General features: G+C 72.0%; 49 protein-coding genes and 2 pseudogenes. 20 read left to right on the top strand and 31 right to left on the bottom strand.

Annotated elements, in window-relative coordinates; all coding sequences use genetic code 11:
* Positions 1-240: 240 nt before the first annotated feature.
* Together ACWGJM_RS25695 and ACWGJM_RS25690 are read right to left on the bottom strand one after the other, a co-directional pair.
* Positions 241-1,353, bottom strand: a complete 1,113-nt coding sequence (locus tag ACWGJM_RS25695; protein WP_453414053.1) for a sensor histidine kinase — start codon at positions 1,351-1,353, stop codon at positions 241-243.
* Between the two features lie 2 nt (positions 1,354-1,355).
* Positions 1,356-2,105 carry a response regulator transcription factor gene (locus ACWGJM_RS25690; protein ID WP_453414052.1) on the bottom strand — a complete coding sequence of 250 codons (750 nt, stop codon included), beginning with the start codon at positions 2,103-2,105 and terminating at the stop codon, positions 1,356-1,358.
* Between the two features lie 114 nt (positions 2,106-2,219).
* Between ACWGJM_RS25690 and ACWGJM_RS25685 the strand changes: the two genes are divergently transcribed.
* Positions 2,220-2,939: a glycosyltransferase family 2 protein gene (locus ACWGJM_RS25685; protein WP_453414051.1), complete on the top strand. Its 720-nt coding sequence runs from the start codon at positions 2,220-2,222 to the stop codon at positions 2,937-2,939.
* Positions 2,936-3,553, top strand: coding sequence for a TIGR04282 family arsenosugar biosynthesis glycosyltransferase (locus ACWGJM_RS25680; protein WP_453414050.1), 618 nt, complete (start codon positions 2,936-2,938; stop codon positions 3,551-3,553). Before ACWGJM_RS25685 ends, ACWGJM_RS25680 begins: the two co-directional genes overlap by 4 nt.
* Before the next feature lie 726 nt (positions 3,554-4,279).
* Here ACWGJM_RS25680 and ACWGJM_RS25675 read toward each other — a convergent pair.
* Positions 4,280-4,747, bottom strand: coding sequence for a hypothetical protein (locus ACWGJM_RS25675; protein WP_453414049.1), 468 nt, complete (start codon positions 4,745-4,747; stop codon positions 4,280-4,282).
* The gene (locus ACWGJM_RS25670; RefSeq protein WP_453414048.1) at positions 4,747-6,000 is read right to left on the bottom strand and encodes a molybdopterin-dependent oxidoreductase; all 1,254 of its coding nucleotides are present in this window, start codon (positions 5,998-6,000) and stop codon (positions 4,747-4,749) included. The genes ACWGJM_RS25675 and ACWGJM_RS25670 overlap by 1 nt, the downstream gene beginning before the upstream one ends.
* 111 nt (positions 6,001-6,111) lie before the next feature.
* Between ACWGJM_RS25670 and ACWGJM_RS25665 the strand changes: the two genes are divergently transcribed.
* Complete coding sequence (locus ACWGJM_RS25665) at positions 6,112-7,497, top strand: hypothetical protein (RefSeq protein WP_453414047.1); 1,386 nt, start codon at positions 6,112-6,114, stop codon at positions 7,495-7,497.
* A 108-nt stretch (positions 7,498-7,605) separates the two neighbouring features.
* Positions 7,606-8,949 carry an amidase gene (locus tag ACWGJM_RS25660; RefSeq protein ID WP_453414046.1) on the top strand — a complete coding sequence of 448 codons (1,344 nt, stop codon included), beginning with the start codon at positions 7,606-7,608 and terminating at the stop codon, positions 8,947-8,949.
* A gap of 8 nt (positions 8,950-8,957) precedes the next feature.
* Here the strand turns inward: ACWGJM_RS25660 and ACWGJM_RS25655 are convergent, their stop codons facing one another.
* Positions 8,958-9,443: an N-acetyltransferase family protein gene (locus ACWGJM_RS25655; protein ID WP_453414045.1), complete on the bottom strand. Its 486-nt coding sequence runs from the start codon at positions 9,441-9,443 to the stop codon at positions 8,958-8,960.
* Positions 9,444-9,504: 61 nt separating this feature from the next.
* Positions 9,505-9,678: a hypothetical protein gene (locus ACWGJM_RS25650; protein WP_361807911.1), complete on the bottom strand. Its 174-nt coding sequence runs from the start codon at positions 9,676-9,678 to the stop codon at positions 9,505-9,507.
* A 359-nt stretch (positions 9,679-10,037) separates the two neighbouring features.
* Here ACWGJM_RS25650 and ACWGJM_RS25645 point away from each other — a divergent pair, with 359 nt between their 5' ends.
* Together ACWGJM_RS25645 and ACWGJM_RS25640 are read left to right on the top strand one after the other, a co-directional pair.
* A complete protein-coding gene (locus ACWGJM_RS25645) occupies positions 10,038-10,568 on the top strand; it encodes an ATP-binding protein (protein ID WP_453414044.1) in 531 nt (176 codons plus the stop codon).
* A gap of 101 nt (positions 10,569-10,669) precedes the next feature.
* On the top strand, positions 10,670-11,077 hold the full coding sequence (locus tag ACWGJM_RS25640) for a hypothetical protein (protein WP_453414043.1): 408 nt from the start codon (positions 10,670-10,672) through the stop codon (positions 11,075-11,077).
* Between the two features lie 225 nt (positions 11,078-11,302).
* Here ACWGJM_RS25640 and ACWGJM_RS25635 read toward each other — a convergent pair whose 3' ends face one another.
* The 3 genes from ACWGJM_RS25635 to ACWGJM_RS25625 all read right to left on the bottom strand — a co-directional run bounded on the left by ACWGJM_RS25635 (position 11,303) and on the right by ACWGJM_RS25625 (position 17,379).
* Entirely contained in the window at positions 11,303-12,796 is a 1,494-nt protein-coding gene (locus ACWGJM_RS25635) for an SDR family NAD(P)-dependent oxidoreductase (protein WP_453414042.1), read from the bottom strand.
* Positions 12,797-13,546: 750 nt separating this feature from the next.
* On the bottom strand, positions 13,547-14,905 hold the full coding sequence (locus ACWGJM_RS25630; protein WP_453414041.1) for a wax ester/triacylglycerol synthase family O-acyltransferase: 1,359 nt from the start codon (positions 14,903-14,905) through the stop codon (positions 13,547-13,549).
* Between the two features lie 152 nt (positions 14,906-15,057).
* Positions 15,058-17,379, bottom strand: coding sequence for a GH92 family glycosyl hydrolase (locus ACWGJM_RS25625; protein WP_453414040.1), 2,322 nt, complete (start codon positions 17,377-17,379; stop codon positions 15,058-15,060).
* Between the two features lie 175 nt (positions 17,380-17,554).
* On the opposite strand from ACWGJM_RS25625, the gene ACWGJM_RS25620 reads away from it, so the two are divergent.
* Complete coding sequence (locus ACWGJM_RS25620) at positions 17,555-17,932, top strand: hypothetical protein (RefSeq protein WP_453414039.1); 378 nt, start codon at positions 17,555-17,557, stop codon at positions 17,930-17,932.
* Positions 17,933-17,936: 4 nt separating this feature from the next.
* Here ACWGJM_RS25620 and glgC read toward each other — a convergent pair whose 3' ends face one another.
* The 3 genes from glgC to ACWGJM_RS25605 are packed head-to-tail and all read right to left on the bottom strand — an operon-like array spanning position 17,937 to position 21,175.
* A complete protein-coding gene (glgC, locus tag ACWGJM_RS25615; protein WP_453414038.1) occupies positions 17,937-19,157 on the bottom strand; it encodes a glucose-1-phosphate adenylyltransferase in 1,221 nt (406 codons plus the stop codon).
* A gap of 51 nt (positions 19,158-19,208) precedes the next feature.
* Positions 19,209-20,360, bottom strand: coding sequence for a glycogen synthase (gene glgA / locus ACWGJM_RS25610; RefSeq protein ID WP_453414037.1), 1,152 nt, complete (start codon positions 20,358-20,360; stop codon positions 19,209-19,211).
* A gap of 38 nt (positions 20,361-20,398) precedes the next feature.
* Complete coding sequence (locus ACWGJM_RS25605; protein ID WP_453414036.1) at positions 20,399-21,175, bottom strand: IucA/IucC family C-terminal-domain containing protein; 777 nt, start codon at positions 21,173-21,175, stop codon at positions 20,399-20,401.
* 228 nt (positions 21,176-21,403) lie between these two features.
* On the opposite strand from ACWGJM_RS25605, the gene ACWGJM_RS25600 reads away from it, so the two are divergent.
* Positions 21,404-22,588 carry a DMT family transporter gene (locus tag ACWGJM_RS25600; protein ID WP_453414035.1) on the top strand — a complete coding sequence of 395 codons (1,185 nt, stop codon included), beginning with the start codon at positions 21,404-21,406 and terminating at the stop codon, positions 22,586-22,588.
* Here ACWGJM_RS25600 and ACWGJM_RS25595 read toward each other — a convergent pair.
* Positions 22,578-23,744 (bottom strand): transglycosylase family protein, encoded by a 1,167-nt coding sequence (locus ACWGJM_RS25595; RefSeq protein ID WP_453414034.1) that lies wholly within the window; start codon positions 23,742-23,744, stop codon positions 22,578-22,580. The genes ACWGJM_RS25600 and ACWGJM_RS25595 overlap by 11 nt on opposite strands.
* A 297-nt stretch (positions 23,745-24,041) precedes the next feature.
* Here ACWGJM_RS25595 and gndA point away from each other — a divergent pair, with 297 nt between their 5' ends.
* Entirely contained in the window at positions 24,042-25,481 is a 1,440-nt protein-coding gene (gene gndA / locus ACWGJM_RS25590) for an NADP-dependent phosphogluconate dehydrogenase (RefSeq protein WP_453414033.1), read from the top strand.
* 76 nt (positions 25,482-25,557) lie between these two features.
* On the opposite strand, the gene ACWGJM_RS25585 is transcribed toward gndA, so the two are convergent.
* From ACWGJM_RS25585 to panD, 3 genes are all read right to left on the bottom strand, one after another.
* Entirely contained in the window at positions 25,558-25,839 is a 282-nt protein-coding gene (locus ACWGJM_RS25585) for a hypothetical protein (protein WP_453414032.1), read from the bottom strand.
* Positions 25,840-25,935: 96 nt separating this feature from the next.
* Positions 25,936-26,280: a GNAT family N-acetyltransferase gene (locus ACWGJM_RS25580; protein WP_453414031.1), complete on the bottom strand. Its 345-nt coding sequence runs from the start codon at positions 26,278-26,280 to the stop codon at positions 25,936-25,938.
* A 23-nt stretch (positions 26,281-26,303) separates the two neighbouring features.
* A complete protein-coding gene (gene panD / locus ACWGJM_RS25575) occupies positions 26,304-26,723 on the bottom strand; it encodes an aspartate 1-decarboxylase (RefSeq protein WP_453414030.1) in 420 nt (139 codons plus the stop codon).
* Positions 26,724-27,066: 343 nt separating this feature from the next.
* Between panD and ACWGJM_RS25570 the strand changes: the two genes are divergently transcribed.
* The 3 genes from ACWGJM_RS25570 to ACWGJM_RS25560 all read left to right on the top strand — a co-directional run bounded on the left by ACWGJM_RS25570 (position 27,067) and on the right by ACWGJM_RS25560 (position 31,876).
* On the top strand, positions 27,067-27,744 hold the full coding sequence (locus ACWGJM_RS25570) for a haloacid dehalogenase type II (RefSeq protein ID WP_453414029.1): 678 nt from the start codon (positions 27,067-27,069) through the stop codon (positions 27,742-27,744).
* A gap of 206 nt (positions 27,745-27,950) precedes the next feature.
* On the top strand, positions 27,951-29,783 hold the full coding sequence (locus tag ACWGJM_RS25565) for a glycoside hydrolase family 15 protein (RefSeq protein WP_453414028.1): 1,833 nt from the start codon (positions 27,951-27,953) through the stop codon (positions 29,781-29,783).
* 14 nt (positions 29,784-29,797) lie between these two features.
* Positions 29,798-31,876 (top strand): aquaporin, encoded by a 2,079-nt coding sequence (locus ACWGJM_RS25560; protein ID WP_453414136.1) that lies wholly within the window; start codon positions 29,798-29,800, stop codon positions 31,874-31,876.
* Between the two features lie 66 nt (positions 31,877-31,942).
* Here ACWGJM_RS25560 and ACWGJM_RS25555 read toward each other — a convergent pair whose 3' ends face one another.
* From ACWGJM_RS25555 to ACWGJM_RS25535, 5 genes are all read right to left on the bottom strand, one after another.
* The gene (locus ACWGJM_RS25555) at positions 31,943-32,485 is read right to left on the bottom strand and encodes a cation:proton antiporter domain-containing protein (protein ID WP_453414027.1); all 543 of its coding nucleotides are present in this window, start codon (positions 32,483-32,485) and stop codon (positions 31,943-31,945) included.
* Between the two features lie 12 nt (positions 32,486-32,497).
* Positions 32,498-33,889, bottom strand: a complete 1,392-nt coding sequence (locus ACWGJM_RS25550) for a dihydrolipoyl dehydrogenase family protein (protein WP_453414026.1) — start codon at positions 33,887-33,889, stop codon at positions 32,498-32,500.
* 237 nt (positions 33,890-34,126) lie between these two features.
* Positions 34,127-34,777 carry an RNA polymerase sigma factor gene (locus ACWGJM_RS25545; RefSeq protein WP_453414025.1) on the bottom strand — a complete coding sequence of 217 codons (651 nt, stop codon included), beginning with the start codon at positions 34,775-34,777 and terminating at the stop codon, positions 34,127-34,129.
* 391 nt (positions 34,778-35,168) lie between these two features.
* Positions 35,169-35,906, bottom strand: a complete 738-nt coding sequence (locus ACWGJM_RS25540; RefSeq protein WP_453414024.1) for a GAF and ANTAR domain-containing protein — start codon at positions 35,904-35,906, stop codon at positions 35,169-35,171.
* A gap of 39 nt (positions 35,907-35,945) precedes the next feature.
* On the bottom strand, positions 35,946-36,698 hold the full coding sequence (locus ACWGJM_RS25535) for a GAF and ANTAR domain-containing protein (protein ID WP_453414023.1): 753 nt from the start codon (positions 36,696-36,698) through the stop codon (positions 35,946-35,948).
* Between the two features lie 54 nt (positions 36,699-36,752).
* Between ACWGJM_RS25535 and ACWGJM_RS25530 the strand changes: the two are divergent.
* A pseudogene (locus ACWGJM_RS25530) lies at positions 36,753-37,106 on the top strand (sigma factor-like helix-turn-helix DNA-binding protein); the annotation flags it as partial.
* Between the two features lie 83 nt (positions 37,107-37,189).
* On the opposite strand, the gene ACWGJM_RS25525 reads toward ACWGJM_RS25530, so the two are convergent.
* Positions 37,190-38,224 (bottom strand): DNA topoisomerase IB, encoded by a 1,035-nt coding sequence (locus ACWGJM_RS25525; protein WP_453414022.1) that lies wholly within the window; start codon positions 38,222-38,224, stop codon positions 37,190-37,192.
* A 389-nt stretch (positions 38,225-38,613) separates the two neighbouring features.
* On the opposite strand from ACWGJM_RS25525, the gene ACWGJM_RS25520 reads away from it, so the two are divergent.
* A complete protein-coding gene (locus ACWGJM_RS25520) occupies positions 38,614-39,027 on the top strand; it encodes a hypothetical protein (protein ID WP_453414021.1) in 414 nt (137 codons plus the stop codon).
* Positions 39,028-39,199: 172 nt separating this feature from the next.
* Here the strand turns inward: ACWGJM_RS25520 and ACWGJM_RS25515 are convergent, their stop codons facing one another.
* The 3 genes from ACWGJM_RS25515 to ACWGJM_RS25505 form a co-directional block, all read right to left on the bottom strand.
* Positions 39,200-39,877: a class I SAM-dependent methyltransferase gene (locus ACWGJM_RS25515; protein ID WP_453414020.1), complete on the bottom strand. Its 678-nt coding sequence runs from the start codon at positions 39,875-39,877 to the stop codon at positions 39,200-39,202.
* Positions 39,874-40,167, bottom strand: a complete 294-nt coding sequence (locus ACWGJM_RS25510) for a hypothetical protein (protein WP_453414019.1) — start codon at positions 40,165-40,167, stop codon at positions 39,874-39,876. The genes ACWGJM_RS25515 and ACWGJM_RS25510 overlap by 4 nt, the downstream gene beginning before the upstream one ends.
* A gap of 253 nt (positions 40,168-40,420) precedes the next feature.
* Complete coding sequence (locus ACWGJM_RS25505) at positions 40,421-41,158, bottom strand: flavodoxin family protein (protein ID WP_453414018.1); 738 nt, start codon at positions 41,156-41,158, stop codon at positions 40,421-40,423.
* 177 nt (positions 41,159-41,335) lie between these two features.
* Here ACWGJM_RS25505 and ACWGJM_RS25500 point away from each other — a divergent pair.
* Positions 41,336-41,545, top strand: a pseudogene (locus tag ACWGJM_RS25500) (thiamine pyrophosphate-binding protein); the annotation flags it as partial.
* Between the two features lie 101 nt (positions 41,546-41,646).
* Here ACWGJM_RS25500 and ACWGJM_RS25495 read toward each other — a convergent pair.
* Positions 41,647-43,635 carry a WD40 repeat domain-containing protein gene (locus ACWGJM_RS25495; RefSeq protein ID WP_453414017.1) on the bottom strand — a complete coding sequence of 663 codons (1,989 nt, stop codon included), beginning with the start codon at positions 43,633-43,635 and terminating at the stop codon, positions 41,647-41,649.
* 252 nt (positions 43,636-43,887) lie between these two features.
* On the opposite strand from ACWGJM_RS25495, the gene ACWGJM_RS25490 reads away from it, so the two are divergent.
* Both ACWGJM_RS25490 and ACWGJM_RS25485 read left to right on the top strand, forming a co-directional pair.
* Entirely contained in the window at positions 43,888-44,637 is a 750-nt protein-coding gene (locus tag ACWGJM_RS25490; protein WP_453414016.1) for a DUF6585 family protein, read from the top strand.
* 78 nt (positions 44,638-44,715) lie between these two features.
* The gene (locus ACWGJM_RS25485) at positions 44,716-45,444 is read left to right on the top strand and encodes an MFS transporter (protein ID WP_453414015.1); all 729 of its coding nucleotides are present in this window, start codon (positions 44,716-44,718) and stop codon (positions 45,442-45,444) included.
* Positions 45,445-45,872: 428 nt separating this feature from the next.
* On the opposite strand, the gene ACWGJM_RS25480 is transcribed toward ACWGJM_RS25485, so the two are convergent.
* From ACWGJM_RS25480 to ACWGJM_RS25460, 5 genes are all read right to left on the bottom strand, one after another.
* Entirely contained in the window at positions 45,873-47,507 is a 1,635-nt protein-coding gene (locus ACWGJM_RS25480) for a fucose isomerase (protein WP_453414014.1), read from the bottom strand.
* Between the two features lie 221 nt (positions 47,508-47,728).
* Positions 47,729-49,207 (bottom strand): FGGY-family carbohydrate kinase, encoded by a 1,479-nt coding sequence (locus ACWGJM_RS25475; protein WP_453414013.1) that lies wholly within the window; start codon positions 49,205-49,207, stop codon positions 47,729-47,731.
* Between the two features lie 183 nt (positions 49,208-49,390).
* Positions 49,391-49,612, bottom strand: a complete 222-nt coding sequence (locus ACWGJM_RS25470) for a hypothetical protein (protein WP_453414012.1) — start codon at positions 49,610-49,612, stop codon at positions 49,391-49,393.
* A 144-nt stretch (positions 49,613-49,756) separates the two neighbouring features.
* Positions 49,757-50,779 carry a LacI family DNA-binding transcriptional regulator gene (locus ACWGJM_RS25465; RefSeq protein ID WP_453414011.1) on the bottom strand — a complete coding sequence of 341 codons (1,023 nt, stop codon included), beginning with the start codon at positions 50,777-50,779 and terminating at the stop codon, positions 49,757-49,759.
* 63 nt (positions 50,780-50,842) lie between these two features.
* Positions 50,843-51,901, bottom strand: a complete 1,059-nt coding sequence (locus ACWGJM_RS25460; protein WP_453414010.1) for a LacI family DNA-binding transcriptional regulator — start codon at positions 51,899-51,901, stop codon at positions 50,843-50,845.
* A gap of 304 nt (positions 51,902-52,205) precedes the next feature.
* Here ACWGJM_RS25460 and ACWGJM_RS25455 point away from each other — a divergent pair, with 304 nt between their 5' ends.
* Genes ACWGJM_RS25455 through ACWGJM_RS25445 form a run of 3 tightly spaced genes read left to right on the top strand, consistent with a single transcriptional unit; the run spans position 52,206 to position 55,932 of the window.
* Positions 52,206-53,795, top strand: coding sequence for a sugar ABC transporter ATP-binding protein (locus ACWGJM_RS25455; RefSeq protein WP_453414009.1), 1,590 nt, complete (start codon positions 52,206-52,208; stop codon positions 53,793-53,795).
* Complete coding sequence (locus tag ACWGJM_RS25450; RefSeq protein ID WP_453414008.1) at positions 53,792-54,886, top strand: ABC transporter permease; 1,095 nt, start codon at positions 53,792-53,794, stop codon at positions 54,884-54,886. The genes ACWGJM_RS25455 and ACWGJM_RS25450 overlap by 4 nt, the downstream gene beginning before the upstream one ends.
* 47 nt (positions 54,887-54,933) lie before the next feature.
* A complete protein-coding gene (locus tag ACWGJM_RS25445; RefSeq protein WP_453414007.1) occupies positions 54,934-55,932 on the top strand; it encodes a substrate-binding domain-containing protein in 999 nt (332 codons plus the stop codon).
* Positions 55,933-56,203 lie beyond the last annotated feature (271 nt).

Here is a 56,203-nt window from a genome sequence, read left to right as displayed (position 1 = left end):
GACCTGGCCTGGCCGCATGCGTGTACTGGTGGGCAGGACCGAGGCCCGCACCGGCGCGAGTTCACACACCCGGCCACGCGGGCGGTGACGGGCACCGTTCAGGCCTCGGCGGCCGGGAGGGGGCGCAGCCCGCGGTGGGGGTCCGGGGGCGCAGCCCCCGTGGGGTTGAAGGGGCGGAGCCCCTGGGGGACGGGAAGGGCAGGGGCGGCGGGGGCGAGGAACCCTCGGCCCCGCCATCGTTCAGGCGCCGGCCGCCGGGAGTGTCACCTCGAAGCGGCAGCCGCCCGGGATGTTGTGCACGGTGGCCCGGCCCTGGTGGGCCTCCACGATGCCGCGGACGATGGCGAGGCCGAGGCCCGCGCCGGCGGGGGGTGTGCGGGCGTGGGTGCCGCGCCAGCCGGTGTCGAAGACGCGGGGGAGGTCCTCCTCGGGGATGCCGCCGCAGCCGTCGGTGACCGAGAGCACCACGCCCTGGGGCGATCGTTCGGCGGTGACGGCGACCGTGCCGTCGGCCGGGGTCCGGCGGATCGCGTTCACCAGCAGGTTGCCGAGGACGCGGCTCATCTCCTTGCCGTCCACCTCGACCGGCACCGGCTCGACGCGGTCGCCGACGAGGCGAACACCGTGCTCGCGCGCGAGCGGGTCGGCGCCGGCGAGAGCGTCGCCGACGAGGTCGTACAGGGAGATCCGGCTCGGGCTCAGCGCCAGCGCCCCGGCGTGGATGCGGGAGAGCTCGAAGAGGTCTCCCACCATCTCGTTCAGCCGCTCCACCTCGGTGCGGATCTGTGTCAGGTAGCGGGCCGGGTCGGCGGCCACCCCGTCCTCCAGCGCCTCCGACATGGCCCGCAGCCCGGCGAGCGGGGTGCGCAGATCGTGCGAGATCCAGGCGACGAGCTCGCGCCGGGAGGACTCCAGGGCGCGTTCCCGCTCCCGGGACTCGGCGAGCCGGGCACTGGTGGCCGCCAGTTCGCGGCTGAGCGCGTCCAGTTCCGCGGTGGCCGGGTGGGCGGGCGCGGCGAAGTCGCCGCGGTCGCCGAAGGAGCGCGCGGCGAGGGCGAGTTCCCGGCTGCGGGCGACCACCCAGCGGCCCAGCAGCAGGGCGGTGGCCAGGGACACGACGGCCGCCATCGCGACGACGGTCGTCACCACGCTCAGGTCGTGCGCGGACAGGAACATCGCCTGCGCCACGGCCATAGTGCCCGCGAGCATCGCGAACACGCCGACCGCCGCCACCACGCCGAGCGACGCCGTGAGCGACCGCCGCCGGATCAGCCGCAGCACGGCCGCGCCGGCCAGTCCGGTGGCGGCGGCGCCGAGGAAGGCGTACAGGGCGATGAGGAAGGTGTCGCGCATGGTCAGCCCGCCTCCCGGCCCTGGGGGTCGAAGCGGTAGCCGACGCCCCACACGGTCTGGATCAGGCGGGGCCGGGCCGGGTCGTCCTCGACCTTGCCGCGCAGCCGGCGGACGTGGACGGTGACCGTCGACAGGTCGCCGAAGTCCCAGCCCCACACCTCGCGCATCAGGTCCTCCCGGGCGAAGGCCCGCCCCGGGTGCCGCAGGAAGAAGGAGAGGAGGTCGAACTCGCGCAGGGTGAGGGCGAGTTCGGCGCCTCTCTTGGTGGCCCGGCGGGCGGCCGGGTCGAGGGTCAGGCCGGCCGAGCTCAGCGTGTGCGCCTGGGCGGCGGGCCGGGTGCGGCGCAGCACCGACTCCACGCGCAGGACGAGTTCCCGGGGGCTGAAGGGCTTGGTGACATAGTCGTCGGCGCCCACCTCCAGGCCGAGGATGCGGTCGTCCTCGTCGCCGCGGGCGGTGAGCATGATGACCGGCACCGGCCCGTGGGCGCGCAGCCGGCGGCACACCTCCAGGCCGTCCATGCCGGGCAGCATGAGGTCCAGCACGACCAGGTCGGGCCGGTGCGCGGCGGCCCGCGCGAGCGCCGCCGGTCCGTCGTCGGCCCGGTCCACCGTGTAACCGGCGCGGCCGAGGTACCCGGCGACCACCTCGGCGACCGTGGGGTCGTCGTCGACGACCAGGACCCGGGCGGAGACGGGCGCCGGGGGCTCGGCGGGGGTCCCCGGCTGCGTGAACTCGTACGGCTGCTGCATGCGTCCAGCCTCGCACCGCCGTCCCCGCCCGCGCCGCCGCCGGACGCGGCCGGGGCCTGACGTCCGCGTTTCGTAAGAAGCAGAAGCCTGATATGCCCTTTTCGCGTTCGTAGGGTGAGAGCCGTGACGACCACTCCCACACCCACAGGGGTCGACGTGGTGCTCCCCTGTCTCGACGAGGCCGAAGCCCTGCCCTGGGTCCTGGCCCGCATCCCGCCCGGCTGGCGCGCGCTGGTCGTGGACAACGGCTCCACCGACGGCTCGGCGGACGTCGCCCGCGCGCTCGGCGCGACCGTGGTGCACGAGCCGCGCCGTGGCTTCGGCGCCGCCTGCCACGCGGGGCTGACCGCCGCCGACGCCGACATCGTGTGCTTCTGCGACTGCGACGCCTCGCTCGACCCGGCACTGCTGGTGCCCTTCGTACGGGAGGTGCGCGCCGGCCGGGCCGATCTGGTGCTGGGCCGGCGCCGTCCGCAGGGCAGGGGTGCCTGGCCCGCGCACGCCCGGGCCGGCAACCTCGCGCTCACCCGGATGCTGCGCCGCCGCACCGGACTGCGCCTGAAGGACCTCGGGCCGCTGCGCGCCGCCCGCCGCGAACCGCTGCTCGCCCTGGACCTCACCGACCGGCGCAGCGGTTATCCGCTCCAGATGGTGGTGCGCGCCGCCGACGCCGGCTGGCGCATCACCGAGCACGACGTCCCCTACCGGCCGCGCTCCGGCGCCTCGAAGGTGACCGGCACCTGGCGCGGCACCTGGCAGGCGGTACGGGACATGAGCCGCGTCCTCGCCGAGGCGCCCGCCCGGCCACCCGTCCGAGGAGGCAGCCCCCGGTGATCACTCTGCTCGTCATCGCCAAGGAGCCCCGGCCGGGCCGGGTCAAGACCCGGCTGTCCCCGCCGTTCACGCCCCGGGAGGCGGCCGAGCTCGCCGAGGCGGCCCTCACGGACACCCTGCACGCGGTGGCCGCGGCGCCCGCCGACCGGCGGGTCCTCGTCCTCGACGGAAGCCCCGGGCCGTGGCTGCCGCCCGGTTTCGACGTCGTACCGCAGTGCCCGGGCGGGCTGGACGAGCGGCTGGCCGCGGCGTTCGCCGGATGCGACGGGCCCGCCCTGCTCATCGGCATGGACACCCCGCAGGTGACGCCGGAGCTGCTGACCGTCGGCTTCGACGACTGCGACGCGTGGTTCGGCCCGGCCGAGGACGGCGGCTTCTGGGCGCTCGGCCTGGCGTCACCCGATCCCGGTCTGCTGCGGGGCGTGCCCATGTCGACGCCGGTGACGGGTGCCGTGCAGCGGGACCGGCTGGTGGCCGCGGGCCTGCGGGTGCGCGATCTGCCCCGGCTGCGGGACGTCGACAGGGCCGCCGACGCGCGAGCGGTCGCCGCGGTCGCCCCGCACGGCCGCTTCGCCGCCCGGCTCGCCCGCCTCACCTCGGCGGCGGGCCGATGACCACCGCCCAGGGCCTCCCCCGCCCGGGCCGGGGCCCGGACACCCCTCGTAACTCCCGGCGCCCGTGTGCCCGCGCCCGCCCGGCCTGGCGGCGGCCCGTGCGCGACCGCCCCCGACCCCGGCGCGCCGTAGCCCGCCTGGTCCGCCGACGATTCCCGCTCCGCCGCGCTGCGGACCGGGCGCGGCCCGTTGTTCCTGCGGCGGTCCGACGGGGGGCTGCTGCCGCTGGAGGTGGAGCGCCGGTGCGCCCGGGCCGACGAGACGGCCCTGGCCGTGCCGGCGCGGTGCGAGGGCGCCGTCCTCGACGTGGGCTCGGCCCCGGCCGGCTGGTGGCCGCGCTCGCGGCGCAGGGGCGGCGGGTCCTCGGTGTCGACGTCAGCGAGACGGCCGTCGCCCGCACGGCCCGGCGGGGCGGACGGCGCTGTGCCGCTCCGTCTTCGAGTCGCCGCCGGGTGAGGGCGGCTGGGGCACCGCGCTGCTGCTGGACGGCGACATCGGCATCGGCGGGAACCCGGCGGCGTTGCTGGAACGGCTCGCCCGGCTGTTCGCCCCGGGCGGGCTGCTGGTCGCGGAGACCGCGCCGGCCGGCGTCGAAGAACGCACCCGGGTCCAGGTCGTGGACGCGACGGTCGCGCCGGGGCCGCCCACCCGCCCGTTCCCCTGGGCGCGGCTCGGCACGCCGGCCCTGCTCCGGCACGCGGCTCGGGCGGGCCGGCGTGCCGAGGATCAGTGGACGGCCGGTTCCCGCCGCTTCGTGGCCCTGCGCAATCGCAGCACCCGCAGCGCCAGCAGCAGGGCGGAGCCGCCGAACAGCACGGAGGTGATCAGCAGCCAGCGGGACAGGAAGCCTTCCGTCGAGAGCCCCGCGCCCGACCGGTAGCGCTCGCTGACCTGGCCGCTGATCAGCGGGAACCACACCAGGAGCAGCAGCCCGGACAGCGCGGCGGGCACCCGGACGTACAGCACCCGGCCGCGCCGCCCGACCGCGCCCAGCGAGCGTACGAGCGCGCGGTCGGCCGCCGCGTACAGCGGCAGCAGCACCAGGTCGTGCAGCAGCGCCGCACCCACGACCCACAGCGCCACCCTGAACCAGTCGCCCCCGAGGAGCCGCAGCCCCGCGTATCCGGCGAGCGCGAAGGAGCAGGCGAGCAGCAGCAGTTGCAGGGGGCTGCCGAGCGGGATCCGGCGGGGCATCACAGGTCTCCGAAGGTCATCCGGGCCACCCACTTGGTGTTGAGCACACCGGGCGCCGCGGGCACGATGACCCGGGCCGGGTAGCCGTGGTCGGGGCTCAGGTCCTCGCCGTTGACGGAGAGGGCGAGCAGGGAGCGCGGGTCGGCGGCCTGGTTGGCGCGATGGGCCGCCCGGCGGAAGCCGCCGTGCCGCTGGAGCGACTCGACGAAGACGTCGGGCGGGTCGTCGTACCCGACGAGGGCGGCGAGGTCGCGCAGCCGCACGCCCCGCCACCACTGGTCGGAGGTGGACCAGCCCTCGACGCAGGCGATCGGCAGCGCGGAGCTGTGCTGCGGCATACGCAGCAGGTCGGCGCGGCTGAGCCGGACGGTGCCGGTGCGGCCGGTGACGACCAGCCGCCACGCCTCCTCGCTCGTCTCCGCCGTGTCGATGCCCGCGTACGCGGCCGTCTTGTTGATCTGGAAGCCGTTCGGTCCGCCGCCGGGCTCGGCGCCGCCGTGTGGGGTGAGCAGGGCGGTCCGGCGCAGCGGCCCGTCGAAGCTGCGGCCGACGCTGGTCAGGAACAGCAGCAGCGAACCGCCGCCGACCAGCCACAGCGCGCCGCGCCGTGACACGGTGGGCGGATCCGGCCGCGGCGGAACCAGGTCCCCGGTCTCGCCCGCCTTCTCCGCCTCGCCGCTCTCCTCCCGCATCCGGCGCACGCTCCGCACCGCCAGTGGCAGCTTCAGCGCGGCATGCGCGACGAACGCGGCGAAGAAGACCCAGGCACCGTAGAAGTGCAGCGGATAGAAGGACCCGGGGAAGACGTAGTCGAGCTGGACGTTGAGCACGCCGGTGGTGAACTCGAACAGGCCGCCCCCGACCAGCAGCAGCAGTGAGATCCGCTCCAGGGCGTGGGCGAGGGAACGGGCCGGCGGCAGGGCGAAGAGCCTCGGCACGACGGACCACAGCTTGGCCAGCAGCACCGGGATCAGGGTGATGCCCAGCGTGACGTGGACGCCCTGGGTGAACCGGTACAGCCAGTACGGGTTCGTCGGCCAGGCGAACAGGTAGAAGCCGAGGATCCCCTTGTCCGGGGTCTGGTCGTTGACCGGCGAGAGGCCCGGGTTGTAGGCCGCGTACGACACCAGGCCCGTCACGAACAGCACGGTGACGCCGACGAGGAGGACGAGGCCGAGCACCGAGGTGAACCCGGGGCCGCGCAGCGGGCTGCGCCAGAAACCCGGAGAGGTGGGGAGCCGTGGATCGCTCATGTTCCGACCGTAGGCCGGTGGGAGCCCGGCGGCAGGCCCGCGGCCCATGACGAAACGCTGACGTCCGCCGCGCACCGGGCCCGCGCCCGTCGTCCGGCCTAGCGTTCCGGTGTGACCCGCCCTCTCCGCCAAGACCTGCGCGGCCCCCGCGACCTGTACGCCGTCGTGGCCGGTGTCCTGCTCGTGCTGGCCGCCGTACTCGTCGGCCGCCGCATCCAGGACAGCCGCCACACGCTGTTCGTCCACTGGCCCCCGCTGTACGCCGACTGGGGCCCGCACCTCGGACCGGGCACCCCGGCCTCCGTCCTGGTGGCGGCGGCCGTGGTGGCGTACGGGCCGGGGCTCGCGGCACGGCTGCGCCCCGGGGCGCTGCTCGCCGCGGCCTGGGTGACGGCCATGGCCTGGATGTGGTCCCTCGCGCTGGTCGACGGCTGGCAGCGCGGCGTCGCGGGCCGGCTCACCACCCGCACCGAGTACCTCCGGGGCGTCGACCGCTTCGACGACATCCCGGCCGCCCTGCGGGACTTCACCCACCACATCGTCTGGGGCACGCCCGATCCGTGGCCCGCCCACATCGCCGGGCACCCACCGGCCGCGACGCTGACGTTCGTCCTCCTCGACCGGATCGGGCTGCGCGGCGGTGGCTGGGCGGGAGCGTGGTGCATCACCGTCGGTGCCACGGCCTTTGTGGCGGTCCTGGTCGCGGTACACGCCCTCGCCGGGGACGGTCCGGCGCGGCGGGCGGCGCCGTTCCTGGTGCTGGCACCGGCCGCGGTGTGGCTGGGCGTCTCGGCCGACGCGTATTTCGCGGCCGTCGCCTCCTGGGCCGTGACGCTGCTCGCCCTCGCGGTGACCGGGCGGTCGGTGTGGTGGGCGGCGGGCTCCGGTCTGCTGTTCGGGCTCACCTGCTACCTCTCCTACGGCCTCACGCTCTTCGCGGTGATCCTGGCGACGGTGCTGTTCCTCGGCCGGCACCGCGTCCGCGAGCGTCCGCTGCTGCTCGGGGCGCTGCTCGCCGGGGCGGCCGTGGTGCCGGCCGCCTTCAGCGTCGCCGGGTTCGACTGGTGGGAGGCCTACCACCTGCTGATCACGCGCTACTACCAGGGAGTGGGCGGCACCCGGCCCTACGGCTACTGGGTGTGGGCGAACCTGGCCTGCACGGTGGTGATCACCGGGCTCGCCACGGTGGCCGGCCTGCGCCGGGCCGGCGGCGCGCTCGCCCGTGAGCGCCGCGCCCCGCTCGACCGCCCGCCGGCCGGCACTCCCCCGGTGGCCGGCCCCGAGGCGCGCCTGGCCCTGCTCGTCCTCGCCGCCCTGCTGGCCCTCCTCGTCGCCGACCTGTCCGGCATGAGCAAGGCGGAGACGGAACGCATCTGGCTGCCGTTCGCGGTGTGGCTCCTGCCGGCCTGCGCGTTCCTCACCCGGCCCCGGGTCTGGCTCGCCGCCCAGGCCGTCCTCGCCCTGCTGGTCAACCACCTGCTGCTCACCACCTGGTGAGCGGGGGTCGGGGCCTCTCGACGCGGGGCGGGCGAGCGGGCACAGTTCTCCCTACGTACCGGGCCTACCGACCGGTACACCCATGCCCCCTCCCCTCCAGGAGCGCCCGTGACCAGCTGGGTCGGCCGGACCGCCGCCGAGATCGCCGCCGCCGTACGGGACAGGCGGGTCACGCCCCGCGAGGTGGTGGCGGAGCACCTCGCCCGGATCGAGCGGCTCGGCGCCCGCACCGGCGCGTTCCGGACGGTGCGGGCCGAGGCGGCGCTCGTCGAGGCGGACGAGGTGGCGGGCCGCACGGATCTGGCGGAACTCCCGCTGGCCGGCGTGCCGGTGGCCATCAAGGACAACCTGGCCGTTCTCGGCGAGGCGACCCGCAACGGCTCCGCCGCGACCTCTCAGGAGCCCGCGGCCGGCGACCATGTCACCGTGGCCCGGCTGCGGGCGGCGGGCGCGGTGGTCGTGGGGCTGACGAACGTACCGGAGCTGTGCGTCTTCGGCACCACCGAGGGCGTGCACGGCACCGCGCGCAACCCGTGGGACCTGTCGCGGACCGCGGGAGGTTCCTCCGGCGGCAGCGCCGCCGCGGTGGCCGCGGGCCTGGTGCCGGTCGCCCTCGGCAACGACGGTATGGGCAGTCTGCGCATCCCGGCCGCCAACTGCGGCCTGGTCACGCTGAAGCCGGGGCACGGGGTGGTGCCGGCGGGCATCGGCGACGGCGACTGGTTCGGCATGTCCGAGAACGGGCCGCTGGCGACCACGGTCGAGGACCTGCGGCTGATGCTGTCGGTCCTCGCGGACGCGGAGTTCGGCCGCCGCGCGGACCCCGCCCCGCTCGGCATCGCCGTCTCGCTGCGCAGTCCGCTGCTCGGGGTGAGCATCGGGAAGCCGTACACGACCGCGGTCCGGGAGGCGGCAGGGCTGCTGGCCGGGGCGGGGTACCGCCTGCGGTGCGCCGAGCCGCCGTATCCGGCGACGCTGGGCGTCACCGCGCTGACGCACTGGACGGCGGGCACCGCGGTGGACGCCCAAGGCCTGGACCCGGCGCGGCTGGCCCGGCGGACGCGGGTGCACGCGGCGGTCGGGCGCCGCTTCGTCCGCACGGTCCGCACCGGCGGGCAGCGGGAGCGGCTGCGGCGCCGCCTGGAGCCGTTCTTCGCCGAGCACGACGTGCTGCTCACCCCGGCCCTCGCCCGGCGCTCACCCAAGGCCGGGCCCTGGCACGAGCGGGGCTGGCTGCGCAATGTGCTGGCCAACACGAACTACTCGCCGCTGACCCCGCCGTGGAACCTGACCGGCTGGCCGGCGATGTCCGTGCCCTTCGGCACTCTGCCCTCCGGCGCGCCCTGCGCCGTGCAACTGGTCGCCCGTCCGGGGTCCGAGGGGGTGCTGCTGGAGGTCGCGGAGCAGTTGGAGGGCCTGCGTCCGTGGCAGCGGACGGCACCGATCGGCTGACGCGCCGCTCAGCGCAAGGACTTGTACATGATGTGCAGGCCGACCCGGCCGCGCCGGGGGTGTTCGAACGCCTCAGGGACCGTGCCGATGATCCGGAAGCCCAGGGACGTCCACAGCTTGAGGGCGGGATTGGTCTCTACGACGGCGTTGAAGACCATCGCCCGGTATCCGGCGGCCCGTGCGGCGGCGAGGACGTGTTCGGCGAGGGCGCGGCCGACGCCACGGCCTCCCTGGTCGGGGTCGACCATGAAGCCGGCGTTGGCGACTCCGGCGGCGGGACCGCCGTAGTTGGGGGTGAGATAGGCGGAGCCGACCACGGCTCCGCCGGGATCCTCGGCTACGTAGACGCGCTTGGCCGGGCCCATCCACAGGGCCCGGGCGGCCTCCTCCGAGGTGTCCGGGTCCCATGCGTACGTCTCGGCTGCGGCGACGATCCGGTGCCAGATGGGCCAGATGCGTCGCCAGTCGTCGGCCACGGCTTCCCTGATCAGCATGGGCGCCAGTCCCGCACGCCCATGCCTTCGGCGATCGCGACGGGTCGGACCCCGCGGAGGGTCAGTCCACGCTCGGCAGGATGTGGGGTTCGGCGAGGTCGTCCTCGTAGCCCGCGAGGCGGATCGGGGCGGACCTGGCCCACACGTCGAGGCTGCCGAGCTCCGCGGGCCCGCGGCCCGCGCGCTCGGTGCGTTCCTTGGGGCGCTGATCGCGATTCGTCTTCTCCGGTGTCACCGCGCACTCCTTATGTGTCGGGTCACCCTCGGGGCGTACCGGACAGTCTGTGATCCGCCGCCTGACGCCCGCTCGGGTCTGGATGGAAGGCCAGTTCGGACGCGGTGGCGCCGGTAACTCGTACGGACCATTGGGTGTGGGTGGAACCCCGTGCTGCTGTCCGCCTGCTCCAGACTAACCAAATGAGCGGGGGTCCGCTCGATAGGGAATGCAAACAAGGAGTAACTTTCGTGCGTCACCTGGTCACCCATCGGCCGACTATGCACCCAGTTGCCATACGGTGCACCTTTTGGCGCTCACCAGATCGGCTTACGTAATCGAGCCTATTTTCGATTATTATTTCGCTAGCATCAGGCTCCATGATCGTATGGATCAACGGCACCCATGGTGCGGGCAAGACGACGACCAGTGCACTCGTGCAGCCACTGATCCCGGATTCGCGGGTGTTCGACGCCGAGAAGGTCGGGGAGACGCTCATGGACATCAAGCCGGGGCTGCCCTGGACGGGCAACTTCCAGCACTGGCCGCCGTGGCGGCCGCTCGTCGTCGAGACCGCCCGCCGCGTACTCGACTACACCGGCGGCACCCTGGTGATGCCCATGACCGTCCTGGTCGAGCAGTACTGGCGCGAGATCAGCACGGGCCTCGCCCGGCATGCCATCCCCGTACGGCACTTCGTCCTCCACGCCGACCAGGACACCCTCCGCGGGCGCATCGAGGGGGACACCGATCTCGGCCCCTCCTCGTTCCGCCTCGAACACCTCGAGCCCTACGCCGAGGCGGCCCGCACATGGCTGCACGCCGAGGCCGAGGTCGTCGACACCACGCACCTCACGCCCGCCCAGGCCGCCCAGCGGATCGCGGAGTCCGTCAAGCACACGGACGGCTGAACGAGGCACACGTCGCGCAGTTCAAGTGCCGTTGGCCGAGTCGAAAGCCGGCCATGATCTGCTGGCGGGCGGCAACGGCTGTCTCGCGGGAGGACTGACGCATGGAGCTGCGCAGCGTCGAGGAGCTGATGGATCTGCTGTACGCCTGCCGGTACGACCCCGGGCTGCGCACCGCCGCGCTGCTGCGCCGCGCCCGGCCCGCCGACAAGGAACTCCAGGTGGCCGGGCTGGTCTCGGGCATCGGACGGCTGCTCGTGCCCGGTGACCGGGCGGGGCAGGCGCACGCCGCGGCCCGCGCGGTGCGCTCACTGCTCGGGGAACGGGTCTGCCGGCTCGTGCGCGGGCAGCCCGGCGACGACGGTCCCTGCGGCGGCGACGATCTGCTGCGCCTGCGTCACGCCGCCGAGGAGGGCGCGGCCGTCGCTTTCGACGCCGGGGTCCTGGAGGACTGGCGCACGGTGCTGGAGCTGGTGGCGGCGCGCAACTCCCGCCTGGGGGCGGTCGAATGACGCCCGCGGACACGACGGGAAGCGCCGGGTGCCCGAGGTCGGGTCGGTGACGCGGTTTGCCCCCCGGGGGGCCACAGGCCCGAGTGGTGGACCTGTGTGGAGTCGAACCACGAAGAACGCGTTACCTGCGCACCGGGCACTTCGGCGCTTCGTGCCCCACGGTAGGGCGCCGCTGCCCGAACAGGTCAACGGTTTGTTTCCCGTCGGGCCTGTTCGGGCGCCGTATCACCACTTGCCCGGCAGGTAGTCCTTCAGGAAGACGCCGTACAGGTCCTCGCCCGCCTCGCCGCGCACGATCGGGTCGTAGACGCGGGCGGCGCCGTCGACCAGGTCGAGGGGGGCGTGGAAGCCGGCCTCGGCCAGGCGCAGCTTGTCGTAGTGCGGACGCTCGTCGGTGATCCAGCCGGTGTCGACGGAGGTCATGAGGATGCCGTCGGACTGGAACATCTCTTGGGCGCTGGTCCGCGTGACCATGTTCATGGCCGCCTTGGCGGCGTTGGTGTTCGGGTGCCCGGCACCCTTGTAGCCGCGGCCGAAGACGCCTTCCATCGCCGAGACGTTGACGACGTACGCACGGCCGCCGGCGGCCTTCTTCGCGGCGTCCGCCATCGCCGGGCGCAGGGCGCTGATCAGGATGAACGGCGACGTGTAGTTGCAGAGCTGGGTCTCCAGCAGCTCGACCGGCGAGATCTGGTCGATGGTCTGCACCCAGGTGTTGGTCTCGACGACGTCGGGGACGAGGCCGCCCGCGTCGATGGCGGTGCCGTCGAGGTGCCGGGCGACGCTGGCGTTGCCCGCGACGAGCGCGAGGTCGGCGACCTTCTGCGCGTCCAGGCCGCTGGTGCCGAGGGGCAGTGCGGCGATGCCGTCGACGGCGCCGGAGCCGAAGGCACCGATGACGTGGTGGGCGGGGAGCTCCCCGGCGGGCAGCGGGGCGCTCTCGCCCTCGATCAGGGCCGCGTACGCGGAGGGCAGGCGGCGCACGGTCTGCGTCGCGTTGTTGATCAGGATGTCGAGCGGGCCCGCCGCCGCGACCTGCTCGGCGAGGGCCACGGCCTGCGCCGGGTCGCGCAGGTCGATCCCGACGACCTCCAGCCGGTGCATCCAGTCCGCCGAGTCGTCCATGGCCTTGAAGCGGCGGATGGCGTCCTTGGGGAAGCGGGTCGTGATCGTGGTGTGGGCGCCGTCGCGCAGCAGCCGCAGCGCGATGTACATGCCGATCTTGGCGCGGCCGCCGGTGAGCAGCGCGCGCTTGCCGGTGAGGTCGGCCCGGGCGTCGCGCTTGACCCGGTTCGTACGGGCGCAGTCCGGACAGAGCTGGTGGTAGAAGTAGTCGACCTCGACGTACCGGGACTTGCAGGTGTAGCAGGAGCGCGGGCGCTGGAGTATCCCCGCGATCCTGCCCTCCTCGGTGATCGACGAGGGCAGGATTCCCTCCGTCTCGTCGTCGATGCGCTGGGCGGAGCCGGTCGCGGTGGCCTCGGTGACCGCCTTGTCGTGGGAGGTCTTGGCGGCCCGGCGCTCCTGGCGGCGGCGCTGCTTGACCGTGCGGTAGATGCCGGCCGTGGCCCGGCGCACCGCGATGGCGTCGGGGTGGTCGACCTCCAGCTTGTCGAGCTCCTCGAGCACACTGAGGCAGACGGCCAGGCGCTCGGGGTCGATGCCGGGGCCGTAGACCGCCTCGTCCTCGGCCATCGGGCCGTCCTGTGTCACCGTCATCGCGCTGCCGCTTCCCTGATCACTTGCCAGCGCTCCGACTCGCGCCCGCTTTCGAACGGCGGATTTTACGGCAGCGCAGCCCCCCACCGCCAAACCGCTCCGCTCGGGTCGCACGGCCGCGGACCATCACCCCCGCCCCGCCCGGGCCGTCGGGACCTGTCCGGGCCCGAGGCCCGCCACGGCCTCGCCGGCGGCGACGCCCCGACCGGGCACGCCCGGCTCACCCGGGCGAACGGATCCGTCACCGCCCGGGTGAGCCGGAACCCACCGGCCGGGACCGGCTCTGAGCTGGGAGTACGGACACGGGACCTGTCCGAGCCGACCGGTCCAGGCCCGGTACCGCCACGGCGTCGGCGACGAGGCCACCCGCCGCGGCGGACGACCGACCCGCGGCGGGTGGCGACGCGCACGGCAGCGGCCGGGCCCCGCCGCCGAACCCGGCCCGCCAGGGGTCGCACGCCGCGCTCAGCGTCTCCACCTCGTCCGTCACCGCCCGGGCCGAGCCCGCCAAGACCGACGTGGCCGCAACGGACGGCGGCCCGCGACGAGCCGCCACCCGCACGACAACAGCCGCCCCCCGCCCCCGAACCCACCCGGCCAGGGGGGCACGCCGCGCTCAGCGTCTCCACCTCGTCCGTCACCGCCCGGACCGAGCCCGCCGAGATCCGACGTGGTCACAACGGACGGCAGCCCGTGACGAGCCGCCACCCGCACGACAGCGGCCGCCCCCCCGCCGCCGAACCCGCCCCGTCAGGGGTCGCAGACCGCGATCAGGGTCTCCACCTCGTCCGTCACCGCCCGGGCCAGCCGGTCCAGGTCCGGTACCGCCTCGGCGTCGGCGACGAGGCCGTAGTGGACGTGGCCGCGGAAGGTGGAGATCGCGACGGCGAGGGACTGGCCGGGGGCGAGCGGGGCCAAGGGGTAGACCGCGGTCAGGGGGTGTCCGCCGAGCCGGAGGCCGAGGCCGGGCAACGGCACGCTGGTGACCAGGATGTCGAACCACAGCCGGGCGGCCTGGCCGACGAGCGGTCCGCCCAGCCGGTGGCCCAGCGCGGGCACGTGGTCGGCGAGCAGCGCGACGGCGCCCGCGCCCCGGTTGGGACCGGCGTCCTTGTTGCGGTCCATCGCCGTACGCACCCGGGCGAGGCGGGCGAGCGGGTCGGGGTCGCCGACCGGAAGCCGTATCAGGTACCCGGAGAGCCGGTTGCCCTGTGGCTGCGCGGTGCGCGGGCGGCGCCGGGAGACCGGGATAAGGGCGCGCGGCGCCACGCCCTCGCTGCCGTCGCCGCGCTCGTCCAGCCAGCGGCGCAGGGCGCCCGCGACGACGGCGATGAGGACGTCGTTGACGGTGCCGCCGACGGCCTTGCGCACCCGGTGCACGTCGTCGATGTCCAGGTCGACCCCGGCGGTGCACCGGGTCCCGCTGGAGCCGGAGGCCAGCGCCGCGGAGGAGGCCACGCCCAGGGTGGACAGGGCGACGGAGGCGCCGATGTCCAGGGCCCGGCCCACGTCGGACAGCGTGCCGCGCAGCACGCCCGGCAGCCGGCCGGGAAGTCTGCGCAGGTCGGCCAGCAGCCCGCGCGGTGGCTCGACGGGGCGTGGGCGGCGCTCGGGCAAGTCCATCGGGTCCAGCACGGCGGCGGCCAGCGTCAGCGCCCTGAGGCCGTCGGCCAGCGCGTGGTGGAACTTGAACAGGACCGCGAAGGAGACCCCGTCCTCACCGGGCAGGACGTGTGCCTCCCAGGGCGCCCGGGCGCGCTCGAGCGGGCGCTCCATGAGCCGGCCGGCCACGGCGTGGAAGTCGCCGGTCGGGGCGTGCAGCCGCACGTGGTTGAGCGGGTCGAAGCCGGGGTCCGCCTCACGGGCCGCGCCGCCGAAGGAACTCAGCCGGCCCGGCCGGCGCAGGTCGAGCGGCTGCCACACGTCGCGGATGCGCATTCTGAGGCCGGGCACGGCGGCGGCACGGGCGGCGAGCAGGTCGGCCGCGTGGGCGCCGGCGGTGGGCGAGTGCGCGGAGAAGACGCCGAGCGCACCCAGGTGCATCGGGTGCCGGTCGGACTCGATGTTCCAGAACGCCAGATCGAGAGGAGCGAGCGGGTCGGAAGTCAATGGCTTGCCTCGCGTCGACGACGGGTGGGGGTGAGTCTGAAGTCAATCCTCCCTAGGCGATTACGGTCAAGTACGGTCTGGCTACGCTCAGTTAACAGCAGATTAAGTCCCGCCCCTCGCGAAACGGGGCGGGACACACGGGACGCCTGAGGTCACTTCAGCACCGGAGGTGCCGCCTGGGGTGACGTACCCCACTCCGACGGGCGCGGGCCGACCGTGAACGCCAGGGAGCGCAGGGAGCGCAGCTCACGGGTCGTCAGGTAGGTCCGGCCGTGGACCGTAGCGTCCGCGCGCACCGCCTGGACGTAGCGGTCGGTCGCCGAGGTGCCCGGCGCGGTGACCGTGAGGGTGCCGCCGGGCCAGTAGCGGCGGTCCAGGGTGAGGTCGACCCGGTCGAACACGGGCGTGGACAGTCCCCAGGTGCCGTATCCGGGCTGCACCGGGAAGATCCCGATCGACGACAGCACGTGCCAGGCGGACATCGTGCCCAGATCGTCGTTGCCGGTCATGCCGGTCGGCGTGTCGGTGAACAGGGTCAGCGCCGCGTGCACCACGTCCGTCGTCTTCCACGGCTCGCCGGTCGAGAGGTAGGTGTACGGCGCGATGAGGTCGGGCTCGTTCTGCGGGTTGTACTTGTCCGCGTGGTAGTAGTCGTAGGCACCGCCGTGCACCCACACCTCGCGCGCGGTCCGGGCCGGGTCCGCGAGCAGCCTGTCGTAGGCGAAGAACGCGTCGAGCCGGTCGTTCGCCGCGCGCTCGCCGCCGATCAGGCCGACCATGCCGGGGATGTCCTGCGGCACCAGCCACTGGTACTGCCAGGCGGTGCCCTCGTGGAAGCCCACGCTGCCGGCCGGGTCGGCCGGGCCGGTGAACGCGCCGGAGGCGTCCCGGGCCCGGAAGAAGCCGGTCGAGGGGTCGAAGACGTTGCGGTAGCTACGCGACCGGGCCGCATAGCGGGCCGCGTCCTCGCGGTGGCCGAGGCTCCGGGCCATCTGCGCGAGCATCGCGTCCGAGAGGGCGTACTCCAGGGTGACGGAGGCTCCCTCGTGGTAGTCGGAGTCGCCCGGCTTCGTGCGCGGACGGTCCTTGATGTACGGCGCGAAACCGCCCGCGAGGTACTCCGCGTTGGCCTCCCGGCCCACACCCGGGTAGCCGGCGGGCGGCACACCGTCGGCGTTCTTCCGCAGCGCCCGGTAGGCCCGCTCCTCGTACCCCTTGAGCAGGCCCGTCTGGTAGGCGGTGGTCAGGAAGGGGGTCACCGGGTCGCCGGTCATGATGTTCGTCTCGACGGGCCCGTAGCCCCACTTGGGCAGCCAGCCGCCGTCCTCGTCGATCCTGACCACCGAGATCGCCATATCCCGGGCCTCGCGCGGCGCGAGCAGGGCGAGGAGCTGGCACTGGGTGCGGTAGGTGTCCCACAGCGACCAGTTCTGGTAGTACGTGAAGCCCTCGGCCCGGTGGATCCGCCGGTCCCAGCCGGTGTAGCGGCCGTCCGCGTCGCTGCCGGTGTTCGGCGCCAGGAACGAGCGGTACAGGGACGAGTAGAAGGTGCGGCGCAGGGTCGCGTCACCGCCCCGGACCCGGACCGCGCCGAGCCGGCGCTCCCAGGCCTGCCGGGCCCGGTCGCGGACGGCGTCGAAGGGGCGTCCGCCCTCGGCGCGCAGATTGACCTCGGCGCCGCGCGCGTCGACGTACGACAGTGCGGTGGTCGCCTCGACGGTGCGGTCCCCGGTGGTGTCGAAGCGTACGTAGGCGCCGCCGTGCCCGGCCCGGGAGCCCGCGGTGACCGTGGTGCCGTCCCAGGTGCCGTACGCGGTGAAGGGCCGGGAGAAACGGGTGACCGTGTACACGGTGTACGGGCCGGTCTCCCGGCAGAAGCCGTGTCCGGTGATCGCGGTGCGCACGGTCCGGTCGTCGAGGATCTCCACCGAACTGGTGACCGGCTTGTGCAGCGCCTGCGCCGCGTTCAGCAGGACGTTGGCGTGGTCGGTGGCGGGGAAGGTGTAGCGCTGCACGCCGGTGCGCTCGGTGGCCGTGAGCTCGGCCTCGATCCCCGAGTCCAGGCCGACCCGGTAGTAGCCGGGGCTCGCCGTCTCGTCCTCGTGCCGGAAACCGGCCGCGTACCGGGCGTAGTCGGTCCGCGTGACCTCGCCGGTGGTCGGCAGCACGGGCAGGTCGCCGCCGATGCGGCAACCGACGCCCGAGAGGTGGACCAGGGAGAAGCCGCGGACGCGGTCCTGGGTGTGGTCGTAGCCGGTGTTGTGCCCGGTGTCGGGCGAGAGCTGCACCATGCCGAAGGGCACGGCCGCGCCGGGGAAGGTGTTGCCCTCGTTCTGGGTCCCGATGAAGGGGTTGACCAGGTCGGTGAGGTGGCCGTCGGGCGGCTCTGCGGCCCGCGCGGCGGGGGTGGCGAGCAGCGCGGACGCCGCGATCACCCCGGCCAGGCACAGCCGCGGGCGCCGGGTCCCTCTCATGTGACCTCCGGAGGTTCGACATCGTTGTCCGCATCCTGCGGGCCGGAGGCCGTGAAGCCGGGGAGGGCGCGCGGATCGCGCGGAACGCGTCGCGCGCCAACAATGGAGGCAGCCCCCTCGGCGGAGGGAAGACGGCACCGAAGACGGCACCCTCAGCGGGAAGAAGGCGAGGACGATGCCGAAGGTTTCCAGGGACACGGCCACGCAGGGCGGCGACTACGGCCCGGTGGTCGACCACTCCGAGGACCTCGAGCCCTACACGGTCGACTTCCTGACGTTCCGCGAGGACGTCGACCACACCCCGCTGCTGCGGGGACTGCCCGAACACTGCTGCCAGTGCCCGCACTGGGGGTACGTCTTCAAGGGCGAGCTCACGTTCCGCTACCCCGACCACGACGAGGTGTACCGCGGCGGGGAGGCCTTCTACGCCCCGCCGGGGCACGTGCCCGTGCACACCGAGCCGGGCAGTGAGTACCTCCAGTTCAGCCTCGCCGAAGACCTGCGCCGGACCAGCGAGGTGACCATGACCCACTTCCCGCCGCTGACCGGCTGAGCCGCTACGACACCCGCTGCCCCTTGCCGAGCGCGATCACCCCGCCCTTGGACACGGTGTACAGCTCCGCGTCCCGCTCCGGGTTGACGCCGATCGTCGCGCCGGGCGGCACCTCGACGTTCTTGTCGAGTACCGCCCCGCGCACGACCGCGCCCCGGCCGATGCGGACGTTGTCGTGCAGTACGGAGCCCTGGACGACCGCGCCCGGGTCGACCCGCACACCCGGGGACAGCACGGACCGGGTGACCTGGCCGCGGATCAGGCAGCCCGCGCTGATGATGGACTCGCTCGCGATGCCGCCGGCGTTGAAGCGGGCGGGCGAGAGCTGGCCGGAGTGGGTGTAGATCGGCCACTGGCGGTTGTAGAGGTTGAAGGCGGGGCGCTCGGCGATCAGGTCCATGTGGGCGTCGTAGTAGGCGTCGAGGGTGCCGACGTCCCGCCAGTAGCCCTGGTCGCGGATGGTCTCGCCGGGGACGTGGTTGGCGCTGAAGTCGTACAGCTGCGCCTCGCCGCGGGCGGTGAGCTGGGGCAGGATCGAGCCGCCCATGTCGTGCACCGAGCTGTCGTCCTCGGCGTCCCGGTGGAGGGCCTCGATCAGGGCCTTGGTGGTGAAGACGTAGTTGCCCATCGAGGCGAAGACGCACTCCGGGTCGTCCGCGAGGCCCGGCGGATCGGCGGGCTTCTCCAGGAAGCGCTCCACGGTCTGCCCGTCGGAGCCCGGGGTGATCACGCCGAAGGAGGAGGATTCCGAGCGGGGGACGCGGATCCCGGCCACCGTCACGCCCGCGCCGCCCTCGATGTGCTGCCGGAGCATCTGCCGGGGATCCATCCGGTACACGTGGTCGGCGCCGAACACCGCGACGTACTCGGGCCCGTCGTCGTGGACCAGGTTCAGCGACTGGAGGATGGCGTCCGCGCTGCCCAGGTACCAGCGCGGGCCGAGCCGCTGCTGGGCCGGGACCGGGGTGACGTAGTTGCCGAGCAGGCTGGACATCCGCCACGTGGTGGTGATGTGCCGGTCCAGCGAGTGCGACTTGTACTGGGTCAGCACGCAGATGCGCAGGATGTCGCCGTTGACGAGGTTGGACAGTACGAAGTCGACGAGGCGGTAGGTACCGCCGAAGGTGACCGCTGGTTTGGCCCGGTCCGCGGTCAGCGGCATCAGGCGTTTGCCCTCTCCGCCCGCCAGTACGATTCCGAGCACCGAAGGTCCGCCACGACGCATGGCCGCTCCCCTCACCGTGGTTGACACCATGCCTGCCCCGGGTGGCGCGGGCTAAGCCTGCTTGAGGATCTCCTCGTACAGCCGGACCGTACGCCGGGCCACCGCGTCCCAGCCGAACTCGCCCACCGCGCGCTCCCGCCCGGCCTCGCCCATCCGCCCGGCCGCCTCCGGATCGCCGAGGACGGTGTCCAGCGCGCGGGCGAGCCCCGTCTCGAAGTCGTCGTCGGCCGCCACGAGGAGACCGGTCACACCGTCCTCCACCACCTCGGGGATGCCGCCGACCCGGGAGGCCACGACCGGCGTACCGCAGGCCATCGCCTCCAGATTGACGATGCCGAGCGGTTCGTACACCGACGGGCAGACGAACACGGCGGCGTGCGTGAGGAGTTGGATCACCTCAGCGCGCGGCAGCATCTGCGGGATCCAGTGCACGCCCGCGCGGACGCGGCTCAGCTCCTGGAACAGGTCACGGAACTCCCGGTCGATCTCCGGGGTGTCGGGCGCGCCCGCGCACAGCACGACCTGCGCCGCGGGGTCGATGTCGCGGACCGCGCGCAGCAGGTGGGGCACGCCCTTCTGGCGGGTGATGCGGCCGACGAACAGCACGTAGGGCCGGTCCGGGTCGAGGCCGACGCGGCGCAGCACGTCGGTGCCGGGATCCGGCCGGTACAGGGTGGTGTCGATGCCGTTGTGCACGACGTGCACGCGCGCCGGGTCCAGCGCCGGGTAGCAGCCGAGGATGTCCTCGCGCATGGCGCCCGACACCGCGATCACCGCGTCGGCGGCCTCGACCGCGGTGCGCTCCGCCCATCCGGACAGGGCGTACCCGCCGCCGAGTTGCTCGGCCTTCCAGGGGCGCAGCGGCTCCAGCGAGTGGGCGGTGACCACGTGCGGGACGCCGTACAGGAGCTTGGCGACATGGCCCGCGAGGTTGGCGTACCAGGTGTGGGAGTGGACGAGCTCGCGGCCCTCCAGGGCGCCGGCCATGGCCAGGTCCACCGAGAAGGTGCGCAGCGCGTCGTTGGCGCCGTCCAGCACGGACCACGGCCGGTGGCGCACGACGCCGACCCCGCGGCCCTCGCCCCAGCAGTGCACCTCGAGGTCGACCAGGGGCCGCAACTCCCGGGCCAGGAACTCGACGTGGACTCCCGCACCGCCGTACACGTCCGGGGGGTACTCCCGGGTCAGCAGTCCCACTCGCACCGGCAACTCCCTGGTCTCACACGGCCGGACCTCCATGGTCACCCAGATGCGGCCCGTGGGGAAGGGCGCGGCGGTCGTGGGAAACAACAGTCACCGCAGACACCGCCGCCCGGCACCCGGTAGTAGAGGCAGCAGCTGCGGCGCCGGAAGGCGGTTCCGTCGAGGGTGCCGGTGGTGCTCAGCAACGGGTGGGTGAAGAGGGCAGCGGTGAGCGTACGGGCCCGGTCGGCCACGTCCGTACGGCCGTTCGTCCGCGCCCACCGGTCGAGTTGGCGGGCCGCGCCGGCCAGCGCGGAGCCCGCGTTGCCCCACAGCAGTCCCGTCGCGACCCCGTAGCGGGCCCCCAGGGCGTCCCCCAGGGGCTCGAGGTGGCCGTGCAGTACGGCGTCCGCGAGCGCGTCGGCGTCCGCTGGGTACGGGTCCGACGGCAGCGGGCGCACGTCGGTCAGCCACAGGTCGTCGGGGGCGGTCGCCGCGAAGTCCCAGAGCAGCAGCGCCGGGTCCAGGTCGGGGAGGCGGCCGTACAGAGCGGCACAGCCGAGGGCCGCCGACCACAGGCGGGCCGCGAGTCCCTGGTGGGCGATCGACGCGGAGACCCGCGGCTCGGAGGCGCGCAGCCGGCGTGCGACGGTCTCGACCCGCGTGGTCAGGGCACTTCGCCGCACGTGGGATGCCGTGCCCGCGTAGGTCTGCGCGAGCGTCGGCAGCGGGCCGGGCGGGGCCGCGCCGGTGCCAGGACAGGTCCTGGCGGTCGTGCGCAGGACGAAGAAGCCGCCGAGCGGGCGGAGCGCGGCGAGTTGGGGGTCGAGGTCCACGGACGAGAGTAGTACCAGGGCCGGCACAGGCCCGGTCGAGGCGGCCTCCACCCTGCGTCGCCCACCCTGGGGAGGATCGGGCGCCACGCATACTCCATCGGCAGTAGGACCCATCGCCTGCTCAGGGACGACGACGGGAAGAACCCGAGCGGGCAGAGTGTTCCTCATGGAAGCCGACCGTTCGCCACGCCGGGCCCCGGGCCCCCGCCCCACGCAGAGGAGCCGTTGATGAGCGCCCTCGCGTTGTCCGTGCTGCTGTCGTTCGTCTCCGCCGTCGCGTACGCGGGCGGGGCGATCGTGCAGGAGCAGGTGGCGCTGGCTTCCCCCGACGGGCAGTACGCGCCGCTGCGCCGCCCGAGTTGGTGGGCGGCGCTCGCGCTGAACGGCCTCGGCGGAGTGCTGCACGTCGTCGCGCTGGCCTACGGTCCGCTCAGCCTGGTGCAGCCGCTGGGCGCGCTGACCATCGTCTTCGCGCTGCCCATGGCCGCCCTGTTCGTCGGCCGCAGGGCCGGGGCGACCGCCTGGCGCGGTGCCGTCATGGCCACCGTAGGCCTGGCCGGCCTGCTCTCCCTCGTCGGCACCTCCGACGGTCACGCGCTGGACGCGGCCCAGCGGGTCGGCGTCGCGCTGGTCACCGGCGGGGCGGTCGTCGCGCTGATGATCGCCGGCCGCGCCGCGCACCGGCACCCGGCGGTACGCAGCCTGCTGCTCGCCACCGGCTCCGGCATAGCCTTCGGCATGTCGTCGGTGTTCACCAAGACCGTCGCGGTCGACTGGACCGACGGGGTCTCGGCGGCGGACCTGCCCTCCCTGGGGATGATCGGCGTCTTCGCCGTCGCCGGCGTGCTGCTGTCGCAGGCCGCCTACCGGGGCGGCGGCCTCACGGCGCCGCTCGCCACACTCACGGTGGTCAACCCCGTGCTGGCCGCCGCGGTCGGCATCACGATGTTCGGCGAAACCTTCCGGTACGGCGCCACGGGTACCGCCCTCGCCCTGAGCTGCGGGGTGGTGGCGGCCGGTGGCCTGATCCTGCTGACGACGGAACGGCTGGAGCACGCTCCGCACGCCGACGAGACGGCGGCGGAGGCCGTGGCCGGGCCGGAGCTGTCGTCGGCACCCGAGCTGGTGCCGGAGCCCGCGGCCGACAGGGTCGCCGAGCCGGTGTCACCGCTCGGCGACCTCGGGGAGGGGGCCCTGGCGTTTCCCCAGCAGCGCACCTCGGAGCCCCTGGGCGACGCGGCCCAGGTCGACGCCGTCGACGCCGTACTGGCGGACGCCGTCGTGCCGGACACCGTCCCGGACGACGTCGAGAGCCTGGCCGACGACATCGAGATCCTGATCCCCGCCTCCTACGCGGGCCTGTACGTCCCGCTGCCGGTGCTCGAACGGCACCGCGCGCGGGTCAGATCCTGACGCCGCCGGCCCGGAGGTAGGCGACCGGGTCGACGTCCGTACCGAAACCGGGCCCCGTCCGCACCTCGAAGTGCAGATGCGGTCCCGTGACGTTTCCGGTGGCCCCCGAGCGGCCGATGCGCTGGCCACCGCTCACCGACTGGCCGGCCTTCACGGAGATGGCCGACAGATGGGCGTACTGCGTGTAGCGGCCGTCGGAGTGCCGGATCACGACCTGGTAGCCGAACGAGCCGCCCCAGCCCGCGGCGACCACATGACCGGCCGCGACCGCCTTGACGGAGGTGCCGGTGGGCACGGGGAAGTCGACGCCGGTGTGGTAGCCCTTCGACCAGTGCGAACCGGCGGCGTGGTAGGGCGTGCCCGTGGCGGCGGCGACGGGGGCGACGATCGAGTGGCTGCTCGTGGACGTGGAGTGGCTGTGGTGCGTGGGCGCCTTCTTCTGCGAAGGCTCCTTCTTCTTCGCCGACTTGGCCGGGGCGCGGGTGTCGGCGGCCGGGGACGCCTTGGCGTGCAGGCTCAGCCGCTGCCCGGGGATGATCAGGTCGGGATCTGATCCGACGGTCGTGCGGTTACCGGCGTACAGCCGCTGCCAGCCGCCCGGCAGGTGCTGCTCGGTGGCGATCTGGGAGAGCGTGTCTCCGTGCACCACCGTGTACATCTCGGCCTTGCCCGCGCGGGACTGCGGAGTCGTCTGCGGCTGGACGTCCTTCACGGAGCTGTGCGTGGTCTTCGCCGGGCGGGCCGCGGCGCCGTCCGGGTGGACGCCGGGCGTGCCGCCGCCCCGGCTGAGGCCGGCGTGTACCGAGCAGACCGGCCAGGCGCCGGGTCCCTGCCCGTCGAGGACCTTCTCGGCGACGGCTATCTGCTGGTCCCGGGTGGCCAGGTCGGCGCGGGCCGCGTACGCGGTGCCTCCGTAGGCCTCCCAGGTGGACTGGGTGAACTGGAGCCCGCCGTAGTAGCCGTTGCCCGTGTTGATGCTCCAGTTGCCGCTGGACTCGCACGCGGCGACCTTGTTCCAGGTGGCAGCGTCCGCCGCGTCCGCGCTGCCGGCGGCGACGAGGGGGATGGCGAGGCCCGCGCCGCCGGCGGTGACGGTGAGCGAGGCGCGGTTGATCCTGTTCGGCTGATACCGGCGGTGCCGGCCGCGTACGGCCATGTCTCAAGCCCCCTAGCCATGCGTCAGGAGCGGCAAAAGTAAGCGCTGCGAACAGGCCATGACAAGACGGCAATCGGCCGCCTACGGCGTCCAAGTGGCCAGGAATCGGCCCCCACTTGCCCGGACTGCTTCCGGACGGTCCGAAGGCGCGGTGAGGCGAGGGGTGCCTTCCGTGCGTAATCAAACCTGGCGGGGCGGATGTGCGCCCGCCGTAGCGGCACGTCAGGATGGGCTGAGGGCACCACTGCGGCAATACTGGCAGGGCCGTACTCACGAGGTAGTTAGGGAGCATGCGGTATGAGCACTTCAGCCCAGATCGGCGTCACGGGACTCGCGGTGATGGGCCGCAACCTGGCCCGGAACTTCGCGCGCAACGGCTACACGGTCGCGCTGCACAACCGGACGGCGTCGCGCACGCACGCCCTGGTGGAGGAGTTCGGGGACGAGGGCGACTTCATCGCGGCCGAGACCGCCAAGGAGTTCGTGGCGGCACTGGAGCGGCCGCGCCGACTGGTCATCATGGTCAAGGCCGGTGATCCGACGGACGCGGTGATCGAGGAGTTCGCCCCGCTCCTGGAGCCCGGTGACATGATCATCGACGGTGGCAACGCGCACTTCGCGGACACCCGCCGCCGGGAGAAGGCGCTGCGCGAGCAGGGCATCCACTTCGTCGGCATGGGCGTCTCCGGCGGCGAGGAGGGCGCACTGCACGGCCCGAGCATCATGCCGGGCGGCCCGAAGGAGTCGTACGACTCGCTCGGCCCGATGCTGGAGAAGATCTCGGCGAAGGCGGCGGACGGGGCGCCCTGTGTGACGCATGTCGGCCCGGACGGCGCCGGTCACTTCGTGAAGATGGTGCACAACGGCATCGAGTACGCCGACATGCAGCTGATCGGCGAGGCGTACCAGCTGCTGCGCGATGTCGCCGGGTACTCCCCCGCGCAGATCGCGGACATCTTCCGCACCTGGAACCAGGGCCGGCTGGACTCCTACCTGATCGAGATCACCGCCGAGGTGCTGTCCCACGTCGACGCCGCGACGGGCAAGCCGTTCGTGGACGTGGTGGTCGACCAGGCCGAGCAGAAGGGCACCGGCCGCTGGACCGTGCAGATCGCGCTCGACCTCGGTGTACCGGTCTCCGGCATCGCCGAGGCGGTCTTCGCCCGCTCGCTCTCCGGGCACGCGGCTCTGCGCGAGGCCTCGCGCGGGCTGGCCGGGCCGACGGCGTCGCCGCTGAGCGAGGCGGAGGCCGGGGCCTTCGCGGACCGGGTGGAACAGGCGCTCTACGCGTCGAAGATCGTGTCGTACACGCAGGGCTTCCACGAGATCGACGCGGCGCGCGCGGAGTACGGCTGGGACATCGACCTCGGCGCGGTCTCCGCGATCTGGCGCGGCGGCTGCATCATCCGGGCGGCCTTCCTGGACCGCATCCGTGCCGCGTACGACGCACGGCCCGACCTGCCGAGCCTGCTGTCGGACGAGACCTTCGCGCAGGAGATCGCGGACGCCCAGGACGACTGGCGCGAGGTGATCATCGCCGCGACCCGGCAGGGTGTGGCCACCCCCGGCTTCGCCGCCGCCCTCGCCTACTACGACGCCCTGCGCGCCGAGCGTCTGCCCGCCGCGCTCACCCAGGGCCAGCGGGACTTCTTCGGTGCGCACACCTACCGTCGGGTCGACCGGGACGGCTCCTTCCACACGCTGTGGGGCGGGGACCGCTCGGAGGTGTCCGCGTAGGCCTCCCGGCAGGAGGACGTACGCAGAGGTGGGCGGCCCGGGTGGCCGCCCACCGGCGTGTTCGTCCCCCGCCGGGTCAGGTCAGCGGCGGTCCCGGCTCGGGGTCCGGAACCGGCTCGGGGCCGGGCGGGACCGGGGACGGCGAGGGCTCCGGCGGGCCGCCCGGCTCGGGCGGCGGCTGCGGAACCGGGCTCGGCCCCGGGACCGGGGACGGTGCGGGAGCGGGGGACGGCTCGGGAGGCGGGACCGGGTTCGGCGGCGGTTCCGGGTGCTGCGGGTCCGGAACCGGCGCCGGTCCGGGCCGGGCCGGGTCGGGGTACGGGTTCGTCATGGTGTCCTCCGGCCAGTCACTCGACATGGGCTCTGGACTACTCCCCCGCCTACCCGGTGCCCGCTGCGCCACTCACCCGCCGGGGGTGTGGCGGAGGGCCGGTGGGTGCCCCTCCCTCATCCCTCAGAACCGGCCCGGGTGCGCCACCAGCCACGCCTTCGCGGCGCCCAGCAGTTCCGGGTCGGGCGTCGGGGCGACGTCCGGGTGCCGCTCGGCCCACTTGACGACGTACGGGCACAGCGGCGCCACCGGGACGCCCTCCTGCCCGGCGATGGCGTAGAGCTCGCGGGCGAGGGAGCCGGCGATGCCCTTCCCCTCGTGGGCCGGTTCCACGATCGTGTGCACGGGCACGAGCGCCCGCTCCGGGGCGTCGAGGACGAAGTACTCGATGTGCCCGACGACTTCACCGCCGGCCACCGCCTCGAGGCGCCCGGCCGCCCGGTCGTCGCGGATGTCGATGTCGCTCATGGGCACACTCCTGATGGCGTCGGTCAGGCCGGTACGGCCTGCGGGCTGCGCTGCTGGTCCGAGCCCGGCACCGGCTCGGACGGGTCCGCGCCCAGGGCCACGATCCGGTTGTCGCGGTCGACGTGCACGACCCGCGGCTCCAGCGCCCGCGCCTCGGCGTCGGTCACCTGAGCGTAACTGATGATGATCACCAGATCCCCGGGGTGCACGAGATGCGCGGCGGCCCCGTTGATCCCGATGACCCCCGATCCGCGCTCGCCCTGGATGACGTACGTCTCCAGGCGCGCGCCGTTGGTGATGTCGACGATGTGCACGAGCTCACCGGGCAGCAGGTCGGCGGCGTCGAGCACGTCGGCGTCGATGGTCACCGATCCCACGTAGTGCAGGTCGGCCTGGGTGACGGTGGCGCGGTGGATCTTGGACTTGAACATTGTACGAAGCATGGAGAAACTCCCGGTTTGTCTGCTCCCTGCCTGCTTATTGCAGGTCAAGGGCGGTCCTCGGAGGCTACAACGATTCGCATGTTCGGTCAGCTGTCGCCAGGTGTTCCAGGACTCACACTGACCGATTGCTGACTTTCCTGACGATTGCTCAGAGCCAGCGGCCGGACGGAGAACAGACGCGCCACGGCATGGCCGGTGAGGGCGAACGAGGCGAGCAGGACCAGAAGATGTCGACGTCCTGTGCGCCTTCACGCAGGTGCTGTCCGCCGTTTCCAGCGATTCGTGGGCGCGCCGGGCAGACTGGCTCCAGTACCTCGTACGACCCGTCTCGCGGGAGGACGCCATGTCCGCCAACCGGCCATCGCTACTGGTTTTCGACGTGAACGAGACCCTCAGTGACCTGACGCCGCTGCGTGGCCGGCTCGAGGAGGTCGGCGCCCCCGGCGACCTGATGCCCCTGTGGTTCGCCGGCATCCTCCGCGACGGGTTCGCGCTCGCCGCGGCCGGCGGCTACGCGGACTTCGCGGACCTGGCCCACGACAATCTGCGTGGCCTGCTCGCACGGCTGCCGCGTCGGCCCTCCGATCGGGAAGCCGCGGTCGGCCACGTCGTGTCCGGATTCGCTGAACTGGAGGTCCATTCCGACGTGCCGTCGGGAGTGCGGGAGCTGCGCGCCGCCGGATACCGGCTGGTGACGATGACCAACGGCAGCACCGCCCTCACCGAGAGACTTCTGAACAAGGCAGGTGTGCGGGACTCCTTCGAAGGTCTGTGGGACGTGACCGGCCCTCGCCGGTGGAAACCGCACCCGTGGGCGTACCACTACGTCGTCGAACGGGCCGGTGTCCGCCCCGACCAGGCCATGCTGGTGGCCGTCCACCCATGGGACGTCGACGGCGCCCAGCGGGCAGGGCTGGCCGGCGCCTGGCTCCGGCGCGGCGTCACGGTCTACCCGTCGTCGCTGACCGGGCCCTCCGTCGCCGCGGAGGACCTCGCGGAACTCGTCCGCCTGATCGACTGAACGCGCGGCCGTGCCTGCCGCACTCCTGCTCCTGTCGAGCGCCGTCGCCTCGTGGTGCCGGCGGGCGGAGGCGTGAACCGGAGCACCCGCTCCTCCTGCACGGTTCAACGGCCGACGGCGGCGTGTCACAGGTTCCCGGGGCCGCCGCGTAACGTCTGAGCCTCCCGACGGACTCCATGGTGTCGACGCCGTTTGTGGGAGCAGCCATGAGTTCGATCGCGATCTCCGATTACGCACTGATCTCCGACCGTCATTCCGCCGCCCTGATCACCCGGGACGGTTCGGTCGACTGGTTGTGTTTCCCCCGTTTCGACAGCCCCGCGGTGTTCGCGCGGCTGCTGGACGAGGAGGCCGGGCACTGGTCGATCCGGCCCTCGGTCCCCCATGAGGTTTCGCGCCGCTACCTGGAGCGGACGATGGTGCTGGAGACGACGTTCCGCACCGCCTCGGGGACGGTGGTGCTGACCGATGCCCTGCTGGTGGGCCCGGACAACGGCGGCCACCGGCTCGGGGTCGGAGTGCCGCGGCTGCTGGCCCGCAGACTCTCCGGCACGGAGGGCGAGGTGCCGGTCGAAATGATCTACCGGCCCCGCCCGGAGTACGGACTGATCGCTCCCCTCCTGTCCCTGACGCAGGGCGGCGTGACATCGCGGGGAGGCGCCGAATGGCTGGTACTGACCACGCCCACGGCGGTGAGCGTCACCGACGACGCATCCGCCCGGGCCGCGTTCTCCGTTCGTACCGGCGAGTCGCTGTACTTCGGGATGCACCGCTCCACGCTGGAGGAGACACCCGCGCACGTGTGGCCCCAGGAGGAACTCGCCGATCGGCTGGAGTCGACGATCGCCGCATGGCGGTCATGGTCCGATCTGCACCAGGCCTACGACGGACCCTGGCGGGACCTGGTGCACCACAGCGGCCGGGTGTTGCAGGCACTGTCCTTCCAGCCCAGCGGCGCCATCGTGGCCGCCGCCACCACGTCGCTCCCCGAGGGCGCGGGCGGTGAGCGGAACTGGGACTACCGCTTCACCTGGGTACGCGACGCGTCCCTCACCATGGAAGCCCTCTGGGTCGCCGCCTGCCCGGACGAGGCACATGACTTCTTCGCCTTCCTGGCGACCGCCGCGCCTTCTTTGAGCAAGGACAGGTCCCTGCAGATCATGTTCGGGGTGGGGGGCGAGCACGACCTGTCCGAGCGCACCCTGCCCCATCTGCGCGGCTGGCGGAACAGCCGGCCGGTCCGGGTCGGAAACGGCGCGTGGAGCCAGCAACAGATCGACGTCTACGGTGAGTTGCTGGACGCCGCTGACCGGCTGGCGGACCAACTGGAAAGCATCGACGACGACACCCGGCGCTTCCTCGTCACCTGTGCCGACACGGCCGCCGAACGCTGGATGGAGAAGGACCAGGGCATCTGGGAGGTGCGGGGCGAGCCCCGTCACTTCCTGTATTCGAAGGTCATGTGCTGGACGGCACTGGATCGAGCCATCCGCCTCGCGGACCGTCTCGGCGCTCCGCAGGCCAAGGTCGCGGCGTGGCTGCGGACTCGGGAGGAGATCCGCGACACCGTGCTCCGCGAGGGCTGGAGCGAGGAGGCGAGCGCGTTCACCCAGTACTTCGGCTCCACGGCTCTCGACGCCTCGAACCTGATGATGCCGATCGTCGGCTTCCTGCCGGCAGACGACCCCCGGATGCTCGCCACCATCGACGCCACGGCCGAGAAGCTGACCGACGACGCGGGACTGGTCTACCGCTACCGCACGGAGGGCGGAGTCGACGGCCTCGCCGGCGAGGAGGGCACCTTCCTGCTGTGCACCTTCTGGCTGGCCCAGGCGATGGCCCTGTCCGGGCAGTCCGACCGGGCCCGGACCGTTTTCGAGCGGGCGGCCGGCTATGTCAACGACGTCGGCCTGCTCGCCGAGGAGGTCGACCCGGCCACCGGTGAACTGCTCGGCAACTTCCCCCAGGCATTCAGCCACATCGGCCTCGTCAACGCCGCCTGGGCGATCAGCCAGGCGCGCCGGCCCGTGACGGCCTGAGGAGCCGCACCGTGATGGGATGGCGTGAGATGGCCGCCGAGTTCACCGGCACCGCGCTGCTGCTCCTCGCGGGGCTCAGCGCGGTCGTCGTCGGGTTCGCTCCCGCCTCGCCCGTCGTCGCCGCCGTTCCGAGCGAGGACCTACGCCGGCTGCTGACCGGTGTGCTGTTCGCCGGCTCGGCCACCCTGATCGTCTACTCCCCGCTCGGGCGCGTCAGCGGAGGACACATCAACCCCGCCGTCACCCTCGCGTTCTACCGTCTGGGCAAGATCACCAGGCGCGGCGCCGCCGGATACGCACTGGCCCAGACGGCGGGCGCGCTCCTCGGCACAGTGCTCGTCGCGCTCCTGTGGGGCGGTTGGGCGGCCGACGTACGTCTCGGTGCGACCGTCCCCGGGATCGGTGGCGTCTGGGCCTCCCTGGCGGCTGAGGCCGTGGCCACGTTCCTGCTGGTGGCGCTCATCCTGAATCTGGTGGACCGGCCACGTCTGATGCCCTTCACGGCCGCGGCGGCCGGGCTGCTGGTGGCCACGCTGGTCTTCGTCGAGGCACCGGTGTCCGGCACCAGCCTCAATCCCGCCCGCAGCCTGGGACCGGCACTCGTGGGCGCCACTTGGTCAGGACTGTGGGTGTACCTGCTCGCGCCTCTGGCAGGTGCGCTGGCCGCCGCGGTGCTGTACCGCCGGCGCCGGCACACGGTGGCCTGCGGAAAGCTCATCCACGACGACGCGTACGCCTGCCACTTCCTGGACTGCCGTTACACAACGCCCGAGCGGCGTGTCCACGGATCCCCCTCCGTTTCCGGAAGCGGGGCGACGCCCATGGACCGCGGCACGGACCGCGGCACGGAGCGCGCCGAGGACGCCGTAGCCGCGGCCGTCGGCGGCCCGGGCCGCTCACCGGAACCGCTTCCTGGCCGCAGACACGCGCGGCGTTCGGCGACGACGTCCGCGGCGGCCGGCACTGCTTGTGAGAGGAACACGAACACCATGAAAGCCATCGGCGTCCTCCCCGGAAAAGCCGGCAGCGCACACCTCGTCGACGTCCGCAAGCCGGCCCTCGACGACATCCCCGACGGTCGGGGAGTCATGGTCCGCATCCTCCGGCTCGGTCTGGACGGCACGGACAAGGAGATCAACGCCGGCGAGTACGGTGCCGCCCCCGCCGGACAGGACTTCCTGATCACCGGCCACGAAAGCCTCGGCGTGGTGGACGATGTGGGTCCCGCCGTCACCGAGTTCGCGCCCGGCGACTACGTCGTCGCCCGGGTCCGACGGGCCGGGGGCAGCGTCTACGACCTCATCGACACGCCTGACATGACCACGGACGACGCCTATTTCGAGCACGGCATCAGCCGGGTCGACGGCTTCCTCACCGAGTACTACGTCGAGGATCCCCGCTACCTCATCAAGGTGCCTCAGCGCCTCGAACAGGTGGCCGTCCTGCTGGAGCCCACGAGCGTGGCGGAGAAGGGCGTCCTGGAAGCCTACGAGATCCAGCGCCGTCTGAAGGTCTGGCAGCCGCGCCGTGCGGCCGTACTCGGCGCGGGAACCATCGGACTGCTCGCGACCATGATCCTGCGCAACCGCGGCCTCGAGGTCACCACCTTCGGCCTGGACGAGCGGCCCTACCTCAACTCCGACCTCGTCGAGGCCCTCGGCGCCACTTACCTCAGCACCAAACAGCAGTCCCTGGCGCAGAACGCCGCGGAGACCGGCGGGTACGACCTGGTCTTCGAGGCGACCGGCTACTCCCCCATCGTCTTCGACGCCATGTGCCACCTGGTGGCCAAGAACGGGATCCTCGTCCTGTCCAGCGTCACCGGAGGCATGCGCCGGAGCGAAGTACCCTCGGACGCCATCAACCTGGACTTCGTGCTCGGCAACAAGGTGATGTTCGGTACCGTCAACGCCAACCGCGAACACTTCGAGGCAGGCGTCCGGGACCTCGCCGTGGCCGAGGCCCAGTACCCGGGCTGGCTCTCCCGCCTGCTCACCCACCCGGTCCGCGGGCTGGACCACTACGACGAGGCTCTTGCCGCCCTCGGCTCACCGGGCGCCATCAAGGTCTTCGTGGAGATCGCCGCATCCTGATCCCCTCCGGTGACACCGAGTCACTCGAAATCGGTGAGGGGACGGGATGCAGGCTTCCCGTCCCCCTCACATCGCCTCGCCCATCCCGTGAGGATCCATCGGGGCGTGGGCCTCGGGCGACAGTGTCCGGTCCCGTAGCAGCGCGAGTGCGGAGACCGGGAACAGCAGCACCGAGAGCAGCCCCGCGCATTCCGCGTCCTGGAGTACGGGCACCACCAGTCCCAAAGAGGTGGCCGACAGTGTCACCGCGATCAGCAGGGGGCTGTGCACCCAACCGGCCGCGCCGAAAGCCAGCCCGGCCGCGACGCCGAGAACCAGGGTGATCCCGTAACCGAGCAGGGCGGACCCGAGCAGGGGCCCGCGCAGCCGATGAACGTCGATCTCCAGCCCCGCCAGGAACAACAGGAAGGCCAGGCCGAGAAGGGAGACGATCTGCACCGGAAGGTCGGCCTTGATCCAGCCCAGGCCGGACGACCCCAGGACGATGCCCGCCACGATCTCCAGCACGACCGCCGGGATCCGCAGCCGCGGCACGAGTCCGAGCAGGAACGGCGCCAACAGCGCGACGAGGGTGACCGCGAAGAGATTCGCGAACGACACATCAGGCATGCCGGGACTCCCTCACACGCCGCACTGCTCCAGCAGGTGCAGCCACACCTCACTCACCGTCGGGAAGGAGGGGACCGCTTGCCCCAGTACCTCCAGCGGCAGCCGGCCCACCACGGCAACAGTCGCGGAATGCAGCAGTTCCTGGACGTACTGACCCGTGAAGGTGGCGCCCACGACGATCCGCCGCTCGGTGTCCACCACGAGCATGCCGGTGCCGCCCAGCCCGTTGCCCTGCACGTACGAACCGGGCACGTCGCCGATCCCGTACGTGACGGCCCGCACTGGCAGTCGCTGCTCGCGGGCCTGCGCCTCGGTCAGCCCCACGGCGGCGACCTGCGGGTCGGTGAAGGTGACCCTCGGGACCACATCGGTGGCGGCGAGTGCGTCCTTGCCGGCTATGACGTCACCTGCGATCCGGCCCTGGTACTTGCCCATGTGGGTGAGCAGGGCGCGGCCGTTGCAGTCCCCGATCGCGTAGAGCCAACCGCCGGGCACGCCGGTCGCCCTCATCAGGTCATCGACCTCCACGAAGCGCCCCGGCCGCAGCCCGACGGTCTCCAGTCCGAGATCCGCTGTCGCCGGGCGGCGTCCGACCGCGACCAGGATCTCGTCGGCCACCAGGTGCCGCCCGTCGGCGAGCGTGGCCTCCACGGGCGCGTCGGGGGGCTCTCGGCGGACACTCTCCAGCAGGACACCGGTGATGACGGTGATGCCCTCGGTTTCGAAGGCGGTCCGCAGCTCCTCGCCGGCGAAGGGCTCCTCTCGGGGGACCAGCCGGTCGGTCCCCTCCACAACCGTGACGTCCGGGCAGCCGAGCCGGTGGAAGCCCTGGGCCAGCTCGGCACCGATCGCCCCGCCGCCGAGGACCAGCAGACGGGCCGGGAGCTCCTTCGCGGCAGTGGCGCCCCGGTTGTCCCACACCCGGATCTCCCGCAAGCCGTCCACCGGGGGTATCAGCGCCGTGGTGCCGGTTGCCAGCACCACGGCGCGGCCGGCCCTCACTCGCGTTGTGTCACCGTCCTCCGCGGCCACCTCGACCAGGCGTTCCCCGGCGAGCCGCCCGGGCCCGCGTAGCAGCGTGATGCTGCGATCGGCGAGCCACTTCTCCTGCCCGCTGTCGTCCCAGTGACCCGTCATGTAGTCGCGCTGGGCGAATGCGTCCCGCGCGTCGACTCCCCCGGTGACCGCCTCAGCCGCCCCCGGAACGCGGCGAGCGGCCGCCAGCACGTCGCCGGGACGTATCAACGTCTTGCTCGGGATGCAGCCCCAGTAGGAGCACTCCCCTCCCACCAGCTGCCGTTCCACGACGGCGACCGACAGCCCGGCGTCAGCGCAGCGTCCCGCCGCGTTCTCCCCGGCCGGTCCCGCTCCTACCACCACGACATCCACCCGCAGGTCGCGCATGTCGCCCTCCTCCGTACGAAATGGCCCGTGGGGTTGAGTCCCTCGGCCCCGGTCGGGCGTTACATCCCGGGCCCCGGCCGACCGGTGACCGACGAACGAACCGACGGACCGTGGGGGTGGCCGACGTCGTCCGCTCCCGCAAGCGGCCGCACCGGCCGCACCGGGAAGGTGGATCAAGCACGCCCTCGAGGTCGTCGGTCACCGGTTCCACCTGCGTCGCGCAACGGACCCTCCCCGTCAGCCATCGCCTCTCCCCGCCCCCTCGCTCCGGAAGTACTCCTCGATGCCGACCCGCATGCGCGCACGCGCCCGGTGCAGCAGGACCCTCTGGTTCACCGCGGAGATCTCGAGCATCCAGCACGTCTCGTCCGCCGAGTAGCCGCACACGTCCCGCAGCTCAATCACCTCCCGCTGTCTCTGCGGCAGGCTCTCCAACGCACGCCCCATCCGACGGCGGAGCTCTCCGGTCAACAGCTCGTCCTCGGGCTTCGCGGGCCACCGCTCCGGAAGGACCTTCCAATGACCCGGCCACCGGTCATCCGGCCCCCGGAATCGGCCCGGGGAGACCGTGGGACCGGCTTCATGGCCGTCGAACGCGGCGGTCGGGACCACTTTGCACTCGCGGAGGGCGCAGGACTTCGCCTTGTGCACCAGAATTCCCAGCACCCACGTCCGCAGCGAGGACAGCTCCCTGAACCCATCCAGCCCCGCCAGGACGGCGAGCCACGTGTCCTGGACGACGTCCTCGGCCGACTGAACCGTCTTCACGTAGTACCGCGCCCGCCTGAGCATTCCCGGAGACCACGCCTTGATGATCGCCACGAACGTGACCTCGTCCCCGGCTCGCAGTCTGTGAACGGTCAGCGCGTCAGCCCTGTCGGCGACCACGACACTTCGCCTCCCGCGGGTGGAGTCGTTCCGCTGACTCACTCCGAACGCTAACCCCATCGGACCCTGCTGTCACACGGAAGCCGAGCAGTTCCGTGCGGACCGTTCGAGCTGAAACCATCAGGTGGTGGGCGAGGCCGGCCGGGTAGTCCAGATGCGGACAAGGCAGAGCGGCCCGAGGCGGTCGCCGAGTCCACGAAGGACGCGGAGGTCGCGGCCTTGCGCAAGCAGGTGCGCGAGCGGGAGATGGAACAGCCCCCGCGAGGCTCCCTCTGTTAATGAACGAGCCGGGGGAGCCGCACAGACGACCAGCCCTCAGCGCCAGCCGGGCCCGCCCGAGTGCGCCGCCTCCCCGACTGCGGCCGGAGCGGGCCAGAAGGGCAGGCGGCGATCAGTCGATGGTGTGCGCGGCGAGAACGACAGCCGGTTCCATGGTTCGACTGACCAGGGCTTCAGCGGTCGCGGCCAGACTGACCCGGCGGCGATGGGCGTAGCCGGTAAGGACCTGCCCGGCGTCGCCGACCGCGATACCGGCAGTCGCGGCGATCATCCCCTTGGCGACTTCCAGGGCGGCCTTGGCGGCGATGGCGCTCTGCACACGGGTGACGACGTCGTCGCTGCGCACGGGTTCGGTCGACCAGTGCATCAGCGACAGCGCGGAGGTGTCCGCGAGGGCCCGAGCCAAGTCCGCTTCGCCTTCGTCCAGGGCCCCCGCGCGCGTGTTCAACAGGGTGAGAGCGCCCAGAGGGCGTCCATGGAGACTGACCGGGACAGTCTGCAGTGAGCGGTATCCGGCCTCGGTCATCGCTGCGACCACGAGCGGCCAGTGCTCCCACTCTGCTGTGACGTCGGGGATGCTGCGGGCCTGGCCGGTGCGATAGCAGTCCATGCACGGGCCGCGGCCGGTCTGCATCTGCAGCAGTTCGACGAACGCCGCGTCTTCATTGGTCGCCGCCATGGTCTTCAGGCTGCCCCGGGCGTCGGCGATCATCACGGCGGCCGCGTCCACAGCCAGCAGTTCCCGGCAGGCGCTGACCAGACAGGCGAAAAGGTGCAGCGGGTCGAACTCCGGCGCGTAGGTGTCCGCCAGGTCGACGAACGCCTTCGCCAGCTGCTGCTCGCGGTTCATGCTCGCCTCCTCGGCGGTGTGATTATTTGTACGGACCGTTCAACCATGACGCATGTCTGTAGTGCGGTCCACGATGTCCTTGGCAACCTCTCTCGAGGTGCGGCCCTGTGCGAAGGCCCGGGCCCGCAGCCGTAGGGCCGCCTCCTCGGCGCTCACTCCCAGCTGCACCATGATCATCCCGGTTGCCTGGTGGATCTCCTCCCGGTCCGACCATGCCCCCTCCAGCCACGCTACGACTCCCTCCGTTTCCTCAGAGTCGCGGTCCAGGGAGTTGACGGCCAGCGTGAAGGCGTCGGCGACCAGCAGAGCCGTACGCAGTTGATCGCTGTCCAACGTGCCTGCCGTGTCCCGGTACAGGTCCAGTGTGCCCAGTGGGCTGGCGCCGCTCGTCAGCGGGAGCGAGAAGACGGCTTTTGCGCCGGCCATGGCCGCCTGGGCGGAGAACAGCGGCCAACGGCGGACATCCGGAGCACGGGTCAGATCGGTCGCGAAGACCGGGGCCCGCAGCCGCACGGCCTCCGTGCACGGGCCCTCGCCGAGCGTGTACTGGATCTCTGCCAGCCGCCCCGCCACGGCGTCGCTCGCACAGAGCACGACCGCGGACTCCGCGCTGTCGCTCTGGACCGACACCGACAGCCCCGACACAGTTGGCAAAAGCCCCCCACATACGCGGCACAGGGCGTCGGGGACCTCGGCGGCGGGAAGGCCGCGCACCCCGACAACGAGCTCACCGACGATCCGGGCCCGCCAGGCATCGGCCTCCAGGTCAGCGTCTTCGTCGCCGGCCACCATCCTCACCTCCCTGCAGCGCACGTGTGCATACCATCTTGCCCCATGCGGCGCCGCCGCTTCAGTACCCTCTCCCTCGACGCCGAGCAGGATTCCGGGTACGACGGGTGCAGCCTCGCCGACACGCTCGGAGCGCCCGACTCCTCCTTCGACACCGTCCTGGACCGCGAGGCGGTGAAGACCGGACTGCTTCGCCTGTCCGCGCGTGAACGAGCCATCTTGTACATGCGGTTCTTCGAGGACATGACCCAAAGCCGCATCGCCGAACGGCTGGGGATCTCCCAGATGTCGATCGGTACCCGTGAGGTGGACTCCACTCTCGCCGTCGTCCGCCGTCAACTCGCAGCCCCCACCGGCGGCTTCCGGGCCTTCCAGGGCCAGGCTGCTGCAGACCGACGTATCTACGCATGAGGAAGACCGCTCTGGCCGCCGCGTAGCACGGTGAACGAGCAGCAGATCTACCCCTGCTCCATCGACGCGGAGGCGGAATGCTTCTAACTGCCCTCGGACGGGTGTCCGTTGCGGAGCATGCGCAACACCTCCCGTTCCACCGGTCCCTGGGTGGCGGGGACGCCGTACGCGCCCTCGTCGCCCAGGTGAGGCAGCGCGGCGGCGACCGTCACACCCTCCTCGTACAACTCGATCACCCGTGGGTTGATGTAGGAGGCACGGCAGACCGCGGGTGTGTTGCCGAGATACCCGGCCACCTCGCGTGCCGCCCGGGCGATGGCCCGGCGCCGGGCGCTCTCACTGCGTGCGACGGGTTGGGAGACGGCCAGTGCCACGGCGGCCATGACGGTGGCGTGCCAGGTGCGGAAGTCCTTGGCGGTGATCTCGAGGCCGGCCAGTTCCCTGAGGTACGCGTTGACGTCCTCGCCGGTCACAGTGTGCCAGGAGGGACGCTCCCAGTAGGCCAGGAGCCGGTCACCGCCGCCCCGGCGCCGCAGCAGCGCGGTGAGGCAGCGGCAGGCGGCGGGATCCGCGACGGTCTGGACGATCTCCTTGCCGTGCTTGCCGGTGTAGGTGAACAGGACCGCACCGGCCCGGCAGCGGGAGTGCTCGCGCAGCAGCGTGGTGAGGCCGTAGCTGTTGTTCAGCTCGGTGTATCGGTCGCTGCCGATGCGGAAGAAGCCGAGGTCGAGCAGACGTACGGCCGTGGCCAGAACCCGGTGCCGGGTCAGCCCGCGGTCCCGCAGATGCCCCTCGAGGGCCTCCCGTACCGCGGGCAAAGCATCGGCGACGTCGAGAACATGCTCATGCTTGGCCTGCTCCTGCTCCGCGCGGAACTGCGGGTGGTACAGGTACTGACGGCGGCCGGCGGCATCCGTACCGACGGCCTGCAGATGCCCGTTTGCCCTGGTGCAGATCCACACGTCCCGCCAGGCCGGCGGTATGACCAGGGCGCGGATCCGAGCCAGCTCCTCGGGATCGCGCAGCGGCTCCCCCTGGGTGTCCAGGTAACGAAAGCCGCGTCCATGGCGCAGACGGCGGAACCCGGGGTCGGTGGGACGGCTGTGGAAAAGACGCATCCCCACCTCCTGAACGGGCTCCGCTGAGTTGATAGATCGGATCCGGAACGAAGATCTGTCTGTGGGTACCCACCCACATCCCCCACACGCCGGGCAAGGAACAGGCAGCTGGCTATAGGGGCAAAACCATGCCTGGCCGCCGGTTCAACGACGTCACAGGGAGCGAGACGCCGTCGGCTCAGGCGGCCCGACGCGTCGGTTCAGGCGGCCGCGGAACGGGTGAACCAGTGAATCGTGCGTTCCAGGCCGCACCGGAGGTGGACGACCGCTTCAGCCCTGTCGGCCCTGTCAGTGCGTCAGTCCTGTCGGTCCTGTCAGTCCTGTCAGTCCTGCTTTCCGCGCCTGCCGCATCAGGCAACATTCGCCCTGTCGGCGGGTACTCTGCCGACGTGGCCGATGAGAAGGACAGCGGGAACGGCTCGATCCGGGAACGTCCGTGGGACCTGGTGGTGTTCACCGTCCTGCTGGAACTCGTCGGACTCGCTTTCTTCGGGGTTGTCACGCTGTTGGCGTGGCCGTTCGGGTGGCTGCCCGACCCCGCTCTCGGCGCGTTGACCACGGGCATGATTGCGGTCTGGCCTGCGGTTGAGTTGTACCGTGCGGAAAAGCCGCCCCGACGGCTTGCCGTTGTTGCCGCTGTCCTCGCGCTGGCAACGGTGACACTGCTCGTGGTTGCAGCAGCGAACTGGGCCTTTCCGGCGTTGGCTGACTCAGACGTCGGTATCCTCATCGGCTACGTTGTCGCGGCACCCGTCGGCGCGGCTGTGTTGGCGTGGTTCCTCAACAGGGCGAACGTTGCCTGATGCGGCACTGGCACGAGCTGGGCCGCACCGGCGGGCCGAGTGAGCAACTCGTCCTTCCGTGAAAGAAGTCGGTCGCTCTTCTTGCCGTCCTGAGCTGCGGCTACTCGGCCGCGCGTGCCGCCGCGCCCCGGCACGAGCGCCATCCTCCCCTCCGCGTCGCTGTGGTCCCACGTCAGGGCGGTCCATGACTGATCTCCCGCTGGGTCAGGGTGGTGAAGCATCGGCGCCCGCTCGTCCAGTGGTCGCTGACGCTGAGGGCGAGGTCTTCGGCGGCCTTGTGGAGCGCTCGTCGTCCGAGCCGCGCCCAGGGGAAGAGCGGCCCGCTGTGGCCCTGGGAGTCCTCCAAGCGGGCGGTGCAGAGCTCCTCGACGTCGTGGGGGTCGACTTCGATGACGAGACGCCCGGACGGTGCGATGAGCCCGCGACAGCGGTGCAGCAGGCGGCGAGGGTCTCCTCCGATGCCGATGTTGCCGTCGATGAGCAGAACTGTCTGCCAGCTTCGCTCGGCCGGCAGTCGGTCGAAGACCGATCGGCACACTGCGAGCCCGCCCAGGGCCGTGGTCAGCGCGACCGCGCGAGGCGCGATGTCGACCCCGAGGGCGAAGATTCCCCGGCCCAGGAGCTCTCTGCACAACCGGCCCGGCCCGCAGCCGACGTCGAGGACGGGGCCGACACAGCGTTCGAGCACGGTCCTGTCGGCCTCCGTGGGCTGCTCGTGCCAGCGGTGTACCCGCATCGGGATCCGGCGCCCGTCGATCAGCCGCAGATAGACCGGGCCACGGCCCGGTTGCAGGGCCAGCGCGTAGGGGTCCTCGTCGGCGCCGTACAGTTCGTCCTCGTCGATCGTCACGGCGTACCGCCATGCCCTGGGTCGGACCGGCTCTCGTCGGTGCGACCGGCCTGCCGGAAGCGGCGAAGCCTCAGCGCGAAGGCCCCTGCGGAGGCAGCGAAGAGTACGCCGTTGATCGCCGGCCACCGACCGGCACAGACGCTGTCGGACAGCCCTGTGTCACCGGGGTGGGGAACCGCGATGACGCCGCCGACGAGCATGAGCAGGGACAGCCGCTCGAGTCCGTGAGCGATGGAGCGAACATGCAGCCGTTCGAACGGGACGCCGACCAGCAGCACGAAGCCGAACACCGACGTCAGCCAAGGTCCGCGGATCGGACTGCGCCGGAACCCGGGGCGGAACGGCCCCGGGGGCGGGGGCAGTTGCCCGGTGCGCGGCGCCGCCGTACGTGCACGAGCGGCGGCCTTCGACACCGCAGTCGCCCCACCGGCCAGTACACGCTTCAGCCGCTCCCGCACATACTTCTCGGCTGCTCTTCGGCGCAGCGCTCCGCTGGGTGGCTCCGAACCCGACGGCCGTCCACGGCTCACCTCCGGCATCCCGCTACCGGTGCTCGGGGTTCTCGTAGTCGCGGCGGCAGCCGGCGTCCCAGGCCGTGCGCTGGTTGCCGTAGGCGGGGATGCCGCCCAGATCCTTGAGAGCCCGGGCCAGGTGCAGCAGGTTCCAGGTCATGAAGGTGGTGTTGCGGTTGGTGAACTCGTTCTCCGGGCCGCCCGACCCGGGATCGAGGTAGGAGGGGCCGGGGCCCGCCTCGCCGATCCAACCGGCGTCCGCCTGCGGAGGGATGGTGTACCCCAGGTGCTGAAGGCTGTAGAGGACGTTCATGGCGCAGTGCTTGACGCCGTCCTCGTTGCCGGTGATCAGGCAGCCGCCGACGCGGCCGTAATAGGCGTACTGACCCGCCTCGTTGAGCAGGCTGGAGCAGGCATAGAGGCGTTCGATCACCTGCTTCGTCACGGAACTGTTGTCACCGAGCCAGATGGGTCCGGCCAGCACGAGGATGTCGGCCGCCATGACCTGCCGGTACAGCTCCGGCCAGGCGTCCGTCTCCCAGCCGTGCTCCCTCATGTCGGGCCACACCCCCGTGGCGATGTCATGGTCCACGGCCCGTACGACATCGACGTGCACTCCCTGCGCGTCCATGAGCGCGGTGCTGCGGTCGATCAGGCCCTGGGTGTTGCTCGTCTCCGGCGAGCGTTTGAGGGTGCAGTTGATCACGAGAGCGCGCAGGTCGTCGTACCGGGCCGGCGGTGCGTCGGTGGGGCGCGACGAAGCGGTCACACGGTCCTCCCTGAGCTTTGCCGCCGACCTGTGCACGGCGACTCGTCCACTTCGCCCAGCGTGCGGGCCGACCGCGGCAGCCGCCACCACAACGCCTCCGAATGGCCCTGGCTCTCCGCGCCCCCGGTCGGCGGCGGATGAGTGGCCAGGGCAGGCAGGCGTGCCTACGTTCGTCTCGTGGGCACCGAAGGCGCGGCCGGGTCGCGGAACACGGCAGCAGCGGAGGACGTCGCGCACTCGCTGGTGCGCTGTCTGCGGGCCGAGGGCGTGGGGTACGTCTTCGGAATCCCCGGCGAGGAGAACATCCGCTTCGTCGACGTCTTGCAGGGCTCCGGGATCCGGTACGTCCTGGTACGCCACGAACAGGCCGCCTCGTTCATGGCGGAGTGTCGGGCCGCGGCGCGTCCGCCGGTCCGGTCCCGCGGAGCCGGTGGCCGGGGCAGTCGCGCAGGGTGTCCGCGCCGGCCGGGAGCGCGGCTTTGCATGTTTCAGCTGACGAGGTCGACGACGCCAAGGCCGTCGGTACATCCGACGACCAGGTTCGGCCCGACACCGGCCAGGGCCGTGATCGGTCGCTCCAGGAGACGGGAGCCCACCCATCGGCGGGTCAGGGGATCCCATAGCTCGATCGCGCCCCGCCTGGCGACGGCCAGCAGGGGGTGCCCGCCGGGCGGGGCGATCGCGGCCATGGGCCCGCCGGTGAGTTCGCCCACGAGCTGACGGCTCTCGGCGTCCCAGACGCGGACCGAGTCGTCGAAGTCCCGAACTGCCAGGAGGGTCCGGTCGTCCGCCAAGGGCATCGCCGCCAGGTGCTTCACATGCCTGTGGTTCTCGAAGGGGGCGCCGACCGGTAGACCCGTGGCCGGGTCCCACAGCCGGACCGCCCTACTGCCGCCCCGGGCGGGGGTGGCTTCGCTGCTTGCCAGGAGAGTGCGTCCGTCCGGCATCGGAACGCAGGCCAGTGCCAGCGGTGGTCGGTCGGGCCGGTTGAAGACATCACTCGCGGTTTCGCAGGTCTCGGGATCGCGAAGACGGATGACGCCCGAGTGACTACCGGTGGCCATGAAGATCCGCCCGTCGGGCGTCGCGATCGGCACCATGGTGCGGATCGCGCTGGTGCGGCCGGGCGGCAGCGAACCGACCGGCCCGCCCGTCGCCAGATCCCATGACCGGAGGGCACCGCTCCTGTGGCCGGTGACGAGAACGGTGCGCCCGTCCGGCAGGGGAGCCGCCGCCATCGCCGTGAGGACATCCGTATCGCCGGTGTGAAGCTGCCCGGCGGCTTCGCCGGTGCGCAGGTCCCACAGCCAGACAGTGGTGTCGCTGCGGGTGGCGAGCAGCGTTCGCCCGTCGGGGACCGTCACAGGTGCCACAAGGCCGTCCCAGCCGACTTCCTCCGGCTCGGTCGGTGGCTCCACTGCGGTGGGATCCCACAACCAGACGGCACCACTGGGCACTTCCCCCGCGAGCAGTGTGGGGCCGTCCGGCAACGGAACCGCTGCCACCGCGGTGGGGACGCGGTTCGTCCCCAGGTCACCGATTCGGCGCCCGGATGCCGGGTCCCACAGTCCCGACCCGATCGACAGCAGTGTCGTCCCGTCGGCCATGGGGACGGGACGCAGCCCGGGGCCGGTGATCGGCCCGCCGGCCGGAGCACCGGTTGCCACGTCCCACAGCCGCACCGTCTCGTGGTCGTCGTCATTGAAGGACAAGGCCAGCAGGCTGCCTCCGTCGGGCAGCGGCACCGCCGCCAGTCCGCTCGGCCGGCCCTCGTCCTCGTGCGGGCACAGCAGGGTCTGAACCAGCTCGCCCGTCACCGGCTCCCACAGGCACAGCACGGCGCCTTCCCCGTGACCATGGGCGGTGGCCAGCAGCGTGCGGCCGTCGGCGAGCGTCACCGCCGTCATCGCGCTCGGGCCGTCCACATCCGCGGGGACGCTCAGCGGACCGACGGCCCGCTCGGCTGTGGCCGCGTCCCACAGCCACACCTCTTCCTCGTCGTACGGGGTGATGGCCAGCAGGTTCCGCCCGTCCGGCGTGGGTACGGCGACCAGATTCGACGCGCTTCCCGGGCCGGGCAGCGGCCCACCGACCTGCTCGCCGGTGACCGTGTCCCACAGGTACACCACATGCCCGTCGTCGTCCTCGTCGTAGTGCGCCGTGGCAAGCCGGGTGTGCCCGCCGGCGAACGGCAGGGCCACCATCGCCATGACGAGCCCACCCTGTTTCGAGTTCTCCCGTAGGGGGCCACCCACCTGCTCGCCGGTCACCGGGTCCCACAGCCGCACCACGTCGTCTTCTTCGTCATCGCCTGACGCGGCCAGCAGGACGCGGCCGTCCCCGACGGGCACGACGACCGCCACACCCAGACCGTCCCTGAACGCACGCAACGTCGCCGAAGGCCGCACCCGGCCCGCCGGCCTTTCCCACACCAGGGTGAGTTCTCGTGGGCCGTGATCCTGAAGAGCATCAGACATGACCGGTACGGTAACCGGCGCCACCGGCTCGATCCGCGCCCATTGCGCGTCAGTCAACGGCACACCCCGACCAACGATCCGATGATCTTGACGTAACGGCCCAGCCACGGGCCTCGCCGCCGACGTCCGGCACTGCTGGGCGCCCGTTGGTGTCGGCCACCAGGCCGGCCGGGAACCGGCGCGGAAGATACGTAACCGATGTACGTAGATCCACGGTTGTCACGTATGGACGCGGATCGGAGGCTCGTCCTCATGACTCCACTCACCCCCGCGTCGGCCGAGGTCGCCGACCTGGCCGCGCGCCATCGGCTGGGCGCGCTCCAGGGCGTGTTCGCGCCGAAGCGCCTCCGTCGAGCGGTGTTCGCCGTCCATGTCTTCAACTGCCTCATGCTCATGCCGTTCTTCCTGGTTCCCGGGCTGCTGTACTACTGGTTCTGCATGCGCCGCTTCCCCGACTTCAGCCGGAAGCGGGCTGCCCAGCGGCTGCACCTGTTCGAGGAGGGGCTGGTCGTGCACCCGCCGTCCGGCGGCGGGCCGGTCGCCCTGCGCTGGGACTCCCTGCACCTCCAGCAGGAGATCATCCAGCTGGTCATCAACGGCTTCCCCGCGCCGACCAAATACGTCTACTCGGCAAGCGCCCCTGGCCAGGGGTCGGTGCGGATCACGGAGTTCTACGAGGATCCCGACGTCTGGGGTCGCCAGATGCAGGACGCGGTGGTGCGCGCACAGCGACCGGCCGTGCTGGAGACGCTTCGCGAGGGCGGCACGGTCCCGTTCGGAGCGCTCTCGCTGTCCCGCGCGGCCGTGTCCGCCCCCGGGAAGGGCGGCCTGCCCTGGCCGAAGGTCCGGGAGGTCCGTGCCTCGGGCGGCCTGGTCCGCATCATGACCACCGACTCCTCGGGCGACCTCGTCCGCTGGTCCAACCACCTGGCCAAGGACATCACGAACCTGCACCTGTTCCTGGCGGTCGCCCACAGCCTGCACGAGCAGTCCGCCGCCTGACGCTCCAGCCGCGGTAATCGCCCGGAAGGACGTCACTCAGCTCCTGCCATTGTTCGGCGCAGTCCCGCCGGTCCGCGGTTGGACTGGCCCCGCCGCAAACCGGACTCGCTCTTCGCCGACCGCGGCCACGACCGCGACGTCGACCGCGACCAGGTCCGTGATCCCATCACCCGGCGCCACACGCTGCTGGGCATGCCGGCCCGGTGGGGCGAGGGCGCGGCGTTCAACACCTGGGGCGTGTTCGCGCTCTCCTACGCCACGACGGCCCTGGGCCTGCCGCGCACGCCGGTGCTCCTCGCCGTCACCTTCGCCGCTGTGCTGATGGCCGTACTGCTGCCGGTCTCGGGTGCGTTGACCGGTCGTCAGGGGGCGCGGCGGATGTATCCGACCGGTATCGCGCGGTTCGGGCTGAGCGTGTTCCCCGCGTTCTGGCTGTTCGGCACGGCCGGGTTCTGGGGGTACGCGGCGGGGATCACGCTGACCCTGGGCATCGTCCACGCCGTTGTCTACGGGGCGCAGGGGACGCTGTTCGCCGCCCTGTTCCCGGCCGAGGTGCGCTACACCGGCATGTCGTTCGTCTACCAGGTCTCCGGCATCTTCACCTCCGGCGTCACGCCGCTGCTGATGAGCGTCTTGCCGGCAGCGGGACACGGGACGCCGTGGATCGCCTGCGGGTACCTCGTACTGACCGCGGCCGTCAGCGTGTGGGCCACCCGGCGCCTGCGCGAGTGCGACCTGTACATCGGGACGGGTGTCACCGCGGGCGCGCCGGAAGCCGTCGCACGCACGGTGGCGGCCGGCCTGTAACGCCGCCCGGCATGGCGGCGCGCGTCCTGCGGGACGACAGAACCATCAGGACAATCCGGACGGCACAGGCATCGGTCATCTCGCTCATGGTGAGCAGGCCGATGCCCCTGGCGCGACCACGGGTCCGGGACCGCGCAGCAACTCCCGTAGCCGCCGCGGCCCGGAGCGGTCCGTCTCCACCGGTCCGGACATGTCAGCGCCTCCTCGTCGCCTGCGGCTCGCCTCGGATCAGCACCCGCGCACCCATGGGAGGCATTCCTGCACATATCGCCTGAACTCCCGGAACCGTGGGCGTTCCCTCGTTCGCCCGCTCGGTCGTTCACGTGCTGGTTCGCGGTGTTCCGCCCGTACGGGGAGTGGACGGAACACCGCGAAGTTCCCGGGCCCGCGCGCCCATGGGGGCACACGGCGACCGCGGACTCGGCCGGTTACAGCGCCACGTCTCCGCACAGATGAACCTCGACGCCAAGCTCGGCGAAGAGCGCGGCCTTGGCACGCAGCGCCTTGTCGGCGGTCGGCGCGTCAGGGGCGTAGGCCACGTTGAGGTGGTTGGCGCGGTGGCGTGCCATGAACTGGTCGCGGGTGACGCCGTGCAGGACCGCGTGCATGATGGGCCACTGGGGGGTGGTGGCGTCGAGCCGTCGCTGTGTTTCCTCCTCGGACAGCTCGACCGAGGTGGCACGGCCGAGGTCGACGTGCAGGCGGCCGTCCATCAGGAACACGCGCGACCAGACGATCTGGCCCGGCCGGGAGACGCCGCTGAGGGTGCCGCCGCCGAGCGGGAAGTACATCGGCGGCTGGCGCATGCTGTACGACTTGTGGTAGCCGCCGTTGTGGGAGGCGGGCACCGAGCCGGAGATCTCGAAGACCCAGACGAACCGGCCGTCGTACTCCTCGCCCCACCGGATGTCGTGCAGCGTGGTGGCCGGGTCGAGGCCCATCGCCGTCCAGATGCGGTTCGTGACGAGGGAGTCGACGGCGACGCCTTCGTCCACCTCGTTGAAGTGCGGCAGCGGTGCGCCGGGGTAGAGCTCTCGGGCGCCGTCACGGCTGCGAACCGGGGGGCGCTGGACGTTGTTGAGAAGGCCCTCGGCGAGGTCGCTCGCCGGGACGGTGTCCTTCAGACCCTGCTGGTACTGGATGCCGACCGCGTCGAGCCCGAAGTCGTCGGCGATGCGCAGCGCGGCTATGTACATCTTGAACTGGCTGAGCAGTTGCGCGTCGGTGAGCTCGGTGGCCTCGTCGGTGCCGGTGTGGAACCTCATGCCGGCGTGGTCGAGCCAGGCGCGGACCGCCTGGGCCTCCTCGTCGGAGACGTTCTTCATCTCGGCGACCAGGGCGCTCTGCGACAGCCGCTCCTTGTAGATGCCGAGCGGGTTGAGGAACTCGTCGTCGATGATGGCGTTGTACATGCCCATGCAGCCCTCGTCGAAGACGCCGATGATCGCCTTCTCCTCGCGCAGCTGCCGGGCGAGGGCCACACCGAGTTCGGTCTCGCCGTCCTGGGGCAGGGCCGGCAGGGCCCGGACGTGGCTGGTGTCATGGCCGAGGGTGCCCGTCTCGAGCCAGGTGCGCAGGCCGTCGCGCGCCCACGCGTCGGTGAAGTCGGGGCTCCACAGGACGGAGTATTCGCGTCCCGCCTTGGTGAGGCTGCCCGCGAGGTTCAACAGACCGACCAGGCCGGGGAATTCGCCGCTCCAGTTGGCCACGACCAGGATCGGCCCCTCATGACTGCGCAGGCCGGCGAGGACGTGGTGGCTGTACTGCCAGACGGCCTCGACGACGATCAGCGGGGCGTCCTTGGGCAGGTGCTTGAAGACCTCGATTCCGGCGCGCTGGCTGTCGATGAAGCCGTGGCCCTTGGCCTGGTCGACGGCGTGGCCGCGGCGGACCTTCCAGCCCAGGTCCGCAAGGGCCGCGGCGAGGTCGTTCTCCAGCTTCTCCTGGGTTGGCCAGCAGGTCACGTTGGCGGTGGGGCGCAGGTCGCCGCTGGCCACGGTGTAGACGGTGTTCGGCTCTGCGGCGGGCGGCCGGTGGAGCTCGGGCAGGGTGTACGCGGTCATGCGGTCTCCGTCGGTTGTGCGTCCGGCCCCGGGGTGGGGGACGGCGGGTCGAGCGATCGGTCAGTGGTGCCACCCCGCCGGCAGGCCGTCCGCCCGGTACAGGGGTGCGCGGCGGCACGGCCGGCGGCCGTGGCAGCCGGCCGCGATGGCATCGGCCTGTGTGTGTTGATCGGCCAGGTGCGAGCGGTGTACGGGCCCACCTGCGGCAGCCGGGAGCGGAGTCAGCGCTCCTGAAGTGCGGCCAGGGCGTGGGCGGTCGCCGAGGTCTGCGGGTACAGCCGCCGGTAGAGGGCGTACAACTCGTCGTAGCGGGCGGCGTGTTCGGGGCGAGGTGTCACCGTCTCGCGTACACGGTTCCAGTCGTCGATGGAGGCGTCCCCGACGAGCTGTGCCGCCAGTAGCGCGCCGCCGTAACTGGCGCCGATGGTGACGGTGCGCAGCTCCTGCGGACGGCCGGTGATGTCGGAGACGATCTGTGTCCACAGGGCGCCCTGGGTGCCGCCGCCGACGGCGACCACACGGCGGATGTCGCCGCCGGCCGCCTCGATGACCTCGATGTTGTGCCGGACACCGAAGCCGGTGGCCTCGAGTGCGGCCCGGTACAGGTCACCGCGGGTGTGGGACAGCGTCAGGCCGGCGATCACCCCGCGGGCGTCCGGATCCATGACCGGGGTGCGCTCGCCGGAGAAGTACGGGAGCATCAGCAGGCCGTTGGCGCCGGGGCCCGACTCGGCGGCCAGGCAGGTGAGTTCGGCGTGGTCGGCACCGGCGAACAGGTCGCGCAGCCAGTTGGTGACGGCTCCGGAGGTGGCCATGCCGCCGGCCAGGTTGCGGGTGCCGGGCAGCGCGCCCACTGTGCCCCACAGGGACGGGCTGGTGAGCGGCTCGGGCACGGTGTGGATGAGGAACATGGTGGTGCCGTACATCAGCATCAGGTCACCGGTGTTCTGCGCGCCCACGCTCAGGGCCTCGGCCCAGGCGTCGATGGTGCCGGTGGTGACGGGGATACCGGCGGGAAGACCGGTGGCCCGGGCGGCCTCGTCGGTGAGGGTGCCGGCCGGTTCACCCGACCATTGCAGCGGCGGCAGGTCGATGCCGGGGGCCACCTCGGCGGCCCATGGGGCGTACCAGTCGCCCGCGAGCGTGTCGTACAGCGGGGTGCACTGGCTGGCCGAGTGATGGTCCAGGACGTAGGTCCCGGTGAGCTTCCTGACCAGCCAGGAGCTCGGCATGTACAGGCGGCGGGCCCGGGCGTACAGCTCTGGCTCCTCCTCCGCGATCCAGGCGATCTTCGGCCCGCCCGCCTGGGTGGTCAGTGCCGAGCCGCAGCGGCGGATGATCTCCTCGGCGCCGAGCCGCGCCTCGATGCGCTCGATCTGACCCACCGAGCGGGTGTCCACACCGTAGAGGACTGCGGGGCGCAGCGGGGTGTCGTGCTCGTCGGTCAGCAGGACGCAGGGGCCCATGCCGCTGACCCCGACGGCGAGCACGGTGGTGTCGCCGGCTGCGGTCAGCTCCCGGGCGAGCTCGGTGAACTCGCGCCACCACACGGAGGCATCCATCTCGAAGCGGCCGGGGCCCGGCCTTGCGGGGGTGTGCTCCCGTACGGCCGAGCGGATCAGCCCACCGTCGAGGCCGACGAGGACGCCCTTGCTGCTCGAGGTGCCGATGTCCACACCGATGACTGCGTTGCGAAGCATGGTGAGCACGCTGACAGAAATCGATTTCAGCGTCAAGAGTGCGCGCGCCTGCGTCCGAATTCCCGGAGAAAATACCTGTCTGTCATGCTGACTGTCGCCCCCGATGAGCGTTTGCACGTCCCAGGCCTTGACACGCCTTGAGGTCCGTCCCTACCTTCCCGTGAAATGGATTTCAGAGGTGTTTCACCGGTACGACGGTGCGACCCCGCCACCCATGAAGCACAAGACGATGACGACCTTTGGACTTGACGGCATCGCCCGCAGGACGCGTGCCGTCAGCAGATCCATCAGCGCCGAGAACTTCACCGGTGCCGAGTCCGGCGGCGGCCGCGCCACGGAAGGCACCGGGGCGGTGGCGGCGAGCAGGCTGGGGCCGAACTGGAAGATCTCTCCCAGCATCGACATCGCACCCGGCGCGACGGCGGTGCTCGCAGACCCTGGGAGGGCGAGGAGGATCCGGCCGTCGAGGTCCCGCTCGGCGACTTCTTCTGCAACGGTTGGAACACCTTCAGCGGCCGGTGCGGCGCCGCTCCTTCGCCGTCGGGGGTGTCAGTGCCCGGCGGGTCCGGCGGTGCTCTCCCGGACCTGGAGCCTGGTGCGCAGCACCACGGTCTGAAGCGGCAAGGAGCCACCGTCCATGCGCTGCAACAGCAGATCGGCCGCGGTGCGCCCCAGATCGTACGAGGGCAGTTCGACGGCCGTCAGCGAGGGACGTACCAGCGATGCCCAGGGGACGTCACCGAAGGAGAGCACCCCGATGTCCGGCGGTGTGCGGCCGACCTCGTCGAGGGCGTCGAGGACACCGATGGTCATGAGGTTGTTGGCGACGAACACGGCATCGGGCTGCTCGGGCAGCGCCAGCAGCTCGCGCATCGCCGCCCGGCCGCCCTCGACGCGGAAGTCGGCGTGCCGTACGTAGGCATCGTCGGTCACGACCGCACTGTCCCGTGCGGCGTTCAACGCCGCACGGTAGCCGGCCAGGCGTTCCTCGGACGTGGAAGCACCCTCGGGCCCGGTGATGCAGGCGATCCTGCGGTAGCCGGTCCGCAACAGGTGGCGGGTGGCCACCTCGCCGCCGTGCCGGTCGTCGACCGTGACCGCGTCCACCTCGGCGTCGCCCGGCCGGCGGTCGACGGCGACCACGGGCACGCCCCGGGCGATCAGCGGCCCCAGGTCCGTCTCGTCCTGGGAGGCCACGGCCACGATCACGCCCGCCATCTGCTCACCGAGCGCCACCTCCAGGTAGCGGCGCTCCTTGTCGGTGTCCTCGTCGGAGTTGCACAGGACGACCGAGAGGCTGGTGCGCTGCGCGGCGTCCTCGACACCGCGGGCGAGCGAGGTGAAGAACGGGTTCTCGATGTCCGGGATGATCAGAGCGATCACACTGGACCGCTGCTTGCGCAGCGACCGCGCCAGGCGGTTGGGCGCGAAGCCGAGGGCTTCCGCGGCCTCTCGCACGGACAGCGCACGTGCCGGTGTGACCTTGCCGCCGTTGAAGACGCGCGAGACGGTCGCCGGGGAAACTCCCGCGGCTCGCGCCACGTCCTGGATCGTCACCACCTGGGTCCGCATCCTTTCACCGTGGGTGTTCCTCACCCTACACCTGTCGGTGAAATGGATTTCATCATTGCGCGGTCACTGCCGCCCGCGCGCCGCCCGGGTGTTGGGTGCCGCCGGCCCGGCGGTGCTCTCCCTGACCTGGAGGGAGGTGCGCAGCACCACTGTGCGCAGCGGCTGCTCCTTCCCCGCGATCCGGTCCAGCAGCAGGCCGGCGGCTGTCCACCCCAGGTCGTACGAGGGCAGTTGCACCGTGGTGAGGCCGGGCCGCGTCAGCGGTGCCCACGGCACCTCGCCGAACGACAGCACACCGATCTCCGGTGGTTCCAGACCGGCATCCTGGACCGCCTGAAGCGCCCCGACGGCCATCAGGTTGTTGGCCGCGAGGACCGCGTCCGGCCGCTGCGGCGCCGCGAGCAGGTCGGCCATGGCGCTGCGCCCGCCCTCGACCTTGAAGTCGGCGTGGCGGGTGTAGTCGCGCAGCAGGTCCACGCCCTCGGGCGCGGCACCCGGGTCTTCGTCCAGGAACTCCTGGAGCGCCCGGCGGTAACCCGCCAGCCGCTCCTCGGAGGTGGAGGCGCCCCGCGGGCCGGTGATGCAGGCGATCCGCCGGTAGCCGCGGGCCAGCAGGTACGCGGTGGCCGCCTCGCTGCCCTCTTCGTTGTCCACCAGTACGGCGTCCACTCCGGCCCCGCGCGGGCGGCGGTCCACGGCGACCACCGGGATGCGGCGGCTCTCCAGGGCGGACAGGTCGGTGCGGCTGCGGGACGCGGCGGCCAGGATGACGCCCGCCATCTGCTCGGCCACCGCGATGTCCAGGTAGCGGCGCTCCTTGTCGGTGTTCTCGTCGGTATTGCACAGCACCACCGAGAGGCTGGTTCGCTGGGCGGCGTCCTCGACACCGCGGGCCAGCGCGGTGAAGAACGGGTTCTCGATGTCCGGGATGATCAGTCCGATGACGCTGCTGCGCTGCATGCGCAGCGAACGGGCGACCCGGTTGGGGGCGAAGCCGAGCTCGGCCGCCGCGTGCCGGACCCGTTCGGCGCGCTCGGCCGTGACACGCCCCCCGTTGAAGACCCGGGAGACCGTGGCAGGAGACACCCCGGCGGCCTGGGCCACGTCGTTGATCGTCGTCATAGGTCCTCCGACCCCTCCTCGGCCACCGGGGCCGCACTCGCGGGGTGCAGGAGCGGCGCCGCCCCCGCTGCGGACCGACTCGTACGCGACTCTTGACACCCTCGAAGGCAGACCCTACGTTCCTGTGAAAAGGATTTCAAGGACCCCTCGAGGCTCCCACCGCTGTACAGCGGCCCCCTTCCAAGCCAGCACGCCTCTCACTAGGGGCCAAAGGCGCGCATATTCTTGAAATCGATTTCCTACCCTTTACCTGCACAACCCATGGGAGGTCCGCGATGGCGCGGATGAACGCGGACGGCGCGACATGAGCGGCGCACCGCCCGCCCTGCTGCGCATGCGGGGCATCAGCAAGGAGTTCCCCGGCGTCCGGGTGCTCAACGACGTCGAACTGACCGTCCACCCCGGCGAGGTGGTGGCGTTGCTCGGCGAGAACGGCGCCGGCAAGTCCACGCTGATGAACATCCTCGCCGGGGTGCACGCCGACTACCGGGGCACCATCGAGATCGACGGCGAGCCGGTGCGGATCCAGTCACCGAAGCAAGCCCAGCAGCACGGCATCGCGATGATCCACCAGGAGCTCAACCTGGTGCCCGAGCTGTCCGTGTCCGACAACCTCTTTCTCGGCCGCGAACTGCGCACCGTGCGCGGCACCCTGGACCGCGCGGCGATGCACACCCGCACCGCGGAGCTGCTGGCCGACCTCGGCCTCGACCTGCCCCCGCATCAGTTGGTCCGCGACTGCCGCATCGCCGAGCAGCAGCTCGTCGAGGTGGCCAAGGCGCTGAACGGCACCCTGCGGATCCTGGTGCTGGACGAGCCGACGTCCGCACTCGCCGAGGCCGAGGTGGAACGGCTGTTCACCGTCATCCGCCGGCTGGCGGCCCGCGGCGTCGGGCTGATCTACATCTCCCACCGGCTGGAGGAGCTGGAGGAGATCGCCGACTCGGCGACCGTGCTGCGCGACGGCACCTTCGCGGGCCGCCGCCCGGTGGCCGGCACCGACCGCGCCGAGCTGGTGCGGCTGATGGTCGGACGGCCGCTGGGGGAGCTGTTCCCCAGGGCCCCGGAACAGCGATCCGACGGCTCGGTGCGGCTGAGCGTGAAGGGCCTGTCGAGCACTCCCCCGCCGGCCAGCACCCGTACGCCGCTGTGCTCGGTGGACCTCGAGGTGAGCGCCGGTGAGATCCTCGGCATCGCCGGGCTGATGGGCGCCGGACGCAGCGAGGTGCTGGAGGCCCTCTTCGGGGCCGGCGACCGCATCCGGGGCGAGATCACGCTGGGCGGCCGCCCGTACGCCCCGCACACCCCCCGTACCGCGATCCGCAGGGGCTTCGCACTGGTCGCCGAGGACCGCAAGGCGCAGAGCCTGGTGATCGGCAACACGGTGCGGTTCAACGCCACCCTGGCCGCCCTCGACCGCTACCTCAGGCCGTGGCGCACCGTCGACGCCCGCCGGGAGAAGGCCGCCGCGGCCGGCAAGGTCGAGGAGCTGCGCACCAAGACGCACAGCCTGGACGCCGTGGTCGGCACCCTCTCCGGCGGCAACCAGCAGAAGGTGGTGCTGGCCAAGTGCCTGCTCACCGAGCCCTCGGTGCTGCTGCTCGACGAGCCGACGCGGGGCATCGACGTCGGGGCCAAGGCGGAGATCCACGCTCTGATGGACTCCCTCGCGGCCCAGGGCACCGCGATCATCGCCGTCTCCTCCGAGCTTCCAGAGCTGATCGGCATGTGCGACCGGATCATCGTGCTCTGCGAGGGGCGGCTGACCGGCGAGTTCCATCGCGACCCGGCCCGGGGGCCGGCCGCGACCCAGGAGGCCATCCTCACCGCGGCGATGGCACGGCAGAACGTTGTGGCCGGACCACCGGCGGACGAGAACGAGGAAGAGAAATGAGCAAGACACTCCCACCGGCCCGGGACACCGCCGCCGGGACCGGCGAGAACCTCCAGACGCTGGGCGGACGCCTGTTGCGGGCCCTGCCGCCCCTCGGCTCACTGCAGAGCTACATCGGCCTGCTGTTGGTGGTCGCCGTGGGCATCGCCACCAAGGGCCAGATCTTCTGGAACCAGGACAACCTCACCAACGCCGTCACCGCCTTCGCCTCGCGCGGCATCCTCGCCGTCGGCGTCACCCTGGTCATCCTCACCGCGGGGATCGACCTGTCCGTGGGTTCGGTGCTGGGCATCGGTTCCATGACGGCGGCGATGCTGCTGGTCCACCAGGGGCTGTCGCCCTGGGCGATCGTCCCGCTGTGCGCGCTGGTGGGCGCGTTCTTCGGACTCCTCAACGGGATCGGCACCACCTGGCTCCGCATCCAGTCCTTCGTGATGACCCTGGCCATGCTCTCGGTGGTGCGCGGCATCGACCGGCAGATGAGCAACAACGTGGCCGTCGGGGTGCAACTGGTGGACTCCAACGGCCATCTCACGCCCAAGGCCGCCGCCTTCGCCTCGCTGGGCACCCCGGGTCACACCCTGGTCGCGGGCATCGGCTACCCGGTGATCGCGTTCGTCGCGGTCTGCGTCGCGGTGCAACTGGTGCTCTCCAGGACCCGGTTCGGACGGCATGTGTACGCCGTGGGGGGCAACCCCACCGCCGCGCGGCTCTCCGGGATCAACGTCAACCTGGTGATCATCACCGTCTTCACGCTCTGCGGCCTGCTGGCCGGATTCGCCGGTCCCATCGACGCCGCGTACAGCGCCTCGGCCGACCCGCTGGCCGGCACCTCCTACGAGCTGGACGCCATCGCCGCGGCCGTCATCGGCGGCACCAGCCTGGCCGGTGGCAAGGGCACCATCACCGGCACCGCCGTCGGCGCGCTGATCCTCACCCTGCTCGACAACATCCTGGGCCTCAACGCGATCAGCGACAACATGCAGATGATCATCAAGGGCCTCATCGTCGTCGTGGCCGTCGTACTGCAGCGCCCGGGCTTCCTCAAGCCGCTCACCGAGCCGCTGCGGCGGCTGCGCACCCGCGACTGACCTTCCCCCGTACCACCACCCACCCTCACCCACGCAAGGAGTCCGCCATGTCCCTCCGTCGTCGCACCTCGGTGGCCGTCGCCGCCGCGGTCGCCACCGTCGCCGCCCTCACCTCCTGCTCCGCCCACGCGCCGGCCTCCACGACCGCCGGCTCGGGCAGCGGCAAGAAGGTGTTCGTGGTCGGCTACTCCCAGTCCAACAACGCCGAGCCGTACCGCGCTCAGCTCAACGCGCAGCTCGAGTACTTCGTCAAGAAGTACCCGGACCTCAAGCTGCTGCCCATCACCGACGCGCACCAGGACAGCGCCACCCAGGTCAGCCAGGTGCAGAACTTCATCCAGCAGAAGGTCGACGTCCTGATCCTCTCGCCCAACGAGCCGGCCCCGCTGACCGCCGCGGTGCAGCAGGCCTGCACCGCGCACATCCCGGTCATCGTCCTGGACCGCACCGTGAACACCGACTGCTATACGTCCTTCATCGGCGGCGACAACTACAAGATCGGCAAGCTCGCCGGTCAGGCGGCGGTGCAGGCCCTGCCGCACGGCGGCAACGTGGCCGAGCTGCAGGGGACCCTGTCCGCCCAGCCGCAGATCGACCGCGACAAGGGATTCAGAGACGCCATCGCCGGACACCACATCACCATCACGCACCACCAGGAGGCGAAGTGGCTGAAGGCCAACGCCACCGCGATCACGCAGCGGTGGCTCGCCCAGGACAAGAAGATCGACCTCGTCTACGGTGAGAACGACGACATGGCCCTCGGCGCCGTCCTCGCGGCCCGCGGCGCCGGCAGGGCCGACGGCATCAAGTTCGTCGGCATCGACGGGCTCGCCATCCCGACCGGCGGCATCCGCGCCGTGCAGCTCGGCCAGATGTACACCACCTTCATCTACCCGACCGGCGCCCAGCAGGCGGCGGAAGCCGCCGAGGCCATCGCCCACGGCAAGACCGTCGCCAAGCACCAGACGCTCCAGACCACCAGGATCTCCAAGGACAACGCCGCGGCCGTCTACAAGCAGTACGACATGTCCGCCAAGCTCGGCTGATCCCGGCCGGCCCCGCACCCGGCAGGGCGCGGGCTCCCTCGCTGTGCGCCGCGATGTGAGGGGCGCTCACCCCGGGTCAGCAAGCTGGGACGACCCACAAACCGTGCGGACCGCTTGCTGACCCGGGACGAGCCATGCCAGGCAGGTACGAAGGCGCAGCCGACGCCACCACGAGTGGGCGGTGAAGGTCCTGCCGTGCCGGGCCTGCCGCAGGTGGCTGCGTGTGGAGTACTCATTGACGTCGCTGTGGTCGGGCGGCCCACCGTCTTGG

This window comes from Streptomyces sp. NPDC054834 (assembly GCF_053611185.1).
Note: the sequence above shows the minus strand (reverse complement) of the source record. Positions and strands in the feature narration are given on the sequence as shown.

Coding starts and splice junctions, on each gene's coding strand:
- ACWGJM_RS25560 (WP_453414136.1), top strand. CDS start 29,798: ATGGGATGGCGTGAGATGGCCGCCGAGTTCACCGGCACCGCGCTGCTG.
- ACWGJM_RS25535 (WP_453414023.1), bottom strand. CDS start 36,698: ATGGTGGCCGGCGACGAAGACGCTGACCTGGAGGCCGATGCCTGGCGG.
- ACWGJM_RS25640 (WP_453414043.1), top strand. CDS start 10,670: ATGGAGCTGCGCAGCGTCGAGGAGCTGATGGATCTGCTGTACGCCTGC.
- ACWGJM_RS25580 (WP_453414031.1), bottom strand. CDS start 26,280: ATGAGCGACATCGACATCCGCGACGACCGGGCGGCCGGGCGCCTCGAG.
- ACWGJM_RS25625 (WP_453414040.1), bottom strand. CDS start 17,379: ATGAGAGGGACCCGGCGCCCGCGGCTGTGCCTGGCCGGGGTGATCGCG.
- ACWGJM_RS25490 (WP_453414016.1), top strand. CDS start 43,888: ATGACTCCACTCACCCCCGCGTCGGCCGAGGTCGCCGACCTGGCCGCG.
- ACWGJM_RS25460 (WP_453414010.1), bottom strand. CDS start 51,901: ATGACGACGATCAACGACGTGGCCCAGGCCGCCGGGGTGTCTCCTGCC.
- ACWGJM_RS25470 (WP_453414012.1), bottom strand. CDS start 49,612: ATGTCGATGCTGGGAGAGATCTTCCAGTTCGGCCCCAGCCTGCTCGCC.
- ACWGJM_RS25570 (WP_453414029.1), top strand. CDS start 27,067: ATGTCCGCCAACCGGCCATCGCTACTGGTTTTCGACGTGAACGAGACC.
- ACWGJM_RS25695 (WP_453414053.1), bottom strand. CDS start 1,353: ATGCGCGACACCTTCCTCATCGCCCTGTACGCCTTCCTCGGCGCCGCC.
- ACWGJM_RS25635 (WP_453414042.1), bottom strand. CDS start 12,796: ATGACGGTGACACAGGACGGCCCGATGGCCGAGGACGAGGCGGTCTAC.
- ACWGJM_RS25585 (WP_453414032.1), bottom strand. CDS start 25,839: ATGTCGAGTGACTGGCCGGAGGACACCATGACGAACCCGTACCCCGAC.
- ACWGJM_RS25690 (WP_453414052.1), bottom strand. CDS start 2,105: ATGCAGCAGCCGTACGAGTTCACGCAGCCGGGGACCCCCGCCGAGCCC.
- ACWGJM_RS25450 (WP_453414008.1), top strand. CDS start 53,792: ATGAGCAAGACACTCCCACCGGCCCGGGACACCGCCGCCGGGACCGGC.
- ACWGJM_RS25475 (WP_453414013.1), bottom strand. CDS start 49,207: ATGCTTCGCAACGCAGTCATCGGTGTGGACATCGGCACCTCGAGCAGC.
- ACWGJM_RS25655 (WP_453414045.1), bottom strand. CDS start 9,443: ATGCTGATCAGGGAAGCCGTGGCCGACGACTGGCGACGCATCTGGCCC.
- ACWGJM_RS25465 (WP_453414011.1), bottom strand. CDS start 50,779: ATGCGGACCCAGGTGGTGACGATCCAGGACGTGGCGCGAGCCGCGGGA.
- glgC (WP_453414038.1), bottom strand. CDS start 19,157: ATGCGTCGTGGCGGACCTTCGGTGCTCGGAATCGTACTGGCGGGCGGA.
- ACWGJM_RS25645 (WP_453414044.1), top strand. CDS start 10,038: ATGATCGTATGGATCAACGGCACCCATGGTGCGGGCAAGACGACGACC.
- ACWGJM_RS25550 (WP_453414026.1), bottom strand. CDS start 33,889: ATGCGCGACCTGCGGGTGGATGTCGTGGTGGTAGGAGCGGGACCGGCC.
- ACWGJM_RS25675 (WP_453414049.1), bottom strand. CDS start 4,747: ATGCCCCGCCGGATCCCGCTCGGCAGCCCCCTGCAACTGCTGCTGCTC.
- ACWGJM_RS25525 (WP_453414022.1), bottom strand. CDS start 38,224: ATGCGTCTTTTCCACAGCCGTCCCACCGACCCCGGGTTCCGCCGTCTG.
- ACWGJM_RS25670 (WP_453414048.1), bottom strand. CDS start 6,000: ATGAGCGATCCACGGCTCCCCACCTCTCCGGGTTTCTGGCGCAGCCCG.
- ACWGJM_RS25445 (WP_453414007.1), top strand. CDS start 54,934: ATGTCCCTCCGTCGTCGCACCTCGGTGGCCGTCGCCGCCGCGGTCGCC.
- ACWGJM_RS25555 (WP_453414027.1), bottom strand. CDS start 32,485: ATGCCTGATGTGTCGTTCGCGAATCTCTTCGCGGTCACCCTCGTCGCG.
- ACWGJM_RS25540 (WP_453414024.1), bottom strand. CDS start 35,906: ATGAACCGCGAGCAGCAGCTGGCGAAGGCGTTCGTCGACCTGGCGGAC.
- ACWGJM_RS25495 (WP_453414017.1), bottom strand. CDS start 43,635: ATGTCTGATGCTCTTCAGGATCACGGCCCACGAGAACTCACCCTGGTG.
- ACWGJM_RS25600 (WP_453414035.1), top strand. CDS start 21,404: ATGAGCGCCCTCGCGTTGTCCGTGCTGCTGTCGTTCGTCTCCGCCGTC.
- ACWGJM_RS25565 (WP_453414028.1), top strand. CDS start 27,951: ATGAGTTCGATCGCGATCTCCGATTACGCACTGATCTCCGACCGTCAT.
- gndA (WP_453414033.1), top strand. CDS start 24,042: ATGAGCACTTCAGCCCAGATCGGCGTCACGGGACTCGCGGTGATGGGC.
- ACWGJM_RS25480 (WP_453414014.1), bottom strand. CDS start 47,507: ATGACCGCGTACACCCTGCCCGAGCTCCACCGGCCGCCCGCCGCAGAG.
- ACWGJM_RS25595 (WP_453414034.1), bottom strand. CDS start 23,744: ATGGCCGTACGCGGCCGGCACCGCCGGTATCAGCCGAACAGGATCAAC.
- ACWGJM_RS25620 (WP_453414039.1), top strand. CDS start 17,555: ATGCCGAAGGTTTCCAGGGACACGGCCACGCAGGGCGGCGACTACGGC.
- panD (WP_453414030.1), bottom strand. CDS start 26,723: ATGCTTCGTACAATGTTCAAGTCCAAGATCCACCGCGCCACCGTCACC.
- ACWGJM_RS25455 (WP_453414009.1), top strand. CDS start 52,206: ATGAGCGGCGCACCGCCCGCCCTGCTGCGCATGCGGGGCATCAGCAAG.